At 63.8% G+C, this 57,671-nt stretch carries 38 protein-coding genes and 2 pseudogenes (2 of these 40 running past the window's edge); 30 read left to right on the top strand and 10 right to left on the bottom strand.

Annotated elements, in window-relative coordinates; translation table 11 throughout:
- Positions 1–957 (bottom strand): annotated as a pseudogene (locus ABIE20_RS00835) (L-serine ammonia-lyase) (it extends 419 nt beyond the left edge of the window).
- A 146-nt stretch (positions 958–1,103) separates the two neighbouring features.
- Between ABIE20_RS00835 and ABIE20_RS00830 the strand changes: the two are divergent.
- On the top strand, positions 1,104–2,060 hold the full coding sequence (locus tag ABIE20_RS00830) for a LysR substrate-binding domain-containing protein (RefSeq protein ID WP_429501959.1): 957 nt from the start codon (positions 1,104–1,106) through the stop codon (positions 2,058–2,060).
- Positions 2,061–2,093: 33 nt separating this feature from the next.
- Here the strand turns inward: ABIE20_RS00830 and ABIE20_RS00825 are convergent, their stop codons facing one another.
- From ABIE20_RS00825 to ABIE20_RS00815, 3 genes are all read right to left on the bottom strand, one after another.
- Positions 2,094–7,211: a dermonecrotic toxin domain-containing protein gene (locus ABIE20_RS00825; protein ID WP_429501957.1), complete on the bottom strand. Its 5,118-nt coding sequence runs from the start codon at positions 7,209–7,211 to the stop codon at positions 2,094–2,096.
- Between the two features lie 77 nt (positions 7,212–7,288).
- A complete protein-coding gene (locus ABIE20_RS00820; protein ID WP_429501955.1) occupies positions 7,289–12,472 on the bottom strand; it encodes a dermonecrotic toxin domain-containing protein in 5,184 nt (1,727 codons plus the stop codon).
- 84 nt (positions 12,473–12,556) lie between these two features.
- Positions 12,557–14,266, bottom strand: a complete 1,710-nt coding sequence (locus ABIE20_RS00815; RefSeq protein ID WP_429501953.1) for a sulfatase-like hydrolase/transferase — start codon at positions 14,264–14,266, stop codon at positions 12,557–12,559.
- Between the two features lie 402 nt (positions 14,267–14,668).
- Between ABIE20_RS00815 and ABIE20_RS00810 the strand changes: the two genes are divergently transcribed.
- From ABIE20_RS00810 to ABIE20_RS00735, 16 genes are read left to right on the top strand one after another with little or no spacing between them, the layout of a single operon-like run.
- On the top strand, positions 14,669–16,021 hold the full coding sequence (locus ABIE20_RS00810; RefSeq protein ID WP_429501951.1) for a UDP-glucose dehydrogenase family protein: 1,353 nt from the start codon (positions 14,669–14,671) through the stop codon (positions 16,019–16,021).
- The gene (locus ABIE20_RS00805; protein ID WP_429501949.1) at positions 16,018–17,088 is read left to right on the top strand and encodes an NAD-dependent epimerase; all 1,071 of its coding nucleotides are present in this window, start codon (positions 16,018–16,020) and stop codon (positions 17,086–17,088) included. The genes ABIE20_RS00810 and ABIE20_RS00805 overlap by 4 nt, the downstream gene beginning before the upstream one ends.
- A complete protein-coding gene (locus ABIE20_RS00800) occupies positions 17,085–17,831 on the top strand; it encodes a sugar transferase (protein WP_429501947.1) in 747 nt (248 codons plus the stop codon). The genes ABIE20_RS00805 and ABIE20_RS00800 overlap by 4 nt, the downstream gene beginning before the upstream one ends.
- The gene (locus ABIE20_RS00795) at positions 17,832–18,479 is read left to right on the top strand and encodes a CpsD/CapB family tyrosine-protein kinase (protein WP_429501945.1); all 648 of its coding nucleotides are present in this window, start codon (positions 17,832–17,834) and stop codon (positions 18,477–18,479) included.
- A gap of 22 nt (positions 18,480–18,501) precedes the next feature.
- Positions 18,502–19,524 (top strand): polysaccharide biosynthesis/export family protein, encoded by a 1,023-nt coding sequence (locus ABIE20_RS00790; RefSeq protein ID WP_429501944.1) that lies wholly within the window; start codon positions 18,502–18,504, stop codon positions 19,522–19,524.
- Between the two features lie 20 nt (positions 19,525–19,544).
- Positions 19,545–21,134, top strand: a complete 1,590-nt coding sequence (locus tag ABIE20_RS00785) for a GumC family protein (protein WP_429501943.1) — start codon at positions 19,545–19,547, stop codon at positions 21,132–21,134.
- Complete coding sequence (locus ABIE20_RS00780; protein ID WP_429501941.1) at positions 21,131–22,219, top strand: glycosyltransferase family 4 protein; 1,089 nt, start codon at positions 21,131–21,133, stop codon at positions 22,217–22,219. Before ABIE20_RS00785 ends, ABIE20_RS00780 begins: the two co-directional genes overlap by 4 nt.
- Positions 22,216–23,586, top strand: coding sequence for an O-antigen ligase family protein (locus ABIE20_RS00775; protein WP_429501939.1), 1,371 nt, complete (start codon positions 22,216–22,218; stop codon positions 23,584–23,586). The genes ABIE20_RS00780 and ABIE20_RS00775 overlap by 4 nt, the downstream gene beginning before the upstream one ends.
- On the top strand, positions 23,583–24,548 hold the full coding sequence (locus tag ABIE20_RS00770) for a glycosyltransferase family 2 protein (RefSeq protein ID WP_429501937.1): 966 nt from the start codon (positions 23,583–23,585) through the stop codon (positions 24,546–24,548). Before ABIE20_RS00775 ends, ABIE20_RS00770 begins: the two co-directional genes overlap by 4 nt.
- A complete protein-coding gene (locus ABIE20_RS00765) occupies positions 24,541–25,677 on the top strand; it encodes a glycosyltransferase family 2 protein (protein ID WP_429501935.1) in 1,137 nt (378 codons plus the stop codon). The genes ABIE20_RS00770 and ABIE20_RS00765 overlap by 8 nt, the downstream gene beginning before the upstream one ends.
- 9 nt (positions 25,678–25,686) lie before the next feature.
- Positions 25,687–26,697, top strand: a complete 1,011-nt coding sequence (locus tag ABIE20_RS00760) for a polysaccharide deacetylase family protein (protein WP_429501933.1) — start codon at positions 25,687–25,689, stop codon at positions 26,695–26,697.
- The gene (locus tag ABIE20_RS00755) at positions 26,694–27,998 is read left to right on the top strand and encodes an oligosaccharide flippase family protein (protein ID WP_429501931.1); all 1,305 of its coding nucleotides are present in this window, start codon (positions 26,694–26,696) and stop codon (positions 27,996–27,998) included. The genes ABIE20_RS00760 and ABIE20_RS00755 overlap by 4 nt, the downstream gene beginning before the upstream one ends.
- Positions 27,995–29,914 carry a hypothetical protein gene (locus ABIE20_RS00750; protein ID WP_429501929.1) on the top strand — a complete coding sequence of 640 codons (1,920 nt, stop codon included), beginning with the start codon at positions 27,995–27,997 and terminating at the stop codon, positions 29,912–29,914. The genes ABIE20_RS00755 and ABIE20_RS00750 overlap by 4 nt, the downstream gene beginning before the upstream one ends.
- 34 nt (positions 29,915–29,948) lie before the next feature.
- A complete protein-coding gene (locus tag ABIE20_RS00745) occupies positions 29,949–30,638 on the top strand; it encodes an N-acetyltransferase (protein WP_429501927.1) in 690 nt (229 codons plus the stop codon).
- A 4-nt stretch (positions 30,639–30,642) separates the two neighbouring features.
- Positions 30,643–31,815 carry a GNAT family N-acetyltransferase gene (locus ABIE20_RS00740; RefSeq protein WP_429501925.1) on the top strand — a complete coding sequence of 391 codons (1,173 nt, stop codon included), beginning with the start codon at positions 30,643–30,645 and terminating at the stop codon, positions 31,813–31,815.
- On the top strand, positions 31,787–32,581 hold the full coding sequence (locus ABIE20_RS00735; RefSeq protein ID WP_429501923.1) for a ChbG/HpnK family deacetylase: 795 nt from the start codon (positions 31,787–31,789) through the stop codon (positions 32,579–32,581). Before ABIE20_RS00740 ends, ABIE20_RS00735 begins: the two co-directional genes overlap by 29 nt.
- Positions 32,582–32,662: 81 nt before the next feature.
- Here the strand turns inward: ABIE20_RS00735 and ABIE20_RS00730 are convergent.
- Positions 32,663–33,511: pseudogene (locus tag ABIE20_RS00730) on the bottom strand (IS5 family transposase).
- A gap of 92 nt (positions 33,512–33,603) precedes the next feature.
- Positions 33,604–34,251, bottom strand: a complete 648-nt coding sequence (locus ABIE20_RS00725) for a hypothetical protein (protein WP_429501921.1) — start codon at positions 34,249–34,251, stop codon at positions 33,604–33,606.
- A 347-nt stretch (positions 34,252–34,598) separates the two neighbouring features.
- On the opposite strand from ABIE20_RS00725, the gene ABIE20_RS00720 reads away from it, so the two are divergent.
- Both ABIE20_RS00720 and ABIE20_RS00715 read left to right on the top strand, forming a co-directional pair.
- A complete protein-coding gene (locus tag ABIE20_RS00720) occupies positions 34,599–35,582 on the top strand; it encodes a hypothetical protein (protein WP_429501919.1) in 984 nt (327 codons plus the stop codon).
- Positions 35,583–35,648: 66 nt separating this feature from the next.
- Complete coding sequence (locus tag ABIE20_RS00715; RefSeq protein WP_429501917.1) at positions 35,649–39,293, top strand: dermonecrotic toxin domain-containing protein; 3,645 nt, start codon at positions 35,649–35,651, stop codon at positions 39,291–39,293.
- 158 nt (positions 39,294–39,451) lie between these two features.
- Here the strand turns inward: ABIE20_RS00715 and ABIE20_RS00710 are convergent, their stop codons facing one another.
- Positions 39,452–41,710 (bottom strand): putative bifunctional diguanylate cyclase/phosphodiesterase, encoded by a 2,259-nt coding sequence (locus ABIE20_RS00710; protein ID WP_429501915.1) that lies wholly within the window; start codon positions 41,708–41,710, stop codon positions 39,452–39,454.
- 139 nt (positions 41,711–41,849) lie between these two features.
- Here ABIE20_RS00710 and ABIE20_RS00705 point away from each other — a divergent pair, with 139 nt between their 5' ends.
- From ABIE20_RS00705 to ABIE20_RS00685, 5 genes are all read left to right on the top strand, one after another.
- A complete protein-coding gene (locus tag ABIE20_RS00705; protein ID WP_429501913.1) occupies positions 41,850–43,469 on the top strand; it encodes an NADP-dependent glyceraldehyde-3-phosphate dehydrogenase in 1,620 nt (539 codons plus the stop codon).
- A 109-nt stretch (positions 43,470–43,578) separates the two neighbouring features.
- On the top strand, positions 43,579–44,046 hold the full coding sequence (locus ABIE20_RS00700) for a VOC family protein (protein WP_429501911.1): 468 nt from the start codon (positions 43,579–43,581) through the stop codon (positions 44,044–44,046).
- Positions 44,047–44,133: 87 nt separating this feature from the next.
- Positions 44,134–45,327, top strand: coding sequence for a hypothetical protein (locus ABIE20_RS00695; RefSeq protein ID WP_429501909.1), 1,194 nt, complete (start codon positions 44,134–44,136; stop codon positions 45,325–45,327).
- A gap of 80 nt (positions 45,328–45,407) precedes the next feature.
- Positions 45,408–45,707, top strand: coding sequence for a hypothetical protein (locus ABIE20_RS00690; RefSeq protein WP_429501907.1), 300 nt, complete (start codon positions 45,408–45,410; stop codon positions 45,705–45,707).
- Between the two features lie 135 nt (positions 45,708–45,842).
- Positions 45,843–46,298: an REP-associated tyrosine transposase gene (locus tag ABIE20_RS00685; RefSeq protein WP_429501905.1), complete on the top strand. Its 456-nt coding sequence runs from the start codon at positions 45,843–45,845 to the stop codon at positions 46,296–46,298.
- A gap of 71 nt (positions 46,299–46,369) precedes the next feature.
- On the opposite strand, the gene ABIE20_RS00680 is transcribed toward ABIE20_RS00685, so the two are convergent.
- The 3 genes from ABIE20_RS00680 to ABIE20_RS00670 form a co-directional block, all read right to left on the bottom strand.
- Complete coding sequence (locus ABIE20_RS00680) at positions 46,370–47,797, bottom strand: sigma-54-dependent transcriptional regulator (RefSeq protein ID WP_429501903.1); 1,428 nt, start codon at positions 47,795–47,797, stop codon at positions 46,370–46,372.
- Positions 47,766–49,259 (bottom strand): sensor histidine kinase, encoded by a 1,494-nt coding sequence (locus tag ABIE20_RS00675; protein ID WP_429501901.1) that lies wholly within the window; start codon positions 49,257–49,259, stop codon positions 47,766–47,768. Before ABIE20_RS00675 ends, ABIE20_RS00680 begins: the two co-directional genes overlap by 32 nt.
- Before the next feature lie 153 nt (positions 49,260–49,412).
- Complete coding sequence (locus ABIE20_RS00670) at positions 49,413–50,867, bottom strand: sensor histidine kinase (RefSeq protein WP_429501899.1); 1,455 nt, start codon at positions 50,865–50,867, stop codon at positions 49,413–49,415.
- A gap of 249 nt (positions 50,868–51,116) precedes the next feature.
- Here ABIE20_RS00670 and ABIE20_RS00665 point away from each other — a divergent pair, with 249 nt between their 5' ends.
- The 6 genes from ABIE20_RS00665 to ABIE20_RS00640 all read left to right on the top strand — a co-directional run.
- Positions 51,117–52,463, top strand: a complete 1,347-nt coding sequence (locus tag ABIE20_RS00665) for a hypothetical protein (protein ID WP_429501897.1) — start codon at positions 51,117–51,119, stop codon at positions 52,461–52,463.
- Between the two features lie 35 nt (positions 52,464–52,498).
- Complete coding sequence (locus ABIE20_RS00660; RefSeq protein ID WP_429501895.1) at positions 52,499–54,727, top strand: Ig-like domain-containing protein; 2,229 nt, start codon at positions 52,499–52,501, stop codon at positions 54,725–54,727.
- Between the two features lie 16 nt (positions 54,728–54,743).
- Positions 54,744–55,214, top strand: a complete 471-nt coding sequence (locus ABIE20_RS00655) for a curlin (protein WP_429501893.1) — start codon at positions 54,744–54,746, stop codon at positions 55,212–55,214.
- 16 nt (positions 55,215–55,230) lie between these two features.
- Positions 55,231–56,676, top strand: a complete 1,446-nt coding sequence (locus ABIE20_RS00650) for a curlin (protein WP_429501891.1) — start codon at positions 55,231–55,233, stop codon at positions 56,674–56,676.
- 154 nt (positions 56,677–56,830) lie between these two features.
- On the top strand, positions 56,831–57,343 hold the full coding sequence (locus tag ABIE20_RS00645; RefSeq protein ID WP_429501889.1) for a sigma-70 family RNA polymerase sigma factor: 513 nt from the start codon (positions 56,831–56,833) through the stop codon (positions 57,341–57,343).
- A protein-coding gene (locus ABIE20_RS00640; RefSeq protein ID WP_429501888.1) for a FecR domain-containing protein crosses the window boundary here: on the top strand, positions 57,340–57,671 show its start. It continues 613 nt past the right edge of the window; 332 of the gene's 945 nt are visible here — the first part of the coding sequence; the start codon lies at positions 57,340–57,342; its stop codon lies off the right edge, out of view. The genes ABIE20_RS00645 and ABIE20_RS00640 overlap by 4 nt, the downstream gene beginning before the upstream one ends.

Here is a 57,671-nt window from a genome sequence, read left to right as displayed (position 1 = left end):
GGAAGTCGACGACATCGTTGTCGCAGGCCTCGGGGTTGAATTTCATGTAGTAATGCAGCACCGCCGGGATGATCCCCGCCGCGCCATTGGTCGGTGCAGTGACCATGCGCCCGCCGGCGGCGTTCTCTTCGTTGACCGCCAGGGCGAACAGGTTGACCCACTCCATGGCGCTCAGGGTAGAGCCGATGACATTGGGCTTGCCCAGCTCCTGCAGGCTGCGGTGCAGCTTGGCGGCGCGGCGCTTGACCTTGAGCCCGCCCGGCAAAATACCCTCGTTGCGCAGGCCGTTGCCGACGCACTCGCGCATGGCCGCCCACAACTTCAGCAGGCCGCTGCGTACCTCGGCTTCCTCGCGCCAGGCCAGCTCGTTGGCCATCATCAGCTGGCTGACCCGCAGCTTATGCTGCTTGCACAGCGCCAGCAGCTGGGCGGCGCTGTCGAAGTCATAGGGCAGTTGCACCTGCTCGGCACTGTTGCCGGCCGTGCCCACTTGCGCGGCCTCGACGATAAAACCGCCACCCACCGAGTAATAGGTTTGCTGCAGCAACAAACCGCTGGCACTGCTGGCTTCCAGGGTCATGGCGTTGGGGTGATACGGCAGGCTTTCATCGAGCAGCAACAAGTCGCTGGCGCAGTCGAACGGGATCGCCTGCGTGCCGTCGAGCATCAGCACCTGGCTCTGCTGCAGTTGCGCGATCAGCGGCTCGATGCTCTGCGGATCGATCTGGTCCGGCCACTCGCCCATCAACCCGAGCAAGCAGGCGCGGTCGGTGGCATGGCCGACGCCGGTGGCCGACAACGAGCCGTACAGGCGCACCTCGACCCGGCTGACCTGCGCCAGCAGACCTTGCTCACGCAGGGCCTGGGCAAAGGTTGCCGCTGCACGCATGGGGCCTACGGTTGGGAGCTGGACGGGCCGATGCCAATCTTGAAAAGGTCGAAAACACTGATAGCCATGCTAATGCCTGACCGAGGCAACACTCCATGTCACACAACGGCACTGTTAAAAAATTGAAGGATGTCGCGAAGTTGCGCGATACTGCCCGGTCACTTGCGTCTTGACCAACGAAACTTTCTAAGCAAGCCTTTAGCAGAGCTAAACGATGAAGCGACAAATGAATGGCCAGATGTACGTCTGGCTGCATGTGTTTGCCTGTGCGGCGCGGCACCTGTCGTTCACCCGCTGCGCCGAAGAACTGCACATCACCCCGGGTGCAGTCAGCCAGCAGATTCGCCAACTGGAAGAGCGCCTGGGCTTTCGCCTGTTCCTGCGCCGCGCCCGCGGTGTGGAGCTGACCGCCGAGGGCCAGCGCCTGGCGCAGACCGTCGGCGAAGCCTATGGCAGCATCGATGCCGAATTGCGCCGACTGGACGCCGGCGAAATCCGCGGCACCCTGCGCCTGCGCTCGATCCCTTCATTCCTGGCCAAGTGGCTGACCCCGCGCCTGCCGCGCCTGCAACAACGCTACCCGGACATCCAGCTGCGCCTGGTGGCCGAAGACAGCAGCCAGGCCCTGCACGAAGGCGACTTTGACCTGGCCATCGACCTCAACGACGGCAGCTACCCGGGCATGCATTCGACGCCCCTGCTCGATGAGCAGATCTTCCCGGTCTGCGCCCCTTCCCTGCTGCGCGGCCGCCCGCCGCTGCATGGCCCGGCGGACCTGGCGCACTACCCGTTGCTGCACGACATCACCGCCTGGCGCGGCAGCTCGGAGTACGCCGAGTGGGAGTTCTACCTGGAAGGGATTGGCGCCAGTGGCCTGGATGTGCGCCGCGGGCATACCTTCAACCGTAACCACCTGACCATCGAGGCGGCGATTGCCGGCATCGGCGTGGCCATTGCCCGTCGCACCCTGCTTAACGATGAGCTGGAGCGCGGGGCGCTGATCGTGCCGTTCGGCCTGCCGATCGCCAACCACAAGCGTTATGTGCTGCTCTACCCGCCCGGTGGCCTGGCACACCCGGGGGCACGGGCGGTGCATGACTGGCTGGTGGAAGAAGCCCAAGGCTTTCGCGCATTGCATGCCCAGGACGCCAGTGCGCTTGCCTTGCGCTGAGGGTGCAGCGCAAGGCATGGCGGGTCAAAACGATCAGGTTTCGCTGCTGCGGGTCAGCTCAAGGATGAGCCCGTGCTCGGCAGCAGTGCTGACCTCTTTCAATTGTTGCTCAGCCGTGAAGTAGCGTCCTTCCGACAGCGCCAAGCGTTGCAGATGCCCCTGCCCGTCCACCGGCGCATCAGGCAGGATCTGCTGCACGGCGCTGCGCACGTCGGGCGCCAGCGGCCCGTCGAAATCGTGCCAGTCGTACAGGCAACTCAGCAGGTAGTCCGCAGCATCGCGCCATTGTTGCTCGAAAACCTCGAAGCGCTGCCCGTGCAGTTTGCGCAAATAGCGCTTCCAGCCGGGCTGCAGCACCATCCATTCCTGCCTTGCCTCCACCTCTTTGCTCAAGCGCAGCACTTCGCGCTCGACGTTCTTGATCACGCGCTGGTCAACGTCGGCCCGGTGCGCAAACAGCATGCCGCTGGAGGGCTCGGGAAAGTCGAGCTTGTCGGCCAGTTTCTGACGCAACCTCAGGCGGATCTCCACAGGATCAGCCTCATGCTCCAGGTCCAGGTCGGTGAGGTTGTCCAGCGGGTCGAAGGCAGGCAGCGGCCGGGTGCCCGCGCGAATGCCGTTGCGACGCAGGTCGCGCGCCAGACCGATACGCTGGGCCAGGGAATTTACCAGGTCGCGGCGATAGAGCTGCTTGTACAAGCCAACCACTGCTGCCGTACGCTGCAGCGGGTCGAGTGCCTGCTGACTCAGGCGATGGACAAGCAACTCGACTTCCAGCGCACTGAAACCGTCAGCCCCGGCGTCGCCGCAGGTGGGCGGATAGGCGTCGGCGACGCTCTGCAGGTCACGGAACAACTCGTCGGAATCCGCCGCTGCGCGCAACAGGTCCCACACCCTTGCAGACATACCGTTGAAAGAGTAGCTGGCCTCGCTGGACTCCAGCGCCCGGTCGAGCACCAGCAACAGCGGGCGATGGGTGTCATCATCCGGGAACAAGCTGTCCCACAATTGCTGCTGCTCGGCGCTCGCCTCTCGCAACCAGCCGGCGGCCAGGCCGCTGCCACTGCGACTGTACGGCATGCCAAGGCCGCGCAAATGGCTGGCAGCAGCCTCGCTGAGCGGGTTCTGGTTGAGCAGTAGCCAGCGGCTTTGTTGACCGTCGGCACGCAACGCGGCGCCAAAGGCGGTAGCCGCCAGATCCGGAAGCTCGGTCAGCTCGTTGCTGCTTAGCTCCACCGTGCGTAAAACGTGCCTGCGGGGGTGCATCAATTCCGTTAGCCCTTCGGGCCAGTCTTCAATTTGGCAGGCACGCAGGTTCAGGTGCTCCAGTGCCCTAAAACTACCCAGATGAGGCGCCCGGCCCAGAGGGTTGTCGGCGAGGTTAAGCGTGCGCAACCGCACCAGGCCGGCAAAAGCCGCCGCCCCGGCCTCGTCCAGCTCGATGGCGTTACGGCCAAGGTCAAGTTCCTGCAATGGGATGGCCGCCAGTGCCTGCAATTGTCCGGCATCCAGTGTCAGGCCATTGGCCCGCAGGCCTAGAGTGCTCAGGCTGTCAAGTGAGCCCAGGGCATGGATAGCTTCAACCGGCAGCGTGGACATCTGGTTACCCGCAAGGTTGAGCCAGCGCAATGCCCGAAGATTTTGCAGTGGTTCGAACATGCGCGCGTTGGCGCTGATCAGGTTGCCTTCCAGATTAAGCACGCTCAGTTTGGTTCGGTTGCCAAGGGTCGCGGGAATTTCCGTCAGACGGTTATGTTCCAGGCTCAGCGCCCTGAGTTCGGTAAACGATGAAAGAAAAGACTCTGGCACTGCGCTCAGTTCCATTCGATTCAGGAACAATCTCGTGACATGGGGAAAGCGCGCATTGATCGCTGGCAAACCGCCAGGCGTCCAAGAGGACAGATCCAGCTCATGTTTATTCTCGCCGCCCACACGACGCCAGGCGGCCTTGAGCCGGTCACGAAGCATTTCCCTATCGACCCGTTCGTGAGCGCCGGGGCGCTGCGCAACCCAGTTGTCGAGGGTCTGCCCGAGCTGGCGATACTCGTCCTCCAGGCGTTGGATGGCCGCGCCGAGGTCGTCGTTCTCGATTCTCAGCCGGTTCTTGATGGTGGTAATTTCGTTGGCGTGCAGCTCGGGGTACAAGACTTTCAAGCGTTGATATTCGGTAGAACGCAACATCCCCAGCGCACCACCCAACGGGTAGCCACGGCGCCCGTCGGCCAGGCGCAATGGCGACTGCAGCCAGGGCCGCGAGGGTTGCTGGCCGAGCAGGATCGAACAACGGGCGCGATTGCCCAGGGCCTGGCGCACCAGGCGCTGGCGCAGTTGGGCGGATTCGTGGATGTGCACGTCAAGTGACTCGCGCACGCTATCGGGCAGCGCGCGCAACAGCGCGGCAAAGAAGTCATCACTTCCCCCCAGTTCATTGCCCCGGGCGTCAAAGACGCGATAGCCAGCTTCGTACTTGAGCAGCGACCTGAGTTCGGCATCGGTGTCACCGATGCTGGCCAACACGTCGCTACCCAGGGTCTGATGATGGAGTTCAAGGCGCACTTCACTCTTGTAGCCGGGCAGCTCGGCGAGCATCTGCAGCCCCAGGCGCTCGCTGTCCAGCGCCATGTGCGCCGCAAACACCAGCCCCTCCAGTGCGCGGTTCAGACGAAGCTGGCGCTGATAGGCCCGCGCTTCTTCCGCCAGGCGTCGCGGCACCCGCGCCTGTTCGCCCAGCAATTGCGCGCGCTCCGCGGTGCTGGCATGGCGCACGATCTCTTGCGCCATTGAATCAGGCAGCAGGGCAAAGTCACGCTGCAGGGCTTTGTAACCCTGCTCGGGGGAATGCTCGCCACTGGCATACAGGCTGTCGAATATAGCGCTGCGCCGCCGCTCTGTCAGGCTGGCCAATTGTTCACGCAGGGCCGGCGCCTGCTCCGCCTGCGGCAAGTGCTCACCGAGCAGTTCGGTGCCTTGCACCTCGCTCACCGCTTGCAGCAGTACCTCGGCCAGCCTGCCGCTGCGCACATCGGCGGCCAGTAACTTGATTGCATGACCTTGCGGCCAGCGCTCCAGGCCATACGTTTGCGATTCACCCCATAGCTCCGGCCCCTTGAACACCTGCAACACCCGGTTGTCCGGCCAGTTGGGCAGCTCGACCAATAACGCCACCGGATAGGTCATGCCCGGTTCCAGCGCCGCACCACTACGAACATCGGCAACCATCCGGGTAATGCGCCGGTTTAGCTGCAGGCGTTGCAGGGTATCGGCGAGCAGCGGCGCAAGCGGCGCCTGTTCGACGTGCATGTGCCGCAGCACATCATCGTCGACACCGCTGATATCGGCAGCCTGGGCCAGGCTTGCATCATCGAGCCCCTCGGCCAGCACACCAATGCGCCGCAGCAACTGGCCGCGCTGCCAGTGCAGCGGCTGTTCACCCTGAAACTGCCAGGCGCCGTTACCGTAGTGCTTGAGCGGCGGCTCATAGGCGTGGTCGTTGTGCGGGTGCCTGATGCGCCACTGCTGGCCGTCGGCATCGTAGCGCTGCTCATACAGCTTGCCATCGAGGCGAATGTACAGTCGCTCGTTCAGCACGTATTGCCCCAAGGCATTGGGCGCCAGGCGCTCAGGCAGTTGCACCGGGCTTTCATAGCCGCTCAAATCGGGCTTCCACAAGCGCACCTGGCCGTCGGCCAGTTCTATACGCTCAAGACCATCGACAAACAGTGAGGGTTCGACGGCGCGGCCTGCCACGCCCAGCGCAGCAATCAAGCCCAGATTGACCGCCAGCGACTCGACCTGCGCCACGGCCTCGGCGGTTTCACCAGCCTCCCAGGCTTGCACGCCATGAAACAGGTTGCCCATCAGTTGCGCACCGGTAACCACCAGCATCAGCGGGTTGAGCGCCGGGATGACAAAAGCTGCGGCGTTGAGCACATTCAGGCCGATGTCCAGCCAGTGCTCCAGGCGCGCCAGGCGTGCGGCGCGGTCTTCATCGTTGGTAGGCACCGCCAGGACCCGGGCGTTAGCCTTCAAGCGACGCACGTGCAGGCGCTGCAAGCGGCTCCAGAGTTCACCGCCGAGCGCACGCTCCTGCACCTGCAGGCGCGGATTGAGGATCGGCTGCAGGATTTTCTCATCGCCCTGGTAACGTTCGACATACAGCGCGCCGTTCAGGGCATGCAGGAATGCGCGGCGCTCGCTCTGGGGCACGCAGTTAAGGATCGCCTGGCGGTAATCCTTACCTTGCAAGCTCGTGGCCAGGTCGTGGGCAAAGGCGCTGGTCGAGGAGTACTCCTTGAGCGCAGACAACGGCGCGCCGGCGATCCAGGCCACGCAGCGTTCAGTGACATTGCTGGCCGCCGGATCAGGGCCGATCAACAGCACACCGTCCAGCACGCTGCCCAGCACACTGACCTGGCGGCAAACCACGGCCTTGCCATCGAGCCTGGGCATGGTGCCAGGCGCGCCGCTGGCCAGCGCCAGCAACAGGGTCAGCACCTGTTCGCTGATTTCACCTTTGCTGCGCGCACGCTGCACCTGCAGCACAAACTCGGCCCGGCCCGCCTCGCTCATGCTGGCGGCGAGCCCCGCCGCCGAGGCAGGCGTATCGAACACCTGGGCCAGGTGCGCCTGGTACTGCTTGCCAAGATCGAGCTCGCGACACAGGGCAACGAACTGCGCGCAGGTCATGTCCAGTGGCTGATCATGCTCGTTGGCAAGGTAGCTGAAAGGGCCCAGGTCTTCGTTGTCGCTGAAGTTCTGCAAGGCCGCTTGCAGCAGGCTGCTGCTGCGTGTGCCGCCCTTGGGCAGCGTGCGCCCGCCAATGGTTTCAAAGCCCACCTGGTGCAGTTGCGCCTTGAGCACATCGAGGTCAAGCCGGTAGGCCTCACGTAACTTGCGTGCCAGCAGCGGCCGACAGAAGTCGCTGATGCCCTTGAGCTCGGCGAGCTGCAAGGCCAGAGCCTGGCGAGTGGTTTGCGCGGTGTTGAAGGCCGCCTCGAGTTCGGGCGATTGCGTCAGTTCGCCAGGGTGCTGCTGGCTATGCAACAGGGCCTTGAAGTCCTTGGCCCGCAGGTGGCTGACCCAACCAGGCAGGGCCGCAGCGATCAAGCTGCGATGAAAGATCAAGGGCGAGTTGTGCGTTGCAGAGGTCATCGAAAAAAACTCCTGACAGAGAGGGGCTGTCAGGAGACCAACACCGCCTATGACGGCGGTGCTAGATAAGTACTGCCTCAGCCCGGCATAGCCGTGAGCCGCAACAGCAGTGCACGCTCGGCGGCGGCCTGCCCCCTGGCCAGTACGTTAAGGAACACGGTGTACTGGTGATCATTGAACGCCTGCCGGCGCAAGGCGCCCGCGTCATCATGACTGAGGGAGGTTATGCCGGCCCCGGCGAAGTCTGCTTCAGCAGCCTGCCCATTGAGGAAGCTGACCACACCGGCATCCAGCATCGCGACTGGCGGGTTGTGCAGGTCAAGACAATGATCGGCATACTCCGTGCCCTCGTACCAACGCTCGGTCAATGCATCGAATTGCGACTTGAAGCGCTGCTTGAGAAACCTTGTCCAGCCCGGCTGTTCAAGCATCCATTGCTGGCGACTGGTTGCGATGTCGAGCCTGCGCACTTCCCGCTCCACCCGGCTGGCCAGACGATCGCTGACATAGGCCAGGTGCCGGTAAAGCATCCCGTCCGAAGGCTCGGGGAAGTCCAGGCGGCTGGCCAGGGTGCGGCGCAGTGCCAGGCGAACTTCTATGTCGTCGACCGTGTGTGCAAGATCTGCGTCGCTGATGTCGTCCAGCGGGTCCAGCGCGGGCGGCGCCTCGCCGCTGTCCAGCGCATTTTTGCGCAGCTGGCGCAAACTGGAGATCCGGTCGGCGATCCGCTCCACTTGATGACGCCTGTACAGCCGCTGGTACAGCCCCAGCAACTCGCCAGTGCGGCCCTGGACATCCAGCGCCTGCCCGGCAAGACGATTGGCCATGACTTCGACCTCCAGCGCGGCGAACACATCCGCTCCGGCATCACCACAGGTATCAGGAAAACTGCCGGCGATGTCATTCAGATCGTTACGCAGCACTTCTTCCTGCGCCGCCAGTTCGAGCATGCTCCACACCCGACGGGTCAAGTGCTCGGCATCGATCTGCGCCGCTTGCGAGCGTTCCAGGGTGCTCAAGGCCGTGAACAACGAGCGGTTGCGTTCGTTGTCGAACAGCGCCTGCCACAACTCTTGTCGCACCTCGCTGGCACCTTGGAGCCACAGCCGGTTGGGCGTGATATCACCGTGGAACACATGGGAAAGGCCTAGCGCATGCAAGCGCAGAATGCCTTGAGCATCGAGCGGATTATTGGGCAAGCGCAGCGCCAGATCGCCAAGCGGCCCCTGACGGCGAAGGATCATCCCGAAGCGGGTTTGCGCCAATGGCGGTATCTGCCCAATCTGGTTGTCGGCCAGGTTGATCGAGCGCAGCTGGAACTGGTTCTGGTTCATCAGGTCGGTGAGCCCGGCTGGCCATTCGCGCAGCTGGCAGAAACTCAGGTCGACGCTGTCCAGCATGGGCATGAAGCTCAAGTCAGGCGCACGCATCAGGGGATTGGAGTGCAGGTTCAGCTTGCGCAGATTGATAAAGCGCTGAAATACCGCCGCCCCGGCCTCATCAAGGGTAATCCGGTTGTGCGAAAGGTTCAGATTACCCAGGCTCAACCTGGACAACTGTTCCAGGTGGCGGGTTTCGAGCACCAGCTGGTTGCTGCTCAGGTCCAGGTAGGCCAACGCAGGCAGTTGCGACAGTGCTTCGACGGCGGCGTCAGGCAATTGCCCCAGTCCATTACTAGCCAGACTGAAACTTTTCAGCTTTGCCAACGCCTGCAACGGCTGGAACATGGTGTCGTTGATGTGCAGCCTGTTACTGTTCATCGCCAGCTCTTCCAGCTCGCCACAGAGACTGATCGTCGACGGAATCTCGGGCAGGAAGTTCCCCCCCAGGCCCAAGGCCCGCAACTTCGGAAAACGGCTGAACAGATGCGGGGGAATTTCACCTCCGCGTACGCCATAAGGCCCGACGACACCGCGCATATCAAGCTCGGTGATGTGCGGGAACTGCACGTCAAGCGTTGGCAAGCCGGTGATATCCAGTTCCTTGAGATCAAGCTTGTGGCTCTGCGAGCCTCCGCCCCGTTGCCAGGCCCGCTTCAGGCGTGAGGCCACTTGCTGGCGCGTTGGGCTGCCGGGCGCGGATCTCGCCCAGTCGTCGAGCTTGATCTGCAGTTGCCGGTATTCTTTCTCGAGTGCCTCGACAATCTCGGCCAAGTCGCGGCCGCTCTGGCGCAACTCGCCAACCAGACGGGTAATCTGCTTGCTGCTCATCTCCGGATATAGCACGCCCAGGCGTCGATGAGTTTCTGGGCGCAAGGTGCTGGAGGCGCCGCCGAGGGTGTAACCGTTACGTCCATCTGCCAGGCGCAGGGGCGCCCGATGCCAGGGTTTGCGCGGCTGCTGGCCAAGCAGGTGCGACGCCCGGGGACGGTCTTCGAGCGCTAGTTCCTGCAGCCGCAGGCGCAACTGCCCGGCATCAAAGATATCCATGCTCAAGGCCTGGCGCTCGGCGTCCGGCAACGCCCTGAGGATAGCGGCAAAAAAGTCGTCACCGCTGGCCAGCTCGTTGCCCAGGCCATCATAGGCACGGTAGCGCTCGCTGTTGGCAACCAGGGTCTTGAGCTCGCCATCGGCACGGCCGATGCTGGCCAGCAGGCGACCGCTGACCACCTCCTCGCGTAGCTCGATCCGTACATTGCCTGTCCAGCCCGGCAACGATTCCAGCCCCCCCAGGGCCAGACGCTGGCTGTCCGGATTATTCGGGGCCGACACTTGCAACCCTTCCAGGGCATGGCTCAGACGCACCTCTCGCTGATACAGCCGCGCCTCTTCGGCCAGGCGCAGCGGCAGGCGCGCCCCGGCTTGATTGAGCTGCGCCTGTTCAACCAGGCTGGCCTGGCTTTCGATCTCCCGGGCGATGCGCTCGGGCAACTCGGGGAAGTCGCGCAGTAGCAGCGCAACACCCGGTGAAGAAGGCCCTGGCGCACTTTGCCTCAAGCGGTCGAAAATGGCGCCGCGATGTTTTTGCACCTGCTCGGCCAGGGTGTTGCGCAAGACCTGCGTGCGCGCAGCGGTTGCCACGTTACTGCCCAGCAGTTGACTGATTTCGTCCTCGCCAAGTGCGGCCAGGACCTTTTCCGGCAATTGGCCCTGACGTACCTCGCTGGCCAGCAGCTTGATCGAGCGCCCTTGCGGCCAGCGCTCCAGGCCGTAAGTGGATGAAGCCCCCCAAAGCTCCGGCCCGTCGTATACCTCCAGCACCCGGTTGGCGGGCCAGTTCGGCAACTCGACCAGCAAGGCTACTGGGTAGGTCATGCCTGGCTGCGGCATCATGCCGGCGCGCACGTCGCTGATCAGCCGGGTGATGCGTCGCTCAAGTTGCATGCGCTGCAGAGTATCGGCCAGCAGCGCAGGGATTGGCGCCTGGTCAACGTGGGCACTGCGCAGGGCCTGCTCATCGACGCCACTGATGCGTAGCGCACGCTCGAGTTGCGCATCGTCAAGCCCGTCGGCAAGCGCACCGATGCGCCTGAGCAACTGCCCGCGCGGCCAGTGCAGCGGCTGCTCGCCCTGGAACTGCCAGGCGCCCTGGCCGTTGTGCCTGAGCACAGGTTCGTAGGCCTGCGGGTCGGTGGGGTGCACCAGGCACCACTGCCCACTGTCGGTCTGGCGCTGCTCGTACCAGTGCTCGTTCAGGCGCAGGTAGTAACGCCCCTCGTGTAGGTACTGGCCCAGGTCGTTGGCCTGGACGCTGTCGGGGATCTGTACCTGGTTGGCATAGCCGCTGAGGTCGGCTTTCCACAAGCGCGTCTGGCCGTCGGCCAGTTCCACACTGTGCATGCGGTCGACAAAAGCCGATGGTTGCAAGGCCACACCGGCCGCCGCCAGGCCGGCGAACAGCCCCAGATTGAGGGCCAGCGACTCCAGTTGCGCAACCGCCTCGGCGGTTTCATGCGCTTCCCAGGCCTGCACACCATGGAACAGATTACCCATCAACTGTGCTCCCGTGACTGCCAGCATCACCTCATTGAGGCCGGGCACCACGAACGCGGCGGCATTGAGCACATCCAAGGCAATTTCCAACCAGCTGTCCAGCCGCTGCAGCCGGGCCTGGTAGTCTTCATCGCCGGTCGGCACGGCCAGCACCCGGGAGTTGGCCTTGAGCCGGCGCACCTGCAAAGCTTGCAACCTGGACCACAGCTCGCCCTCAACAATACGCTCGCTGACCTGCAGGCGCGGCTGGGCAATGGGCTGGCGAATCTGCTCGTTGCCCTGAAAGCGCACTTCAAACAGCGTGCTTTCCAGGCGACGGATAAACTGCCCCTTGAGCGCCTGAGGCACCTTGGCCGCCAGGGCGCGACTGTACTCGGTGGTTTGCAAGCTTATAGCCAGGTCCTTGGCGAAGGCACTGGTCGAGCTGTACTCCTTCAGCGGCGCCAGCGGCGCGCCGGCGATCCAGGCTACACAGCGTTCTGTCGAGTCGCTGCCGGCGGTTGGCGGGCCGATCAGCAGCACATCGGCCAACTCACAGTCGAAGATGGCCAGGCGACGGCACACCACCGGCTTGCCATCGAGCATCGCCGGCGCCCCCTTGAGCAGGGCCTGGAGCATGTCATGGGCCGAGTCGCTTATTTCGCTTTTGATCCTGGCCCGCTGCACCAGCAGTTGCACATCGGTGCGGGTTGCTTCGCTCATTTGCTCACGCAGTTGCTGCGCGTTGCCGGATTGGTCAAACACCTGCTCCAGGTGTTGCTGATAACCCAGTCCCAGATCCAGATCACGGCACAAGGCCGCGAAGTCCTTGGCGGTCAAGGCCAGGGTATCGGTGGCCTGGCCATCGCGGGTGAGGTGGCTGAAGTGAAAGTCCTCAAAAGCCTCGAAGTTCTGCAGCGCCGCTTCCAGCAGACTGGCGCGTCGCTCCGGCCCCTTGATCACTTGCCGCCCGCCTATTGTTTCGCTGGCCCAACGGTGCAACTGCGCACGGGTCACGTCCAGTTGCAGGCCGTGCTGCTCAAGCAATGCCCGGGTCAGCAACGGGGTGGCGTATTCAGTGATGCTCTGCAGTGCGGACAAACTCCCGGCCAGGCGCCAGCGCGCATCTTCCTGAGCCTTGGCTGCTTTGAGCAGGGCCGTGCGCTGCTCTGGCTCGCTGTCATTGAACCAGGCATGGGGCTGAGCCTGGCGGTCAGTATGAATCGCCCGCTGGCTGTGCAGCAGCGCTTGAAGGTTGTCGCGATTGAAATGCTCGAGCCTGGGGCGCAAACCTTCGGCCAGGCGTTTGTAGTGGTAGATGACGGTGGATGTATCAGCAGTATCGGACATGAGCAGGTTACCTGCGGATGGAATGGACCCGCAGGTAACCCTGTTCACTTGCGCCCCAGGCGCTACATAACTACTGCCCGCGCTTCAATCGGCCTGGCCCACCGGCATCTGCGCAGTGGGCAGAGCCTGGCCCGGCGTCACCACTTCGCTCAGGTCGATATGCTTGAACACAGGCTTGGCCCCCAGCCGCGCATTGAAGCGGGTGTTGAAGCTGAACGGGTCGTCGGTCGGCACCACCAGCGAGCGCCCGTACACCGCGGCGATGCCGGCCGGGTCGTAGCCGAGCAACTGCAGCAAAGTGGGGAAGATGTTGTAGTGGCTTGAGCGGTCTTTGTTGGCCGCCAATTGCGCCTGCCAGTCGAGGGTCCGCAGGCCCTGGCCCTGGATCACCACCAACGGTACCAGCCCCTCCTCTTCCACCGGGTTGCTGTCGCAGTGGGTGTTCAGCCCCGGGTTGCCGCGTTCGTGCAGGTCCTGGCCATGGTCGGAGGTGTAGATGAGCACCGCCTGGCTCAGGTCGGCCTTGGCGAACAGGCGGTTGAAGAACTCGCCGACGTTCCACAGCAGGCTGTTCATGTACGAGTTGCGGTACAGCACCCAGTCTTCGGGCTGGCCATTGAATCCATCGCGCCGGCCAGTGTCGGTGATGTCGGTGTACTGTCCGCGCGGCAAGGCCGGGCGGTAGGTCATGAAGTCGTCGGGGTACTTGTCATGTACCGGGAAGTGCACGCCGACCTTGTTGATCACGATCAGTTGCGCCTTGCCGTCGCCCAGCAGCTCGGTGAGCTTGGCCACGGCGGCCATGTCGCGGTCGCGCACCGGGGTGCTGTCAAACTGGATGAACTGGTCGATATCGCGTTTTTCTTTGGCGTTCATCAGGTTCTGCAGGTTGCCGCCGGTGCGCTGGGCATCGATGTACACGGTGCCCAGGCCTGCAGCCTTGGCGTACTGCCAGATCGACGGCAAGGTCGAGTTGATGCGCAGGTAGTCGTCGCGGGTGCCGCCATAGCGCAGGGTGACGTTGGTGTCGGAGCTGCAGTTGGCGATGGAGGCAGCGTAGCCATAATTGAAGATGCTGACCCCGGGCCGGCCCTGGTTGAGCTGGCTGCGCACACCATGGGCGGTGTTCAGGTCCAGGTAATTGCCCGAGACGCTTTCGTCGATGATCAGCACGATGTCTCGGGCCAGGGCCGGGCCGCTGCGCGCCAGGGTCACCGGTTCGCGTGGGCCGACACTATCGCTCAGCGACTCGTAGAGCATCAGGTTGGAATACGCCAGCGGCGTGAACATGATCGGCAGGCCGCGCGCGCCCTCGCCTGCGCGCACGAACAAAATCGCGGTAAGCAAGGCGATGCCCAGCAGCGGCGCCGCCCACGGCAGTGCCCGGGGCCCAGGCACGCTGTGCCGTGGCTTGAGCCCCAGGCCCAGCAATAACAGCAGCGAGCTACCCAGTACCCGGAGGATCACGCTGTGGTACTGCTCGATGGCGTCACCGATAAAGCCACCGGAGTAGACCATCGAAATAAAGCCGCTGTAGGTCAGGTAGTCGGCGGTGATGCGCGTATAGGCATCAAAGAACACCGCGCTGGCGCTGAACACCAGGGCAAAGCCCCAGCGCAGCCAGGCCTGGCGGATGTTGGCGCACAGCAGCAAGGCCAGCACCAGCAGCACCAGTACGCCGGCGTACAACAGCAACGCCGGGCTCAGGCCGATCGCCTCAAAGCGTTCGAGGTAGTACGGATAGTTGCTTAGCAGGTACAGCGCCAGCAGCAGTTCCTTGAGATATCTGTGCATTTCTCCCCCGCTAAACGCCTTGCAAACGACCCGATCTCTGACACGTTAGCAGTGCCCTGACAAAGCGCAAACCGGAACAACGTCAATTTTCTGACCCAACTTGGCGGCGTCAATTCTGACAGTTCAAAAACGCGAAAGCGTTGCATTCGTGAAACAGCCACATCCGTAAACGCCTTATTATTCGAGGGCTTCGACCGTTCATCGTTTAGCGATGCGGCAATTGGCCAGTGCCTACTCAAGCTAACCCCCGGATTTAGAAAGGCTTGATAGCGAAAAGCTCAAAACGCAGCGCGTGTAAATGCGACGAAACATGCCATTTGATTGACACGACTTTCCACGGGTGGGCTATACCGAAATCACACCACTGTTTCATCCTCATTACTCCATACGAGGCACGCCGACATGGACGTGAGCGTATTTGGCACCGGCTATGTCGGTCTTGTGCAAGCTGCGGCCCTCGCAGACGTAGGACACCGGGTTCTGTGCGTCGATGTCGATGCGCACAAGATCAGTCAACTGCGCCAGGGCGTACCGCCGATCAGCGAACCCGGCCTTTCGAGCATGCTCGAAGAGAACATCAAGGAAGGTCGCCTGCTGTTCAGCACCCAGGCCAGTGATGCGGTGATTCATGCCGAACTGATCTTCATCGCCGTCGGCACGCCGCCGGATGAAGACGGCTCGGCCGACCTCTCCCATGTCCTGGGGGTGACCCGGCAGATTGCCGGGCTGATGGAGGCCGATCGCACCCTCATCATCAAGTCCACCGTCCCGGTCGGCACTGCCGACAAGGTCGCAGCCCTGGCCCGCGAAGAGCTTGAACACCTGGGCAAGGGCGCGCTCAAGGTGCGGGTGGTGTCCAACCCCGAGTTCCTTAAAGAAGGCAGCGCCCTGGCCGACTGCATGCGCCCGGACCGGATCATCGTCGGCACTGCCGACGACCAGGCCCACGACCAGCTTGCCGAGCTCTACGCGCCCTTCTGCCGCAACCATGAAAAGCTCATGTTCATGGACAACCGCAGCGCCGAGCTGACCAAATACGCGGCCAACGCCATGCTCGCCACGCGCATCAGCTTCATGAACGAGCTGGCCAACCTCACCGAGCACCTGGGCGCCGACATCGAAGCGGTGCGCAAGGGCATCGGCTCCGATCCGCGCATCGGCTATCACTTCATCTACCCAGGCTGCGGCTTTGGTGGCTCGTGCTTCCCCAAGGACCTGCGCGCCCTGCTGCACACCGCCGAACGCAGCGGCATGCCCCTGCGCCTGCTGCAAAGTGTCAGCGAGGTCAACGACAGCCAGCGCCAGATCCTCTTCGCCAAGCTCAAGCAGCGCTTGCCCGGCAGCCTGGCCGGCAAGTCGATTGCCGTCTGGGGCCTGGCCTTCAAGCCCAACACCGACGACATGCGTGAAGCGCCGAGCCGCTACCTGATGGAGGCGCTGTGGGCCGAAGGCGCTACCGTGTGTGCCTTCGACCCAGAGGCGATGTCCGAATGCCGGCGCATCTACGGCTACCGCAAGGACCTGCAACTGTGCGCCACCCGCGACGACACCCTGGAAGATGCCGACGCCCTGGTGATCTGCACCGAGTGGAAGAACTTTCGCGTGGTCGACTTCGCCCTGCTGGCGAAAAAACTGCGCAGCCGCCTGATCATTGACGGGCGCAACCTGTACAACCCCGAACAGGTCGCCAGCTTCGGCCTGAGCTACAGCGGCATCGGCCTGCGTCAGGTCCAGCCCGAGGTGCCGGCGCCATGAAGATCCTGGTCACCGGCGCTGCCGGTTTCATTGGTGCTCACTGCAGCCTGCGGCTGTTGCGTGACGGCCACCAGGTGATCGGCCTGGACAACTTCAACGACTACTACGACCCGGCGCTCAAGCACGCGCGGGTGCGCTGGGTCGAAGCCCAGGCCAGAGCCTTCACCCTGTACCGCCTGGACCTCAACGATGCCGCCGGCATGGCCGAGCTGTTTGCCAGCGAGCAACCCGAGGTAGTGATTCACCTGGCGGCGCAAGCCGGGGTGCGCTACTCGCTGGAAAACCCGCGGGCTTACATCGACAGCAACCTCAGCGGCTTTTTGAACATTCTCGAAGGTTGCCGCCACCATCCGGTGCAGCACCTGCTGTATGCCTCGTCAAGTTCGGTGTACGGCGCCAACCAGCACACCCCGTACCGTGTCGAGGATGCCGTCGACCATCCACTGTCGCTGTATGCCGCGACCAAAAAAGCCAACGAAGCCATGGCTCACAGCTACAGCCATCTGTTCGGCATCCCCGCCAGCGGCCTGCGCTTTTTTACCGTGTACGGCCCCTGGGGCCGCCCGGACATGTCGCCGATCCTGTTCGCCCGGGCGATTGCCGAAGGCCGGCCGATCCAGCTGTTCAACGACGGCCAGCACCAACGCGACTTCACCTACATCGATGACATCGTCGAAAGCCTGGTGCGGCTGATCCCGCTGGCGCCACAGGCCAACCCGGCCTGGAACCGCGAACAACCGGACCCGGCCAGCAGCCACGCGCCCTGGCGCCTGTTCAACATCGGCGGCCAACGCCCGGTGGAACTCACTGACTACGTGGCGCTGCTGGAAAAACACCTGCAGCGCAAGGCCGCCATCGAGCTGCTGCCCTTGCAACCGGGCGATGTGCTGGCCACCTGTGCCGATGCCAGCGCCCTGGAACAGGTCACCGGCTTCACCCCCCAAGTTTCGCTGGATGAAGGGCTCGGGCGGTTTATTGCCTGGTTTCATCAGTACTACCCGCAACTTGACCGGGACGCGGTGCGGGTCAACGGGCAATTGCCCGCGCAGCAACGGAGAACGGTATGACAGGACAACCTAAAAGTGCGCAACTACAGGCACTGTACCAAGACAAGCGCATGGACCCTGCGCACCGCCAGCGCATCGACGCGGCGATCCACATGCAAGGCCGTGGCTGGCTGACCGGTCGCGCGGGCGGGCGTCCCTGGACCCTGTCGCGCACCAACCGGGTGGTCGCCTGTTTCGGTGCCTTGTGCATTCTGGCGATCATTTCGCCACTGCTGCTGACCCTGGCCGTGCTGGTCAAGTTCAGCAGCCCCGGCCCGGTGTTTTTCGTGCAGAAACGCACCGGTTACCGCGGCCGCGCCTTCGGCATGTACAAGTTCCGCACCATGGTCGCCAACGCCGAAGCCCTCAAGGAGTCGGTGCGCCACCTCAATAAGCACGGCGCCGATGCCATCGACTTCAAGATCGACAAGGACCCGCGCGTCACCCCGATCGGCCAGTGGCTGCGGCGCAGCAGCCTGGACGAGTTGCCCAACCTGTTCAACGTGGTAATCGGCGACATGCGTCTGGTCGGCCCGCGCCCCACCTCGTTCAACGCCTATCGCTACAAAGACAACCACCTCGCGCGCCTGAGCATCTACCCCGGCATGACTGGCCTCTGGCAGATCTCCGGACGCAGCGACATAGACTTCGACCAGCGAGTCGAACTGGACCTGAGCTACATCAACGAACAGAGCTTGATGCTGGATCTGAAGATCCTCTTCAAGACTCCCTTCAAAGTCTTCAGCGGCCACGGAGCAAGTTGAATGGACGGTTCTACTTCAAGAAGTCTGACGATCGCCACCCCGAGCGAAACCAACCTGACCTCGACAGTGCTCGATGAAGACCAGCGCATCCTGTTGCTGACCGCTGCCAACACCGGCAGCGGCACCAGCACCAGCGCCCTGGCTTTCGCCAGCCAGTTGGCGTTGATGAGCGGCGGCCCGGTCTTGCTGGTCGACAGCAGTCCCAGCAGCAACAACCTCAGCCAGCAACTGAGCCTGCACAAGCTGCGCGGCTTCAACGACCTGATGTTCGACCAGGACACCCCGCCTTTGATGCAGGACTGCATCGTGCGCCTGTCCGACCAGCCGTTCGACGTGCTGCCGGCCGGCACCTACAAGCGCGGCAAGGAGCGCCTGAACCCTGACCTGTTGCGGGTAGTGCTCAAGCACATGGGCGAGCATTACCGTTTTGTGGTGATCGACGGCGAGGCGGTGTACGCCAGCGCCGACAGCCTGATCATCGGCACCCTGGTCGATGGCGTGATCCTCGTCGTGTGCGCCGAGGAGACTCGCTGGGAAGTGGCCCAGGCCGCCGCCCAGCGCCTGACCCAGGCCGGCGCCAGGCTGATCGGCAGCGTCTTCAACCGGCGCAAGTACTACATGCCCAAGTGGCTGTACAACAATCTTTAGGCCAGCAGACCAGGAGCCTCACATGAAATACACAACGCTTGCGCTGTGCCTGCTGACCCTGGCCGGCTGCGCCAACCAGGACACCCGGCAGATGCCGGTACAGATCATGACCGCCGCACCGGCCAACGCCCAGGATACCGAGTTGCCGCGCAGCGAGCAGGTACTGCGCCCGCAGGACGTGCTCGATGTGATCTTCCATATCAGTACCAGCGGCTCGGCCTCGTACCAGATCCAGTCCGGCGACACCATCGGCCTGCAGTTCCCGGCAGCCAGTTCGCTCAACGGCAACCAGCTGGTGCTGCCTGACGGCACCATCGAACTGCCGCGGGCCAACACCTCGGTGAACATCGCCGGGCAAACCCCGGATCAAGCCCGCCGCACCATTCAGCAGGCCTACCGCAACAAGCACCTGTTCCAGCCGGGGCGCGACAACGTCACCGTGCAGGTGATCAGCCCGCTGACCAACGAGCTGAACCTCAGAACGGCCCTCAACCACCCGGCCACCGGCATGAGCCGCGAGATTACCGTCGGCAGCGACGGCCAGGCGAGCTTCCCGGAGATCGGTGCGGTGCCGCTGCAGGGCATGACCGTGACCCAGCTGCAGACCTACCTGAACAAGCGCTACGCCGATCTGCCGGGGCGCATGACCGTGGACGTGATGCTCAAGTCCACCGCCGTCAACGAGATCTACGTGCTCGGTGAAGTCGGCCAGCCCGGCGCCTACCCGATCCGCCGCCCGGTGTCGGTGCTCGAAGCCCTGACCCTGGCCCGTGGCCCGAACGTCAAGGCCCGGCTCGATTCGGTGGTGATCATGCGCCGCAACGGCAACCAGGTGCAGGCCGTGCCCTACAACGTCGACAAGGCCCTGGATGCCAGCGCCGCGCAAGTGGCCTACCTGCAGCCGGACGACATGCTCTATGTGCCCAAGACCAAGCTCGCCAGCGCCGGCGACCTGGCCCGGCAACTGGCTGACGTGGTGCTGTTCCAGGGCGTGGGCTTCAGCTTCGGTTATCGCGTAGACAACAAAGAAAGCGACAACAACTAATCCCAGGCGGGTATCCGAGCATGAATACAAAAGAAAACTACCTGCATGAATTCTTCAGGATCTTCTTCGCCAACCGCCAATTGGTGAAACGGGTATTCCTGGTTTTCGCAGTGATCGCCTTGCTGTTGCCGCTGGTGCTCAAGCAGAGCTTCGACATCACCGCCGAAGTGATTGTGCAGTCGAAAAAACTCTCCCAGAGCGATACCAACAACGCCCTGGACCAGGAGACCGACAAGTTCATCCCGCCCTCGCTGGCCGACATGGAAACCGAGAGTAATATCCTGCGTTCGCCGACCCTGATCCGCGAAACCATCAGCCAGTTGCGCGCCGAGGGCAAGTACGACATCCCGCCAAGCCTGATGCAGCGGGCGGTGTTCGGGCCGATCCGCACGGCGCTCGTCAACCCGCTGCGCGAGTACGTGGTCAACCCGGTGCGCTCACTGTTCGGCCTGGAGGTCGACCCGGTACGTGATACCGAGCTCGACACCCTGACCGACGACGCCATCAAGGACCTGAAGATCGAGACCCTGCCCGGCTCCAACGTGGTCTCGGTGACCTACAGCTTCCCTGACCCGAAACTGGGCACGCTGTTCGTCAGCCGCCTGCTCGAAAACTACCTGCGCAACCGCCAGAACCTGCAATCCAACGAGCTGCCCGAACAGTTCTACGAGCAGAAGAAACTGCAGTACCAGGTGCGCATGGATGACCTCGAGGGCAAGCGCCTGGGCATGCTCGAAAGCATCGGCTCCTCGGACCCCAAAGAAGAGATCACCTTCCGCCTCAACGCCATCAACACCGAAGAACAGGCGCTGAACCAATACCGCGACCGCCTGCTGCAAAGCCAGCAGTGGCTGGACTACCTGAAAACCAGCCTGGCCGCCGCCAGCAACGCTGGCATGCGCGATTTCGCCTTCCCCTACACCTTCACCACCACGGTCGACAACGTGGCCTTCGAAGACCGCGAAATCAAGCAGCTCGGTGAACAGCTGACCACCCTGGTGCTGACCTACGTCAGCGACCTGGCGGTGTTCCAGCCCGGCAGCGAGCAGATGCTGCTGCAGCGCGAGCAAATCGCCAAGACCCGCCAGCAGTTCCTCAAGATCGTCGCCAACCGCATCAAGGAGCGCGAGAAAGACCTGGCCGTGGTGCAGAACGTGATTGCCCAGAAAACCGCGCGCATTGCCGACTTCAAAGGCCGCGTGCACCAGTTGCAAGAGACCCAGAGCAAGGCGCGCCAGCTCGACACCGAGATCGACGCCCTGCACAAGGCGTACTTCACCTACACCCAGCGCTACGAAGAATCGCGCGGTGCCGACCTGCTCGGCGGCCTGTCCAACGCGCGCATCCTCAGCGCCCCGTACGAGCCTGCCGAGGCGGCGTTTCCCAAGCCGCTGCTGATCGTGCCGTTCGGCATGCTCACCGGCCTGCTGCTGGCCATTGCCCTGGTGTATGTCAAAGAGTTCTTTGACCGGCGCTTCAAGCACCCGGCGCAAATCAGCCATCAACTGGACCTGCCGGTACTGCTGGTGATCAACGACCAGACCCCGGAAACCCCCAACCCCTACAAGGGCTGGTCGCTGCCGCGGCTGGTGCACTGGGTGCGCAATTGAACGCAGCCCTGAGCCCACAGCGGCCGATCCTGCACCTGCTCAGCAGTGGCGGCTTCTATGGCGCCGAGCGGATGCTGCTGGACCACTGCCAGGCCACCCCTGGTCAGCACCAGGTGCTGTTTCTCGGGGCCCCGGAACACCTGGTGGCGCGTTTTCGCGCCGCCGGCGTGGCCTGCAAAAGCTGCAGCAACGCGGGCGAGCTGTTCGCTGAACTGCGCCAGCGCCATGACCAGCAGCCGCTGATCAACAGTCACAACTTCAAAGGCCTGATCTACGGCTGGCTGGGGGCGCGCTGGTGGCGCCTGCCGATGGTCGCCACCCAGCACGGCTTTACCCCCAGCAGCCGCAAACAACGGTTGTACACCTGGATCAGCCTGCAACTGTGCCGCACCGCCACCATCGAACGGGTAGTCTGCGTGGCCGAGAGCATCAAGCGTATTCATCGCCAGGCAGGGGTGGTCGAGCACAAGCTGCAGGTGATCCCCAATGGCCTGCCCGAAGCCGACGCCCTGCCCGCCCGCCACCCTGGCGATGGCCGCTGGCTGGCCGGTTACGTCGGACGCTTGAGCCCTGAGAAAGGCCCGGACCTGTTCCTCGATGCGTTGATCCCGCTGTGCCAGCGTCACCCGCAGCTCGATGCGGTGATGCTCGGCGATGGCCCTGAGCGCAACGCCCTGCAAGCGCGTATTGACGCCGCGCGGTTAAGCCAGCGCATCCGCCTGCCGGGTTTTCAGGCCGACATGCGCCAGTGGATGGCGCGCCTGGACGCCCTGGTGATCAGCTCGCGCACCGAAGGCACGCCGATGATCCTGCTTGAAGCCATGCAGGATGGCGTGCCGGTGGTGGCCTTTGCTGTCGGCGGTATCCCCGATGTGATCGAACATGGGCGCAGCGGCCTGCTGGCCCGGCCCCTGGCGGTGCAAGAGCTGGCCGCCCAGCTTGAGGCGCTGATGCTCGACCCGGCCCGGGCCGGCGAGCTGATCGCCCAGGCGCGGTGCACCCAACGCGAACGTTATCACCTGCCGACGCTGGCGCAACGCTGGGCCCGGGTCTACCTGGGCGCGGCCACGGAGACCTGCGCATGATCATTCCCCTGTCGCTGATCGGCCTGCTGGCAATTGCCTGCCTGGCCCTGCTCGCCAGCCCCTATCCGTTCCTCGCGCCGGGCGCGGTGCTGGGCCTGGCCGGTGTGCTGGCGCTGTACAAACGCCCGGCCTGGGGGCTGCTGGCGATCATCACCCTGGTGCCGCTCGAAGGCCTGTTCAAGGACAGCCAACTGACCGCCAGCAAGTTGATCGGCGCGGCCCTGGCGCTGGTGCTGGTGCTGCAGCTGGCAGTCAAGCAACTGCCCGCCGAGCGCCTGCGCAGCCCCATGTGGCGGCTGCTGCTGGGCTTTGTGGCGCTGTACCTGCTGAGCGTGTGGGTCAGCGACAACAGCGAGATGTCCCTGGGGCATTTGCGTGAAATGACCGTGGGCCTGCTGCTGTTCGGGATCACCCTGCTGATCGGCCGCGACCTCAACCTGACAATGATGTACCGCTTGGTGACCTTGAGCGTCGGTCTGACCTGCATCATGGCCATGGTCTCGGCCAAGTACCAGGACGAAGGCCGCGCCGCCGGCCTGCTGGAAGACCCCAACCTGTTCGCCATGCTCATCGCCATTGCTGTACCGATGGCCCTGTGGCTGGTGTTCAACAGCCCACGAAAGCTGCACAAGCTGTTCTGGATCGCCTGCTGCATCCTGCTGCTGGCGGGCATGACCAAGACCAATTCACGTTCGGGCCTGGTGGTGTTGTTGATCAGCCTGGGGATCGTGCTGGTGCACTACCGCACCCAGGTCGCCCACCTGCGTCCGCGGCACCTGGGCTTCGCCATGCTGGGTCTGGCGATCCTGCTGCCGACCATGGTCGCACTGATGCCGGAAAGCTACGTGGCGCGCATCCAGTCGCTGGCGCTGCTCAAGTCCGGGGTCAACGCTTTCAAGGACGATTCCCTGGGCCGGCGCTCGTCGTACATCGTGGTCGGCAGCAAGATGATTCGCGAACACCCGGTGCTCGGCACCGGCCCCGGCACCTTCCCCCTGCACTACGCCACCACGGGTTACGCCAAGGCGTTTTCGGCCAACCGCAAGGTCGGCGACCTGTACCGCCGGGCACACAACACCTACCTGGAGATTTTCAGCGAGGTCGGCGTCCCGGCCGGCATCCTGTTCGTCAGCATGGTCTTGCTGGCGTTGTACAACGTCTGGTACGCCCGGCGCCTGTGGTTGCGCCAGGGTGACCAGTATCGGGCCGACCTGCTCACCCACTTGTGCATGAGCATGCTCGCCATCAGCCTGTTTTTAATGTTCTTGAGTGCGCCCAACCACAAATACCTGTGGATCATGCTGGCGCTGTCCAGCGTGCTGCGTGTTGACGCCGAGCAGGCACGCCTGGCGCAGGTGAAGCCATGAAGGTCAGTGTCGTGGTACCCATGTTCAACGAAGCCCGGCACATTGCCCGGACCCTTGAGTCGGCGCTCAGGGCTGGCGCCGATGCCGGCCTTGAGTGCGAACTGATTGTGCTCGACAACGGCTCAAGCGACGACGGCCCGCAGATCGCCCAGCGCCTCGGCGCCCAGGTGCTGAACCTGCCCGGGCTGACTATCGGCGCCCTGCGCAACCGCGGCGTGCAGGCCGCCAGCGGCCAATGGCTGGCGTTTATCGATGCCGATATGGAAATGCCCGAGCACTGGCTGAGCCTGGTGCTCGGCCTGCACGCCCAAGGCCGTGGCGATGTGTTTGCCCTGGACTGCGACACCCCGCGCCAGGCGCCGTGGTTCGCCCGGGCCTGGCAACGGCGGACCCTGCGCGCCGGCGCGCCGGCGCTGCAGCCGATGCAATGGATGACGAGCCAGAACCTGCTGATGCAGCGCCACTGGTTCGACCAGGTCGGCGGCTTTAGCGAGACCCTGCGCACCGGTGAAGACAAAGACTTTACCTGGCGCCTGAACAAGGCCGGCGCGCACCTGTTGGCCCTGCGCCAGCCGCTGGCGTTGCATTGGGGCTTCGAAGGCAGTTGGCGCGAGTGGCTGGGCAAGGAGCTGTGGCGCCAGGGCAGCCACCTGCATCTGCTGCGCAGCAATGGCCCGAGCCTGCGCCTGCTGCGCTTCCCGCTGTTGTCGCTGGTGGTCTGGGGGCTCGATGCCCTGGCCCTGTCGGCGCTGCTGGTGGGTTACCAGCAGTTGGCGCTGTCGATGCTGTTGGTCAGCACGGCCCCGGCGCTGTTGCTGAGCCTGAAGCAGAGCCTGAAACACCGTGACCTGTTATTCGCCCTGCAACTCTGGGGCCTGCACTGGCTGCGCCTGCACCTGGCCGGCGCGGCCTTCGTGCTCAGCCTGTTCAACTGGAACGCAAGGAGGCCCGCCCGTGGCTGAGTTCATCTTTTGGTTGTGCCTGTTGCTGCCGTTTTATGCCTGGCTGGGCTACCCCCTGCTGCTGACCGTGCTGGGGCCGCTGTTCCCCCGTCACAGCCCTGCGCCGCTGGCGCCACAGCGGGTCAGCGTGGTGGTGGCTGCGCATAACGAAGAGCGCAACATCGACAACAAGCTGCGCAACCTGCTGGCCCAGGACTATCACGCTGAAAGCTTGCAGATCATCGTCGCCAGCGATGGCTCGACCGACCGCACCGTGGCCCTGGCGCGCAGCTTCGACGACCCGCGCATCCAGGTCCTGGACTTGCCGCGCATGGGCAAGAACAGCGTGCTCAATGTCGCCGTCACCCAGTGTACAGGCGACATCGTGGTGTTCACCGACGCCGATGTGCATTGGATCGACGGCACCCTCGCCGCCTTGCTGGCGCCCTTTGCCGACCCAGAGGTCGGCGCCACGGTGGGCAAGATGATCATCCCGGTGGCCGGCAACGGCCTGAGCCTGGGCGAAAGCCTGTACCGCCACTACGAAGCCTGGCTGCGCCGGGTGGAGAGCCGCACCGGTTGCACAGTGTCGGCCGATGGCGCCCTGCAGGCCGTGCGCCGCGAGCTGTACCAGCCGATCCCGGCGCGGGTCAACGACGATTTCTACATCAATACCTGCGCACCGGTGGCCGGCAAACGGGTGGTCTACGTTGATGAAGCCCAGGTGCTCGACCAGGGCGTGGACGAAGCCGAGCGCCAGTTCAGCCGCCGCCAGCGCGTCACCGTTGGCGGCCTGATCAGCCTGGCGCAGCGCCGCGAACTGCTCAACCCGCTGCGCCACGGCCTGTACGCCATTGCCCTGATCAGCCACAAGCTGATCCGCCGCCTGGCGCCAGTGCTGCTGGTGCCGATGCTACTAGCCAACCTCTGGTTGCTTGACGACCACGGCTTCTATCGCCTGGCCCTGGCCGCGCAACTGCTTGTCTACGCCATCGCCATCGCCGGCCTGCTGGACGTACGCCAGCGCCTGCCCAAACCCTTTCGCCTGGCGGCCTTCGTACTGGTCACCCTGGCCGGCATGAGCGTCGGCCTGTGGCAGTTCTTGCGCGGGCACAGCTACAACCAATGGACCCCCGACCAGACTCGATGAGCACCTGACATGCCGATAAAAACCAGTATCAAGCGTGCCAGCGGTTGGCTGTACCTCAACTCCCCCAAGGGCCGCAGCCAGTTGCGCGGCGCCGGGGTGATCCTCATGCTGCACCGGGTGCTGGCCGACGACAACAGTGCCGCCCTGCCGCACCGCAATGAACTGTGCGTCGGCCCCCAGGCCTTCGAGCGCCTGCTGCGCTGGCTGCAACGCCACTTTGACTGCGTACACCTGATGGACCTGCTCAACGCCCATCAACACCCGCGCAGCAGCAACCGGCCCAAGGTCGCCCTGACCTTCGACGACGGCTGGCGCGACAACGCCTTGAATGCCTTCCCGCTGTTGCAGCAGTACCAGATGCCGGCGAGCATCTTTTTGTCCACCGACTACATCGGCAGCCGCCAGCGCTTCTGGTGGGAAAGCCTGGGTGAAACCTTGTGGGGCAGCCACGGCGAAATCGCCCGCCGGGCGCTGATCGAGCAACTGCGCAAGATCGGCCGGCCGCTGCCGGCGGCGTACTTCATGAGCGACCGCCCGCACGCGCGCAGCCAGGCCCTGGGCAAGTACCTGCAAAGCCTGAAAAGCCTCAGCCCCATGGCCCTGCATCACCTGACCGACGCCTGCCCGGCCGAGTCCCTGCCCCAGGCCCTGGACTGGAACCAGGTGCGCCACCTGGAAAACTCCGGGCTGATCAGCTTCGGCCCCCACGGCGCCAGCCACGCGCTGCTGCCGGGCCTGGACGACCAGCGCCTGGAAGAAGAACTGGGCCGCAGCCACTATGCCCTGCAACAAGGCTGCAAGCAGCCGCTGCCGGTGTATTGCTACCCCAACGGCGACCACGATGCGCGAGTGCGCGAGCGCCTGGCCGCGCACCGCTACCCCTTCGCCCTGAGCACCCGCGCCGGCATCTGCCAGGGCCATGACGACCCCCTGGCCCTGCCGCGCATCAGCGTCAGCCAGCGCAGTGCCAGCCGCCCCTCGCTGCTGGCCTGGCGCATCAGCCGTGGAGGCCGCCCATGAGCCGCAGCCACTATGTGCGCCACCTGCTGCTGAGCATGGGCACGCGCCTGGCGATGATCGCCCTGCGGCTGATGCGCAACGTGTTGCTGGCGCGCATCCTCGGCCCCAGCGAACGCGGCCTGTTCGCCCTGCTCAGCACCCTGCCCGACCTGATCAGCGCCGCCACCAGCGGAGGGCTCAACACCGCCGTCGGTTATCAGGCGGCCAAGCAGCGCTCGATGGGCCTGCTGCTCAGCCAGGTGCTGATCTACGGCTGCCTGGTGGCCGGCGCCCTGACCCTGGTTTGCGTAGCCCTGGCCCGAGAGTTCGGCACTGAACTTGAAGTGACGAGCCAACTTGGCCTGCTGGCCTGGCTGTTGCTGCTGGCCGTGCCGCTGACGGTGCTAAAAAGCGGCCTGCTGACCTTGCACAACGCCAGCGGCGGCGTCGGCGCCTTCAACGCCCTGCGCCTGACCGAGTCGCTGGTGCCGCTGCTGCTGTTCGTCGGGATGTTCTGGATGTGGCAGCACGCGGCCCTGGAAGCTGCGCTGATCAGCTGGCTGATGGGCCTGAGCCTGGTGGTGGTGCTCGGTTTGTACTGGCTCGGCCGGCAACATTCGATCCGCCTGTGCTGGGACCGCAGCGGCCAGCGCGAATTGCTCTCGTACAGCGCCAAGAGCCACCCGGACTTATTGTTCCAGCAGGTGATTTTGCGTTCCGACTACCTGTTCATCAGCGCCATGCTCGGCAGCGCCGCGCTAGGCCATTACGCCATGGCCAGCGCCGCCGCCGAACTGCTGCTGATCGTCCCCGAAGCTGTGACCACGCCGTTGATGAAGCGCCTGCTGCAGCAGGACGCCGGCATGGACAAGCTCACTCCGCTGGCCCTGCGCCTGACCGCCACGGTGATGCTCGGCGCCTGCCTGAGCATGGCGCTGATTGGCGAATGGCTGATCGTCACCCTGTTCGGCGCCCAATACCAACCGGCGTACCCGGCGCTGCTGGCCTTGCTGCCGGGGCTGTTCGGCCTGTGCTACGCGAGCATCCTGCGCCTGGACCTGCTGGGCAAGAACCGCCCGGGCACGGTGTCGCTGATGATGGGCCTGGGTGCGGCCTTGAACCTGGTACTCAATGTGCTGCTGATACCCACCTACGGCATCGTCGGCGCAGCGATGGCTTCGTCCATCGCCTACCTGGCAGTGACCCTGGCGATGCTGTTGTTGTATTGCAAACTCAGCGGCGTGCCGTTCTGGCAAACCCTGCTGGTAATGCCCAGCGACCTGGCGCCGCTACGGCAGATGCTGCAACGGCGGCCGGCATGAAGCGCAGCGCCCTGGTGGTAACCGGCGTGCTGTTGAGCGCTACGTTGCAGGCTGCACCCTTGCAGTGGGGCGACCTGCGCGATGGCAGCCTGTACCTGCAACCGAGCAAGGCCGATACCCTGAGCGTCAGCTGGCAACCAGCCTGGCAGGCCGAGGCCAACCCTGAACATATCTACCTGCTCGATGGCCAGGGCCGCCTGCAGGCCGAACGGCCGATCAAGGCCAGCGAAACCCGCGGCCGCGTGCAATGGCCGCTGGCGGCAAGCAGCAACGACTACCAACTGGAGATCCCAGGCTACAGCTTTCGCCGTTACCGCATCGAGCATGCCGACAGCACCCGCGCCCTGTTCGCCCCGGCCAAAGTGCACTTCAGTGCCGAAGTCGGGCCCAACGTCGAGCTGTACTTCCAGGTGCCCGCCGGGGCAAAAGCCACCCTGGCCGGTAAGTATCATGGCGGTGTGCACGGCCTGCAGGTGCAGCGCCTGGGCGATAACCGGCAACTGAGCCTGGCGCTCAAACCCTACCCGGCCTACTGGCAGTTCGATCGTTTGCCGCTGCCGGTGTCCAGCCAGGCACAAACCTTCCGCCTGCGGTTGCAAGGCCGCGGCAAGGCGGCGTTCTGGCTCGACGGCAGCGCCAACCTGTTCGCCCAACGGGCCGAGCAACTGGGGCCGCTGCACAGCGCCGACGGCCAGGTCGCGCTGACCCTGGGCCCCAAAGTGCTGGGCCGTACCCCGGACCTGGGCGTCAACCTGCCCTATGTGTTGCCGCCACCCTCCAGCTACGCCGCACTCGACGCCCTGCGCCCGCAGGCCGCCGGCTACTACAGCTTTGCCGACCTGCTGGCGCGCCAGCCCGGCTACGAAAACCAGTTCCGCCGCTTCTACCAGCAACGCTACGCGATCAAGCAAGACATCACCCTGCTGGCCGGTACCGGCCGCGAATCGGTGCTGGCCGCCAACCGCACCAGCAACGATGGCCTCGACGACTGGCTCAACACCACCCGCAGCCTGGGCGGCAACACCCTGCACTACCTGGCTTTCGCCGACGAACCCAACCTCAACTACAGCGACTACCCAAGCTTCAGCCGCTACTTCCAGGCCATGGCCGAGCGCGTGCAACGCAGCCCCGGTGCACGTGAAGCAGGGGTGCGCATCGCCATGCCGGCAAGCTCGCGGCTGGTCAACGGCCCCTTGCACAGCAGCAGCGAAACACGCATCGGCCTCGATTGGGCACGGCGCCTGCTCAACGACCACGGCGCGCAGATCGACGCCCTGGCCTGGCATGAATGGATGGTCCGCGACCTGCTGGCCACCCGCAGCTACCGCGACTCGGTGCGCCAGGCCGCAGCCCTGGTCGGCCTCGATGCCCAGGGCCGGCCGAACAAGGCACTGCTGCTCGACCAGACCAACGTTTCCAGCGGCTCGACCTTGAGCCCCTACGATCAGGAAACCCACTTCACCGCCCTGTGGTGGGCCTCGGTGGTGATCAACGCCTCCCAGGACGGCCTGCTCGACATGCTCAACTGGTTCCACGTCGCCGATGAACCCGAGTGGCCCAAGGGCATGGTCCGGGTGCTGAACGAGAACAGTTTTGAACTCAAGCCTGTGGGCCTGGCCCAGCAGTTCATCCAGCAGCACTGGCTCGACCAGGTGCTGGCCCTGGACAACGACGCCTTTGAAGTCGACGCCCTGGCCATGGCCCGCGGCAAGCAGCGCAGCCTGCTGGGGGTGAACAAGGGTGAGCGCCTGCAGCAGGTGAGCCTGGCCACCGAGCAACACTGCCCGCAAGGCGCCCTGAGCCTATTCGGCCCCGACAACCAGCCACGCAGCGCACGCTTTACCTGCGAACGCGGCCGTATTCAGTTCCAACTACCGGGGCAAACCCTGTTTGCCCTGACCTGGAGCGCGTCATGAGCGCGCACCTCACCTGCCAGCAACAGGAGGCACTATGAGTGCTTTGAGCAAAATCCAGGAACGCATCAAGCGCAAAGGACTGCGCAACACCTTCAACGCGGCGGTCAAGCGCTACCTGTTCTACCACTGGGAACTGCTGTGGATGGAACGCGACCTGACCAGCCCTGTGCCGCCGCACACACTCAAACCCTACCCGGCGCTGCGCATCGAAACCATCACCGTGCATAACGTGCAGGCCTTCGCCAGACACTTTGGCGACCGTATCGAAACCATGCGCGAACTGGCTGGCGAAGGTCACACCGGGCTGATGTTCCTCGATGACGCCGGCGATACCGTAGCCTTTATCTGGGGCAGCGTGCGTCACTACCACGACCGCCACTACTACGGCTGCTGGTTCCCGGTGGAGCCTGGGCAGTTCTTCGAGTTTGGTGGCGAAATGATCCGCCGCTACTGGGGCTCGCAACTGTCGGTCGACGTGCAGCTGGAGCTGTGGAAAGCCATGGCCACCCAGGGCTGCGATACCGTCGTGGACGTGTGCGAGAGCCACAACATCCCGGCGCTTAAGCTGCACTTGCGCATGGGCTATAAAGAACAGGGGCGGATCATGCACGTGTACTGCCTGTTCGGGCGCTGGAAGTTCTATCGCGAAACACGCTATAGCGAATCGCGCCTGCAAGCCCTGCGCAAACCTGAAGCCAGCGCGGCCCCGGCCACGGTGACCTGAACCTATGAGCCTTGACCTGCAGTGGTACCCGTCGTTGGCGGCGGCGGACTTCCCCGCCACCGAGTACGAGCAACTGCGCCAGCACCTGGCCGACAGCACGCCGTTCAACCACCTGGGCTGGCTGCAGGCGGCCGAAGCGGCACTGACAGCCGGGCAACAGCTGCAGGTACTGGTGGGCCGCGACCAGGGCCGGTTGTGCCTGTGCCTGGCGTTGATCCGCAGCAACGAGCGCTTCGGCCCGCTGACCGTGCAGGTGGTGCGTCATCTGGGTTACCCGCTCAGTGACCGCATCGCCCTGCTCTGCGATGTGCCAGCCAAGGCGGCCGCGCAGGTGTTGCGGGCGATCCGCAGGCAGCTGCCCCACGCCCTGCTGCAACTGGACGAAGTGCCCGACGGCTCGGCGGCCCACACCCTGCTCAGCCGCTGGGCCAGGCGCAGCTCTACCCATGAGCAGCGCCTGAGCTGCCGGGTGCCGGTGCACCGCATCGTGCCCGAAGATCGCCAGGAAATCAGCGGTGACCCACGCTACAAACTGCGCCGTGCGCGCAAACGCATTACCGCCTGCGGCGCCCAGGTGCGCCGGGTGATCCCGGATGCAAACACCATCACGTCACTGCTCGAATCCATCAGCGCCGTCGAAGACCTCAGCTGGAAAGGCGATGATGACGTCGGCATCTTTTCTGGCCACCTGCGTCGCCAATGGATGTACCAGGCCTTTACCGCCTTGGCTGCCCAAGGCCTGGTGCGCATGGTGCTGCTGGAGCTCGACGGCCGCTGCATCAGCTACCGCCTGGGGGTGTTCGAGCGCGGTCGGGTGTACGACTACAACCTGGCCTTCGTGCCCGCCTATGCCGAGCTTGGTAGCGGCCGCGTGCTGCTGGAGGAATGGATTCACTGGGGCCTGGACGACGGCTGGGAATGGGTCGACGCCTCGCGGGTGAGCCTGAACAACTCCAGCCACCAACTGCACGAACGCATGAGCGCCACCCTTGAGCACCAACGGCAAAGCTTCTACAGCTGGCGCCCCAGCGGCCTGGCCCTGGGCCTGGCCCTGCGCCTGTGGCAACGCTTCAAGCCGCAGCTGCAGCGCCTGCGTCAAAAAAAACCGGCCACAGCCGCCGAGCCCGACCCGCCACAGGAGAACCCGGATGCCCTCACAGGTCATCGTCAACGCTGACGACTTCGGCCTCAGCGCCCACACCAACGCGGTCATCCTGCATGCCTTCCAGGCCGGGCTGATCAGCTCGGCCACGGCCATGGCCAACATGCCGGCCTTCAGCACCGCCTGCAGCCTGGCGCAACTGCCGGCCTTGCGCGGGCGCATCGGCCTGCACTTCAACCTCACACACGGCCGGCCGTTGAGCGAAGCCATCCGCCAACAGCCACGCTTCTGCGCGCCCAACGGCGAATTCGACCTGCGCCTGAAACAACGCACCCTGCGCCTGAGCCGCGCCGAACTCGACGCCGTTGAGCAGGAACTGCAGGCGCAGTGGCAGCACTGCCTGAACCAGGGCCTGATGCCCAGCCACCTGGACTCGCATCAGCATGTGCACAACATCTGGCCCATTGGCGTAATCGTCGCCCGGTTTGCGGCGCGGGAAGGTGTGGCGGTGCGGCTGGCGCGTAATCTTGGGCATAACATCGGGCCGCTGAAGCGGGTGTTCAAAACGTTGCTTAATCGCCGGTTGAAGCAGTTGGCGGGGGCGACGGCGGATTATGTGTGTACGCCGGCGGATTTACGCGCGGGGTTGGCGCCGGCGAGTGGGTTGCTGGAGGTGGTGGCGCACCCGAGTGCGTTGGGGGGGCATGATTTTGGCGATGCGTATTTGGGAAGTGGGGAGTCGTTGAAGGCGTTGGTGGACTTGCGGTTGGGGGGGGTGCCTAGGGTGGGGTATGGAGTGGTTGGGGCGGAGCGTGAGGCGATATCGGCATCGACTTCTTAAGATTATCAATTGTCGGAGCGGGAACTGTCAGATTGCTTGTGTGCGGGCCAATATTGGCATGCCGTTAGGCAGGCCATTGATTTAGGTTCTGTACGAAAAGAGATTTCGCAAACACCGCATGGAACAAGCCAGCTAGACCATAGCTTTTCGCGAGCTTGTCGAAGTGTGTCACGATCCGGCGGTTCTCTTTCAGCCAGCCAAACATGCGCTCGATGATGTTGCGCTGTCGGTACTTGGGCCGATCAAACAGTCTTTGTAAGCCAGGCTTGGGTTTGCGCTTCATCGAGCGCAGCGGGATGACGGGTTGCATTCGATATTGGTCGCAGTAGCGACGTAGTGCTTCGGCGTCGTAGCCCTTGTCGGCAAGCAACCATTTACAGCGCTTACGCGGGCGGCCACGTTGGTTCGATGGAATGCTGACCTCGTCCAATAGGGGTTGGGCGTAGCTGATGTCACTGGCTTGACCGCCAGAGAGGAGGAAGCGCAACGGTGTCCCGTTGGCGTCGCAGAGCATGTGGATTTTGGTTGTCAGGCCACCGCGAGTGCGGCCTAGAGCGTGATCGGCAGGCTCGTCAGGCCCCCTTTTTTCCCGGCACCAGAAGAGGCTCGGGTTGCGCGTACTGCGGTTGAGTCGATCATCCAGGTTTGCACATCGATCAAGCCTTGCTCATTCAATCTCAGGTGCAAGCGTTTGAGCATCTGATCGAATGCCCCCTGGTTTCGCCAGCCCCGAAACCGTTGATACACCGTTGACCACGGGCCGAAGCGTTCCGGCATATCTCGCCACGCAGCACCTGAGCAGAGCACCCAGAGCACGCCATCGAGCATCAGGCGGTCGCTCAGGCGGGGCCGCCCCCGGCCATGGGTTTCGGTGAAGAGATAAGCAACCACATCCCAGGCCTCGTCCGAGAGTTCGTAACGCTTTGCCATCACAGGATTCCTTTGCGCAGATGGCTGGAAACTCTACATAATTTCAGCTTCCGAGGGACGCCGATTGGGTTTCTCGGGATTTCGTACAGAGCCTAGGCAAAGGGATCTTTGGGATTTAACTCTGTAATGGCCAGCCGGAAATCGCATAAACCATTCTGGACCACACGCACAACTGTAAGTTTAGCGAACTCCCCCCACGTCAACGCGTCTTGCTGTATGCGATCCCGAGCCTCATCACTAATTTCATTTTTGATAATGCTATACTCAGAAAGATACGTTTTAAGAGCAATACCGCCGAGTGACACAACCCATCGTTTATCACTGCCACTTCTAACACCCAAAGCAACGACATCTTCTAAATCATGCTCATTTATGTACGTTTGAGTAAATCGCTCATATGCCTCCTTAAACATAAAAAAAATTTCTCCTCCAGCGCCCTCACCATCCGCCTCAGCCCGACAGGCAGTTAAGCTGTATTCCGTATCGACACCAAGGTATTTGCCATAATGATCGCCCGCCATAAGTCGAATTACAAACCCTTCCTCGGAACGCTTACAGAAGACATCAATCCCTCCTTGCCCCGGCCCTACCCATAAGCGCCTGACCCCATCTTCAACCACCACGATATCCTTATTGTTTTCATCTACTTTCAGTTTCGGATCTATGGGCCTACCAAACCTGAGGCACTTCCCTGGAACGGTGAGAGTTGCAAAAAATGACGAAACGTCAAGCCTTCCCATGGTAACACCTCATAAAGTTAAAACCGCGACTATCGTCAGCAAAGCATTTGACACTGAGCTAAACGATTGACTGATGCCTAAGGGAGTCAACTTTTGCTACCGACTCATGTGACAACGGTTTTCTGCCTAATCGGCGCCTGTGAACTGGAGAAGCAGGCAGGGTCCCGTGCAGACACGGGCCCTGTAGCACCCACGATTAAAAACATACAACCCCAGAAAATGCTAACCATATAAACCTGGAAACAACTTCTTGTGAAACTCTAAAAGCACGGCCGATTGCGAGCCTTCTTCAACCGTAGATGCATCTACTATTTCTTGATACTCAGCTTTTGTACTCTTCTTCGGCAATGAATACAGGGCATAAGCAGCCATCATGGTACCGGTACGTCACCCTGACCCGCATCGAGCAATACTTTGCCACCCATCATGTCGACCTGATGGTCTCCGATTTCAACTACCAGGCCCTGCTATTCACCGCCACGCCCGAGCAACTGGCACTGTGGCGCCGCCTGCAGGTGCACGCTCCGCGCCCCTTCATGCGCCAGCTGCGTGGGCTGTATGGGAACCTGGATTACCAGACCGCGCCCCATGCCACCTTGCGCCGCTGGTGGCGGGTGCTGGGCTGGCTTGAACAGGCCCCTGGCAACGAGACGCTGATGCTCCCGGAGATCGCCCACAACCTGCTGACCCTCGAGCCCCAGGCGCAACGTGCCTTCGCCATGGCAGCACCGACCGCTGTGGTGCGAGGCGAACGGCTGCTGCAACAGGTGGTCGAACGCGTGCGCTTGCGGGCGGTGCACAACGCTGCTACCGAAGCCAGCACGGCGTTGACACTTGGCGATCCTGCTGCCGTAGCGAACCGCCAACCCATTGAGCAAGCATACTTCTACTGGTTTCTGCAGCAGTTGGCCGATGACCCGACACTGGTAATGACGCCCACGCCGCGAGACGGCGAACCGCTGTCCATCGAGCTGATCGAGCATTACCTGCAGCGGCAATACGATGGCAGGCTGGAGTCGCTACGCCAGCACGTTGAACAGCTCAACCCGGGCACCGAGGCCGGCCTGGACGCCATCTTGCAGCGCCACCAGGGTACGCGAATCTTTGTCCATGGCGATTGGGTCGCGTTGCTGCGCCAGCGTTTTGCCGCGGACTTCATCACCCTGGAAACCCAGTATGCCAACACCCTGGAGCTGGCTCGGGGGATGATCGTTGATCCGGCGCACTTGCAGATCTACGCCCAGGACCTCGAACAACAGTTCCTTCAGCAGCTCGATGCCCTGGTCAGGCGTCTGACCCGCAACATCGAGGTGCAAACCCACGAAGAGTAATAACTACCACCCAAGGGCAGGCGTGCGCGGGTGTGCTGTGGGCTTTCAACCCACGGGAACACGCCCATGCCTGCCCTTGAATTGCCACCTCTGCATCACTCGTTGATCAAGCAACAACTGCCGACCTGGACCCGCCATACCACCACCGCGCACTGGCAGCGCCTGCGCCAGACCCAGCAACCGCCTCAGGGCCACGCAGGCCTTGAAGCCGACTGGTTCGCCAATGCCGCCCCCGACCTGCGCGCGGCGGTGCTCGCCGCCCAGGCTCGCAGCCGGGCGTCACACGCAACACTTGCCGACAAACTGCGCGGTCTGCAAAACCTGACGAGCTTCGCCGAGCCGCTGTTGGCCGCGCGCCTGCAGGCAGACTTCGGGGTGCAGCTTGAGGTCAGCAAGGCGCAGTGGGTGGACTATGAGCAGGTGCTGATTTCCCCCCGCCAACCGCCGAAGGCCGTGGCCAAGGCCCCCATCAGCCTGCTGCAGGCGGCGCTGCACAATTTCTATCAAGACCAGGGTTTTGTTTCGCCGAGCTACCTGTGTATCGATACCGAACGCAAGCTGGCGATTGCACCGCACGCCTTTGCAACCAGCTGCCGCGCCCTGGACCTGGGCCAGCGCTACCAGGCGCATTTGCTCAGCCACTACCGCGCGCCCTTCGTCGCCCACTTGTGGATCAGCGCCACCCAGGACCGCTTGCGTGCCGGCATACAGCTAGCGGGTTTGCGCCGGCATATCAGCGGCGAATCCCAGGATCGCTTGCTGGCGTTGCTGGACGGCCCGGGCCAGTTGCTGCCGGTGCAGCAGCCGAGCCTGTTCGCCATCGCACTGCGCGAGGTGCTGCTGTTTTATCCGCAAGGCCTGGGTGATGATCTGCCGGTGGTGGCGTGGCTGCCCGGTGCGGTAGATGGCGAGCTGGTCGAATACCCATCGCTGGCGGCGTGCACGGCGGCCCTGCAAACGCGCCTGTGCAACGCAGGGTTCCGGCAGTTCTTCGCCCGCTTTGTGGCCAGCGCGCAGCAGGCGCATTTTTTCAGTGTGCTCAAGCGCAACCTCGATGGCGGCGATGCCCAGGCGGATGAGGACTGGACCCTGCAAGCCGGCGCCGACCTGCACGTGAGCACCCGCAAACTACCCAACCCGCACTTTCGCTCGCTGTTTGACCAGCACCTGCAGCAGGCCCTGGACGATGCCCGCCTGCTGGCGGTAAGCACTGCCGATGCCGACGCGGCGCGGCACGCCCAGGTCAGGGCATTCTGGGAAAGCAGCGCGCTGAATTTTCTCAATCTTGCCGCGTTTTTCGTGCCTGGCCTGGGCGAAGTGATGATGGCGGTGGTGGCCTACCAGCTGGTTGAAGAGGTAGTCGAGGGCGTGCAGGCCTGGCAGGTCGGCGATATCGATGCGGCCCTGGGGCATATGGAATCGGTGGCGCTGAACGTGGTTTTTATCGGCGGCCTGGCCGTGGCCGGCAAGGCGGCGGCACAGTTGTCGAAGCTGGCCGAGGTGCGCCTGCCCGATGGCCGCGTGCGCTTGTGGTTGCCGGACCTGGCACCTTACCGAACCACCGTCGAGCTGCCCGCTGAACTGACAACCAATGACCTGGGCCAGTACCGGGTCGGCGCCAAGACCTACGTGCGTATTGACGGCCACCTGCACGAGCAACGCTTTGATAGCGCAGTGGACCGCTGGCGCCTGGTGCACCCCCGCGCCCCCAGTGCCTACCAACCGGAGCTTGTGCACAATGGCCAGGGCGCCTGGCGCTCGATTCATGAACAGCCGTTGACCTGGTCGACCGAACAACTGCTGCGCCGCCTCGGGCCATTGAGCGAGGGCCTGGATGACCTCGAGCTGAACCAGGCGCTGCGCATCAGTGGCAGCTCGGCAGATGCTCTGCGGCGACTGCACCTGGCCAGCGAAGCACCGCCGCCCTTGCTGGCCGACACATTGGAACGTCTTGCCCTGCTGCGCCAGGTGCAGACCCAGGTCGCAAGCGAAGAACCATTGCTGGTGCGCTTCGAGCGGCGTTACGCGCAGGTGGCGGACGGCGATGGGCAATTAGCCAACGTGCTGCAGCGTTTTCCCCGGTTGCCCCGGGCATTGGCCAGGCGCTTGCTCGCCTTGGGCTCCACACCTGCGGCCCTGGCCGAGCAGGCGGCCAAGGTCACCCAAGCCCTGCCCCTGGTACGCGCACTTGAAGGCTTGTATTACCCGCAACTGGCCGGTGTCGATAGCCAGCGCCTGCTGCTCGCCTGCCTTGAGCGGTTACCCGGCGGCCTGGGCGATCTTCGCCTCGAACTGCGCGGCGGTTCGGTCGACGGGCCGTTGCTGGCCAGTTGCGGTCAGCGCCAGGCGGCTATCCAAAGGGTGCTGGTCAGCAGCACTTCGCTTGACCTGTACAGCGCACTGGTACAGGTGCTGCCCGAAGCCACCCGCGCGCGCCTGGACGTTGCCACTGGCCAGGCGCTGAAAATCCAGGTACTGGCTCTTGCCGAGCGCCAGCGCAAGCAGTTGCCCCAATGGCTATGGTCGGGACGGGGCAGTGGCTGGTCTGATCAGGGGCGCCTGCGTGGTGGCACCGACCTGCCTCGCGGTTACCCGGCGCAATCACCGCAGGCCAGCTCCTACGCCCTGCGCTACCGGGCGCTCTACCCCACCGCCTCCGACCAGGAAGCCGACGCCGTGATCGCCCTGTGGCGCCGCGAGCTGCGCGAGCCACTGAGCACGCTGCAGGCGTTGGAGAATGAGCTTTCACAGATGCGCAGCACGCTTGAACAGTGGGCCGCCGGCAACCCGGCACGCCAGCGCGCGCAGGCGCAGATCATCAAGGCCTGGCGTCAGGAAACCGGTCGGCTGCTGGACAACGACGAGTGGCTGCTGACCCTGGAGCTGGATAACCTCGAGCTGCTCAACGAAGACCTCGCCAGCCTCGAGCTGCCAGCAGGCTTCGACCATGTGCAGGAGCTGGCGCTCGATGGCAATCTGCAGCTCAGCGCGCTGCCCGCCAGCTTGCTGCGACGGCTGCCGGAACTGGAACGGCTGTCGGCCTTCGGTTGCCGTTTCAACCAGTTGCCGGCAGGCCTGGATGCAGCGTTTCTGACCTCGCTGGACCTGGGCCAGAACCGTATTACCTGGGATGCAGGCGCCCAGGCGATCCTCGACGGCTATCCCAATCTCAAGGTGCTGAGCCTGGCTGAAAATCCGCTGCTAAGTCCGCCTGACCTTTCCAGGTTAGTGGCCCTGGAGGGGCTGGACTTGTCCGGCTGCGACCTGACCCAACTCCCCGCTGGCTTGCACAGGCTTGAAGAGCCGTTTTTGCTCGACCTGTCGGACAACCAGTTCACCCATCTGCCCGCGGACCTGGCCTTGAGCGACGCGGCCGCCCGGGCCCTGCGCCTGGAAAGCGACCACCTGGCCCCCGAGGTGCTTGAGCAGATCGAGGGCTACCACGCCATTCACGGCGCTGACCTGCTGGTGGCCTACTCGGACTACGACCTCTTGCTCGAAGATGCATCCGCAGCGCTGGCCGCGGTATTCAGACGCCTGCCCCTGGACTACGCACGCAGCCTGCGCGGTCTTTTCTACAGCGAGGAGTTCATCAACAATCCCGGCGCAGCCCGGCAACTGCTCTGGCAGCAGCTGTGGCGAATGGACCGCGACCCCCTGTTCAGGGCCCGTGCCCTGGCTCGGCGAGCCACCGATCTGTTGCACCTTTGAGGCACACAATGGGGCAGGTCTGTACGACTGCCCTTGCGAGCACTCAGGTGGCGCAATGCCAGGCACCGTTGCGCCGTAATGAACAGCACGAGTACGTCAACCTGGATTGGCCACGCGGCCGAGGAACATCAGTTGTTCTGCGAACTGACCCGTTCGGTTTACCTCCACAGCAACAACGAGGAGTAGTCGCCAGGCTGGCTGGCCGCGCGAGCTGCCAGCCAGTTGTCAAACTCGGCCACCGGCATCGGCCGTCCCATCCAGAACCCCTGGCCCTGGTCGCAACCGGCATTGCGCAAAAACGCATACTGCTCGGCGGTTTCGATGCCTTCGGCGGTAATCTTGAAACCCAGGGCATGGCCCAGGTCGATGATCGCCCGGGTAATCGCCACGCCGTCGTCGTCTTCGGGCAAGTCCTTGATGAAAGCGCGGTCGATCTTCAGGTGATCGATCGGCAGCATCTTCAGGTAGGCCAGTGACGAGTAACCGGTGCCGAAGTCGTCCACCGCGGTGGTCACGCCCAGCTCCTGCAACTGCGCCAGCACCGCGCAGGCATGCTGCTGGCTTTCCATCAGCAGGCTTTCGGTGATTTCCACTTCCAGCAGGGTTGGCGCCAGGTCGTAACGCTTGAGGCTGCGCTTGAGGCTGGCGACATAGTCGCTGCGCTCGATCTGCAAGGCCGCAACGTTGATCGCCACCGGCCCTGGCAGGCGGTCGGCGGCCCGCCAGGCGGCGATCTGCGCGCAGGCAAGGTCCAGCACCTTTTCGCCCAAGGGGATGATCAGCCCGGTGCGTTCAGCCAACGGGATGAACTGCGCCGGCGACACCAGCCCGTGCTCCGGATCACGCCAGCGCAGCAGCGCCTCGGCGCCTTCGACGCGGCCGCTGAACAGGTCGATCTTGGGTTGGAACCAGAGCTCGAATTCGTTGTGTTTGAGCGCCCGGCGCAGGTTGTGTTCCAGCTCCAGGCGCTGCTGCAGGCGTTGGGTCATTTCCGGTTGGTACAGGCGGTAGGCATTGCGACCGCTCTCTTTGGCCGCGTACATGGCGGTGTCGGCATGGCGCAGCAGGCGGTCGGTGCTCTGGCCGTGTTCCGGGCACCAGGCCAGGCCGATGCTGCCGGTGACCAGGGCGGCGTTGCCCTTGAGGTCGAAGGGCAACTGCAAGACCTGCAGCAACGCCTGCACACGCTCGATGCACTCGCCCTCGGGGCCCTTGAGGACAAAGGCAAACTCATCACCGCCAAGGCGGCAGAGGAAGTCTTGTGCTTCGATAAGCTGCATGAATCGCGCCGTGGCCTGTTGCAGCAACAGGTCGCCCATGGCGTGGCCCAGGCTGTCGTTGATCTGCTTGAAGCCGTCGATGTCGAGCACCAGCACCGCCAGGCGCTCGCCCTGGCTGATGGCTTCGAACAGCTGCTGCTGAAAACGCAGGCGATTGGGCAAGCCGGTGATGGCGTCAAAATGTGCCAGGCGCTCCAGTTGCGCCTGGGACTGCTTGAGCTCGAGGTTGCGCAGGTTGACCAGGTGGTTGCTGCGGTTGAGCTGGGCGACGAACACGCTGAACAGGCCCGTGCAGGTTAGGGCAAACAAAAACAGCGGCGAGGCGAACAGGCTCATCGAAGGCCAGCCGCCCAGGGGGCTGGCCGCCAGTTGCCAGAGCCCGCCGGGGACGTCGACATTGACCGTCACCGGGTGCTGTGCGAACAGTTTCGGGTCGCCCCAGATCACCGCCCCGACCGAACCCTGGCCATCGGCGCCGCGCAGGGCCAGCTCGAAACCCGGGTCCAGGTCGAGCCCGGCGGTGCTGAGCAAACGGTCGATATCGGCGACAATCGAGACATTGCCCCAGTACAGCTTGACGCCCTTGTGGCCCTTGAGAAACACCGGGCGCCGGTAGATCAGCCCGCGCCCGCCCTGCAGCAACTGCACCGGGCCTGCCAGCACCGGGCTGTAGTTGTCGCGGGCGCGCTGCAGCAGCGGGTACTGGTCCGGCAACTGGCGGTAGTCCGTACCCAGCACGCCCTGATTGCCATGCAGCGGGTAGACATCGGCGATTACATCATTGGGCGCCAGGGAAACATGGCGGATATGCGGCACCGAGGCGATGGCCTGGCGGGCCATGTCATGAAAATGCTCAGGGCTGATTTCACCGTCGGCGCTGAGCAACTGGGCAATGCCCTCGGTTTCGCCGAACGCCGAGCGCAGCTGCGCTTCGATACTGGCACGCACGCCCGACAGGCGCGCGCTGGCATTGGCAATCACTTCGGCTTCCTGGCGCTGTACGTCCAGGCGCCCGAGCACCACCGACAGGCCGATGCCGATAAGGGCAAAGCCTACTGGCAACAGGCGATTGAGGGTGGTGCGCAGGTTCTTCGGCAGGACCAGATTGTCATCAAGGGCGAGGATTCTTGTGCTCATAGGTCCGTAATTCGCATCGCATTACTGCTTTATCGGCGCTGGCGGCGCATTGTTTAGCCAGGCTGGCTTTTTTTAGCGCGCTGGCGTTATGCTCAAACTGAAACGTTTCACCCATTACAGAAATAGAGGTGCTGCGCCCATGGACCGTCTGCTCGATTCGCTGTTTCCTAATGCCAACGAGATTCCCGAGGCGTATCGCCTGGGTGAACCGCTGGTACAACGCGATTACCTGGTCAACGGCCAGTTGCAGCAATGGGACGGGCCGCTGGCCACGGTACGCAGCCCGGTGTGGCTCAAGGACGGCGATGAAGAACGCCAGGTGATCCTCGGCAACACCCCTTTGCTCGACGCCGATACCGCCCTCACCGCCCTGGACGCCGCCGTGCAGGCCTACGACAAGGGCCGCGGCGCCTGGCCCAACATGCGCGTGGCCGAGCGCATCCAGCACGTCGAGACCTTCCTGGCGAAGATGCGCGAACAGCGCGGGGCGGTGGTCAAGCTGCTGATGTGGGAAATCGGCAAGAACCTCAAGGACTCGGAGAAAGAGTTCGACCGCACCTGCGACTACATCGTCGACACCATCGGCGCGCTCAAAGAGCTGGACCGCCGTTCCAGCCGCTTCGAGCTGGAGCAGGACACCCTCGGCCAGATCCGCCGCGCACCGCTGGGCGTGGCCTTGTGCATGGGCCCTTACAACTACCCGCTGAACGAAACCTTCACCACCCTGATCCCGGCGCTGATCATGGGTAACACCGTGGTGTTCAAACCGGCCAAGTTCGGCGTGCTGTTGATTCGGCCTTTGCTCGAGGCGTTTCGCGACAGCTTCCCGGCCGGGGTCATCAACGTTATCTACGGCCGTGGCCGCGAGACCGTCAGCGCGCTGATGGCCAGCGGCAAGATCGATGTGTTCGCCTTCATCGGCACCAACAAGGCAGCCAGCGACCTGAAAAAACTCCACCCACGCCCGCACCGCCTGCGCGCAGCCCTGGGCCTGGATGCCAAGAATCCGGGGATCGTGCTGCCCGAGGTTGACCTGGACAACGCCGTCAACGAGTCGGTCACCGGCGCCCTGTCGTTCAACGGCCAGCGCTGCACGGCGCTGAAGATCCTCTTCGTCCATGAAGACGTGGTGGACGCCTTCCTCGACAAATTCCAGCGCAAGCTGGCCGCGCTCAAGCCGGGTATGCCCTGGGAGCCGGGCGTGGCCCTGACGCCATTGCCGGAAGCGGGCAAGATCGATTACCTCAACGGCCTGGTGGCCGATGCCGTCGACAAAGGCGCCAGGGTCATCAACGAAGGCGGTGGCGCCAGCCGCGGCTCGTTCTTCTACCCGGCCCTGCTGTACCCGGTGAATGCGCAGATGCGCGTGTACCAGGAAGAACAGTTCGGCCCCGTGGTGCCGGTGGTGCCGTATCGCGACCTGCAGACGGTGATCGACTACGTGCTCGATTCCGACTTCGGCCAGCAACTGAGTATCTTCGGTACGAACTCGGCTGAGGTCGGCAGGCTGGTCGATACCTTCGCCAACCAGGTCGGCCGCATCAACCTCAACGCCCAGTGCCAGCGCGGCCCCGACACCTACCCGTTCAACGGCCGCAAGAACTCCGCCGAGGGCACCCTGTCGGTGCATGACGCATTGCGGGTGTTCTCCATCCGCACGCTGGTGGCGACCAAGTTCCAGGACAGCAACAAGCAACTGATCAGCGACATCATCCGTAACCGCGAGTCGAGCTTCCTGACCACCGATTACATTTTCTGACTGCCGCTCGTCCAGCGCCGCGATTTTTGATTTGCCCAATTGCCGAAACTGTATAAATATACAGTTTCGCGCCATTCACCCTGCGGCGCCTTAAAGGAGGATCAATAAAATGGCAGTCAAACCAATCCCCGAAGGACAGCACAGCATTACCCCCTACCTGGGCATCAAGGATGCCGCCAAGGCCATCGAGTTCTACAAGAAGGCCTTCGGCGCCGTCGAGATGTTCCGCCTCGACGGCCCCGACGGGCGCGTCGGCCATGCCGAGCTGAAAATCGGCGACTCTTCGTTGATGCTCGCCGACCCGTGCGATCAGTCCGGCGGGCTGGTCAGCAGCCAGTCACTCAATGGCACGGCCATTGGCCTGCACTTGTATGTCGAAGATGTAGACGCCCGTTACGCCCAGGCGCTTGCCGCCGGTGCGACCCAGGTCAGCGCCGTGCAGGACCAGTTCTACGGCGACCGTAGCGGCACCCTGAAAGACCCGTTCGGCAACCTTTGGTTCGTCTCCACCCACAAGGAAGACCTGACCGTGGAAGAGATCCGCGCCCGCGCCGCCAAGCTGTTTGGCGGCCAGTAAGCAGCGCCTGGTTCGGCTGGCGGGCATGTTCGCCAGCCGGGCTTTGGATTAAGGTGGCAGGCACAGGAAGGCTGGCCAGGATCGTGCATGCGAATCATTGAAAAAAACGCCGCGCTGGTGCGCACCCTCACCCCTGCTGAAGACGAGCTGTTGCGTGGTTTTGTCCAGGGCAACCTCGAAGGCCCTCGCCTGCTGCAGGCCAACCAGTTGCTGATGAAGGTGCGCGCCGCCGGCCATTGGCTGGCCTGTGATTGCCAGCCCAAGGCCATGCCGGTGCTCAACGTCAACCTCAACGGCAACACCGGCACCCTGTTCCTCAAGAACAATCCGGGCACCGCCGAGCATGCGCCGGACTGTGCGTTCATCAAGGATGAGCGTGAAAGTGGCAGCCGTGACAACGACGCTGAATCGCCACCGGCAGCCTGGCTGGCGCCCGATGCGCCGTTGCGGTTGATCGGCGACTTCAAGCGCGCCAGTGAAGCCAGCGGCGAGTCCGCAGGTACCGGCGACAAACGCGAACAGCACCGGTTGTTGTCGTTGCTGCTGACCCTGATCGAGGCCAGTGGCCTGAACGTCTACGCCACTCATCTGAAGAAGGATCTCACCGGGCAGTTCGCCGAACTGCGCGGGGTGGCCAGCCGTTATCCGCTGATCGAGCGGGTGCCGGCCAGCAACTACCTCGAAACCCGCCTGGACATGAAGCACATGATGATGCTCAAGGCGCGGCTGCGTGAGTCCACGGCTTTTGGCAACCATCGCCGGCATGGTCTGCTGCTTGATTGCGTCAGCCAGATCAAGGCGCGCAAGGTGTTCAACGAGCGCAGTGAAGACGGCTTCGACTTTCAGGGCCATCATCTGCTCTGGGGCGGCAGCAAGACCCCGGGGCCGTTGCTGGCCCTGGCGATCTACTCGCCGGCCAGTGCCGGCAGTCATTTCTATGAGCTGATTCATGTTGCCAGCGTGCCGGTGCTGTCGCGCGGGCAGCTGTTCCCGGTGTACCGCGATGAAGAGCGCGAGCCATTGAAAATGCTCATTTCGCTGATCGACTGGATGGCCAGCAAGGGCGTCAAGGTGATCATGCGCCGGCCTGTGCTGGGTGGTCAGGGCATGGATGCGCTGGTGCTCAGCTCCGACCAGGACCGGGTACTCTCGGTATCGCTGACCGAACAGCCATTGGGGCCTGAGCCGGAGGGCGAAACCTTCAAGCGCTATGCCGACTTCAAGAGCCTGGACACCTTCCGTAAGTACGTGGCCGGCTTCTTCATGCGCGGGCGCGAGTAGTGCCGTTGGTCGAGTGCGTCGCACCTTCGAAGGGTGGCCGGACCTAACGTCTGGCATCTGTCCAGAAAAGGAGTTTGACCATGACCCGTAGCGCCCTCGCTGTCCTGATGTTCGCCGCACTGGTTGGCGCCCAGGCCGTTGCTGACACCGGCCCGACCAACCCCAACCCGGACACCTCCCCGACTACGCTGCCGAGCATCAATACCGGCACCAACCCCACCGATACACCGCTGCCCAGCGGCACCGACCCGCGCACCCAGGGCAATGACGCCGGACGCCAGGGTGGCAGTGAAACCGATGGCAGCCGGCGCGAGCCAACGAAAGAAGGCAGCGGCTCGGAGAATGGCGGTGCAAGTCAAGGCCGCGCTGGCGGTTATTAGGCCGCTGCGCGGCCATCGCCGGCAACGCCGGCTCCCACAGGGTTGTGCATGCTTCAGACACATCAGGTTTAACTGTCCTGATATCCGAAAGCAATGATCGGGCTAGCCTGAAAGTTCATCTTCAGGAGACCCCACATGGACAGTCCAGCCTCCCATCGCCTCAGACGTGGGCGAGTATCGACACCTGGCGGTTTGTACCTGCTGACCAGCATCACTGAAAACCGCCAACCGGTTTTCACTGATTTTCACCTGGCTCGGCTGATGGTTGAACAGCTGCAATATGCACAGCATCAAGCCCTGGCGAAATCCCTTGCCTGGGTGATCATGCCCGATCATCTGCACTGGTTGATCGAGCTGCAGCAGGGAACCCTTGCATCCTTGGTACGGCGAGTCAAATCTCGCAGTACCTGCCTGATCAACAAGACCAGCCGGCGCACGGGGCGCTTGTGGCAACAAGGTTTCCATGACCGGGCGTTGCGCCGGGAAGAAGATATTCAGGCGGTGGCGCGCTATATCGTTGCCAATCCTCTGAGGGCGGGGTTGGTGTCTCGCATAGGTGACTACCCGCATTGGGATGCCATCTGGCTCTAGACCTCTGGGGGAATCGGAGCATGCACAACCCTGTGGCGTTGCCGGCGAAGGGCTGCGCAGCAGCCCCAAGGCTACCACTGGCGCTTGTCCGGCCGGGTCAAGCCGAGTTTTTCTATGCGGTATCGCAACATGTCCCGGCTCAAACCCAGCAACCGCGCCGACTTGGTGACGTTCCAGTCGGTGCGGTCAAGCATCTTGCGCACCATGTCACGCTCCACTTCCGGCAGGCTCGCTGCTGCCAGGGCATCACCATCGCCATAGGCTTCATGCACCGCAGGCGTCGGCATCTCCAGCGGCTCGTCAACCAGGCTCATGCACACGTTGAGCTGGTGCGGGGCGATCAGCTCCTGGGGCGCGAGTAATACCGTCTGCTCGAGCATGTTGCGCAACTCGCGCACGTTGCCCGGCCAACTGTAGTTGAGCATCAGCTCCTCGGCCTCGACGCTGAAGCGCAGGTTGGGCTTGCCATAGCGTTTGCCATGCAGGGCAAGAAAATGCCGGGCCAGCAGCAGGATGTCTTCACCCCGGGCATACAACCTGGGCACCTTGATCGAGATGATGCGCAGGCGAAAAAACAGGTCACGGCGAAACTTGCCCTGCTGGACCATCTGCTCCAGGTTGCAGTTGGTGGCGCTGATGATGCGCAAATCGACCTTGCGTTCCTTCACCGCACCAATCCGGCGAATGGTGCGGTCTTCGAGCAGTTTGAGCAGCTTGGCCTGCAGCAGCAGGTCCATCTCGCCGATCTCGTCGAGAAACAAGGTGCCGCCGTCTGCCGCCTCGACCAGGCCGACGCGGCGGTCCTTGGCATCGGTAAACGCGCCCTTCTCATGGCCGAACAGTTCAGCCTCCAGCAGGTTGGCCGGGATCGATGCGCAATTGAACTCGATAAACGGCCCCTTGCTGCGCACCCCGTCAAAATGCAGGGCGCGGGCCACCAGCTCTTTACCGGTACCGGTCTCGCCCTCGACCAGCACCGGCGGCAGGTCGCCGCTGGCCATGCGCTGCTCGGCATCGAGCAACTGGCGGATGGTGTGCTTGAGGCCGAGCATGGCCGGTGATTCGCCAATCAGCGCCTGGCCACCTGATTTTTGCGCCTCGCGTTCCTGGTAGAACGACAGGGTGCGTTCCATGCGCTCGGTGGCCAGGGCCTTTTCCAGCATCAGCTTGAGCTCGGCCAGCACCACCGGTTTGGTCAGGTAGTGGAAGGCGCCCTCCTTCATCGCCAGCACGGCGTCTTCGACGTTGCCGTAGCCGGTCATCATGATCACCTTGAGCTCCGGCGCGCGCTGGGCCAGGGTCTTGAGCAGCTCGTGGCCGCTCATGCCCGGTAGCGAGTTGTCGGTCAGCACCGCATCGGGCTGACAGCGCGGCAGCTGCTCCAGGGCCTCTTCGGCGCTGTGGCAAACCGTGACCTCGAAGCCTTTGCGCTCAAGGTAGGTCTGGATGTTCTCGGCGAGGATTTGATCATCCTCCACTACCAGGATGCTCTGCTCCATGGTCCCCTCCCGCTGCAATATTGAAGGTCAGGCATACGCGGGTTCCTTCCTCTTCGCGGCTGGCCAGGCTCACCGAGCCGCCAAAACGTTCCATGATCCGCTTGACCAGTACCAGGCCGACGCCAAGGCCGCCCTGTTTGGTGGTGAAAAACGGCTTGAAGACCATGCGTTCCTGCTGCTGGGTCATGCCCTTGCCGGTGTCGCTCAAGGTCAGTTGTAGCTGATTGCCGTCGTCCAGCAGCCGCACTGCGACATCCAGGCGTCCGCCGGTTGGCATGGCCTCCAGGGCATTGGCGAACAGACTGTTGAGAATCTGCGTCAGCAGCACCGGCTGGCTGATCACCCACGCCACCTGTGGCGTATCAATTTGCACCAGCACCTTGTTGCGCTCCAGTTGCTGGGCGTAGGCATGGCGGGTGTCGTCGAGCGCCGCCACCAGCTCGACCGCTTCGGCATCGTCGTTCATGGGCCGCAACGACGCCAGCAGGTCGCGCACCCAGCGCGACATGCGGTCGACCTGGCTGATGATGTCGCCGATGTTCTTCTGCGCCGGGACGCTGGCGATGTCCTGGGCAAGTTCGGCGCTGGAGCGAATGTTGGCCAAAGGGTTGCGCAGGCTGTGAGCCACTGCCGAGGACATTTCGCCGAGGGCGACGAAGGTTTCACTGGCCACCAGCTGGGTTTGCTGGGTCTGCAGCATGCTCGCGGCGCGGCGCACGATCCAGAACAAGCCAAAGTAGATCAGCGCCCCACCGACCAGGGTCGAGGCCCAGATCAGCACGTAACCGCGCTGGATGCGCCGCACCAGGTCCTGGGGCTCCTTGTACACCTCGACCATCGACAGCACCTTCTTGCCCTCGCTGTCGAACATGGGGATGTAGTTCTCAATGAACAGGTACTGCGGCTGGCGCTGGAATTTTTGCTCTTCGCGGTCTTCGTCGGCCTTGTGGTAGCTGGCCGAGACCGGCACTTTCGACTCGAAGGATTCGTCCAGGTCATCGTCACCAATGATCTTCTGCCCGATCAGCTGCGGGTTGGTCGACCAGACGATGGTCCGGTCCAGGGCATAGACGTTGGCCAGCAAGGTATCGGGCAGGTGCTCGACATGGTCGAGGAACTCCACCCGGGTGGATTCGGCCAGGGTCGGGCTGACGCTGGAGTGCTGCTGGTCCAGGCGCGGGTCGAGCAGCTCGCCCATGGTCGTGCCCGGCGGGATGCGTGAATGGCGCACTTCGGCCTGGGCCATGGCCTGGATGAACTGGGCGGTGAGCATGGCGTCGCGCTCGACGCTGTCGGTGACCACGAAGCGGGTCGAGACATAGCCCAGCCCGCCCGCCACCGAGGCGATGATCAACAGACTGACCAGCGAGAACCAGCGCAGCAGGTTGAACTGGCGCAAAGGTCGGGCGGCTGCCTGGCTGTCGAGGCCCTCATCGGCCAGTTTTCCGTTGAGCATCTGCATCGGGTCTGGTCCTGCCGTGGATGCTTTTTTTCTTAGAACTTATAGCCCAGCGCACGCGCAGGCGTAGTACATCAAAACTTATGGCCGCGAGGGCAGTGATAGTATTTTGCCTTTATGGCATCTGGTGTTTGGCCTCTTCTGCGCGAAGGTGGATTAGCTGGCCAACCTGAACGTCAATTGCACACAAGTGCCCTGGCCTTCTTCGCTGCTCAATTTCACCGCCCCGCCAAAGCGCTCCATGATCCGCCGCACCAGCACCAGACCTACCCCCAACCCCCCTTGCTTGGTGGTAAAAAACGGCTTGAAGGCCATGCGCTGTTGCTCCTCGGTCATGCCCTTGCCACTGTCGCACAGGCGCAGGGTCAGGCCCTGGCGGTTGTGCCGAACCCGCTCCACGCGCAATTCGCCACCGTCGGGCATGGCCTCAAGGGCGTTGGCGATCAGGCTGTTGAATATCTGCCCAAGCAGCACCGGCTGGCACAGCACCTGAACCTCTGGCAACTCGCCCAGTTGCAGGCGCACGCCCTGGCGTAGCAGCTGCGGGGCAAAGCCTTGCAGGCTGTCCTGCAGCACCCGCACCAGGCCCACCGGCTCCGGGCTGTCGTTCAAGGGCCGCAGTGACTGCAGCAGTTCGCGCACCCAATGGGACATGCGGTCGACCTGGCTGATGATGTCGCCGATGTTCTTCTGCGCCGGCCCCTCTTCGATCTCCTGGGCCAGTTCGGCACTTGAGCGAATGCTCGCCAGGGGGTTGCGCAGGCTGTGGGCCACCGCTGACGACATCTCACCCAGGGCCACGTAGGTTTCGATGTTGATCAAGCGTTTTTGCTGCACCGCCAGTTGCCGCGCGGCGCGACGCATGATGCCGTACAGGCCGATGTACACCAGCCCCGCGCCAACGACCGTGGCCAGCCAGATCAGCAACAGCCCGCGCTCGATACGCAGAATCAGGTCGTGGGGCTCCTTGTAGATCTCGACCATGGCGGTGACGTTGCCACCCTCGGCGTCGAATAGCGGGATGTAGTTCTCGATGAACAGCTGCTCGGGCGGGGTAATGAACTTCTGCTCGCTGCGCGCCTGGTCGACGTCGTGGTAGCTGGCCGATACACGCATCTTCTGGTCAAAGGCATGGTCGAGGTCCTCGTCGGCCTCGATCATCTTGCCCACCAGCGCCGGGTTGCTTGACCAGATGACCATGCGGTCCGGGGCGTAGATATTGGCCAGCAACACGTCGGGCAAGTGGGCGATATGGTCGAGGAACTCGCCACGGGCGCTGCGCCGGGCCTGGGGGTCGACATCCGGGAAGGCCTGGTCCAGGCGCGGGTCGAGCAACTCGCCCATGGTCCGCACGTTGGGGATCGACACATGGCGCACTTCGGCCAGGGCGATGGCCTGGATGAACTGGGCGGTGAGCAAGGCGTCGCGCTCGACGCTCTCGTTGATCACGAAGCGGCTGGAAATCAGCCCCAGGCCCACAGCCACCGAAAGAATGATCGCCAGGCTGACAAAGGCATACCAGCGCAACAGGTTGAACGGCTTGCGCGCGGCGGCCGGCGCCGGGCTTGCGAGCTGCAGGGACGACGAATCGAGGCGTGGCTGGCTGCTCATGACTGACTCCCGAATGAACGCTCCTTAGGTTATAGCCCAGCCCGCGCAAATCCCCCGCACCCTTGCCCCACTTGCCCCCAACCCTGGGGCCAGCGCCCCGTGCCGGGTAGCCCTGCCGGCACCCTGAAAACTCGCTGCAGGCCTTGTGCAGTAAGGCCTGTAGCGCCTTGACAATAAATTGGTACGGATGTTGCCGATGCCTGTGCAGACGACCCAAGTCCATGGGCCCGATTGCAAGAGGGAAGACTCATGCACCGTCCAACGCCCCACCCACTGGCTCTGCTGATCCTGGCGAGCATTATCCAGGCACCGGCCCAGGCCGCCCTGTTCGAAGTAGACCCCGGCCCTTACCTGCCGGCCACCGGCGGCTTTGCTGCCTGGTACCAGGACACCCATGGCCGGGTGCTCGATCTGTGCCTGTCCAAGGCGGTCAGTTCGCGGGTGCCCGGCGCACCCGGGGCGCCGTCGTACATGTGCGTGCTCAACCCCGCTCCCGGGGTGTTCGACGACACCCGGCCGATCAGCTTCCCCACCAACTACCCCGACGAAACCTTCTGGTTCACCGCCGATGCCGCCATCGCCGACGCCGCCCGTGGCATCGACCTGACCTACGGCACCGCCATCGAGGCGGCCTTTGCCGCAGAAGAGGTGGTCGACGGCGATCAGGTCAGCTTTGCCCGGGTGCGTATTCGCGTTGACGTGCCCACGGCCGGCACCTACATCGTCACCCACCCCTACGGCGTCGAAGTGTTCGATGTGCCGGCAGCCGGACGGCGGGCGATCAACATGACCCGCGACATCGGCATCGGCTCGCCGAAAACCTATACCGGGGCGCTCAAGGGCGATGTCGGCCCGTTCCTGCGGGGCGTCGGCGGCCCTTACACCGAGACCAACCCGGCCACTGGCGCCAGCGAACGCTTCATTGGCGACCCGAACCTGCAGGAAGCGGTGACCGGCAGCCCGTTCAATACCAACTTCGTGCGCATCGAGGGCCCCAACGGCCTGGACCTGCGCACCGAGCTGTTCTCGGTCTCGGGCAAGCTCTCGACAGTCGCCCGCCCGACCCCGGTGATCGCCCAGCGCAGCACCTACTCGCGACACAGCGAGAACGGCGACCTGCGCGCCCAGCAGGATCTGTTCGTGCAGGCCCCGCCGCCACCGGCTACCGCGGTGCTGGTCAGCCAGACCCCCAACCTCAACCTCAGCGAAGCCAACACCACCGGTGCCTGGTACGCCCAGTCGGCGCTCAACCCGTCGTTGCCGCTGAACCTGCAGGTGACCGCCGACAACAGCCTGGCGATCCCCAGCAGCACCCCTACCACCCTGACCCTGGCGCTGACCGACCTGGTGGTGATCGAGCGCGCCGAGTACAGCCTGGCCTCCGGACAGTTGACCCTGGTCGCCAGCACCAGCGACGAAACCAGCCCGCCGGTGCTCAGCGCCAGCACCGGCAACGGCGCCACGATCGGCACCCTGAGCGGCAATGGCGCGGTCAAGACCCTCACCACCGGCCTGTCGCCGATCCCGCCCGCCAAGGTCACGGTGACCAGCACCAACGGCGGTAGCGACAGCGAAGAAGTGGTGCTCGTGCCATGAACTCTCTTACGCCACGTCCCGTAGCAGGAGGCAGCATGAACAACTGGCCACGCCTGGCGCTCTGCGCAGCCGGGCTTTCCCTCTCGCTGGCCGGCACTGCCTGGGCCGGCCTCAAGGCGGTCGATCCCGGCCCCTACACCCTGGCCACCGGGCGTTACCCGATGTGGTACCAGGACCATGGCAACCTGTCGCTGGAGCTGTGCCAGTCGCGGGCGGCAAGCTCGCGGGTGCCGGTGTCGGTACCGCCCAACTACATGTGCACCTTGCTGCCCGAACCTGGCGTCTACGACGATGCCCTGCCGCTGGTGTTCCCGGATAACTGGCCGCCGGAAATGTTCTGGTTCCTGGCCGAAACCGAAATCCCCGAGGTGGGCAACAGTGGTTACGAGCTGGAAGTCTATGTCGCCGGTATCGAGGCGGCGTTTGCCGCCGAAAACCCGGTGGACGGCGACCAGCAAAGCTTCGCGCGTATCCGCATCCGCGCCTCGGTGCCGCGTACCGGTACCTACGTGATCACCCACCCGTACGGCGTCGAGACGGTCAACGTCACCACCGCCGGGCGCCGTGCGATCAACATCACCCGTGACATCGGCATCGGTGCCCCGGGGGACTTCAGCGGCGTGCTCAACGGCGCGGTCGGGCCATTCCTGCGCGGTATCGGCGGCCCCTACACCGAGATCAACCCGGACACCGGCGCCAGCGAAACCTACATCGGCGACCCGAACATCACTGAAGCGGTCACCGGCAGCCCCAACAACACCAACTTCGTGCGTATCCAGGGCCCGGCCGGGACCCTCCAGACCAACCTGTTCACGGTCTCCGGCAAGGTTCTCGATCCACGCAAGCAAACCCCTGCCGAACTGCAGCGGGCCAGCTACCGGCGCACTTCGGCCGGGACCCGCGTGGAAGTGTTCGCCAAGGCGCCGAACAACGCCACGCTGTGCATGCGCGACACCCTGGCGCTGGTGCCGGGCACCCCGCCTTCGCCCTGCCAGTTCAACCTGCTGGCCGACAACAATGGCCTGTTCTTCGCCCATCACCTGAGCAGCGCCGCACCACCGCCGGTCATCGTCGTCACCGCCACCGACCCGACCGGCGCCACCCGCCCCACCGCGCTGTCGAGCAAGCTCAGCGACGTGGTCAAGGTCACCACCGCCCGCTATGACTGGGCCAACAAGCGCCTGCGCATCGAGGCCAGCTCCAGCGATGAAGTGCAGGTGCCCGACCTGGTTGCCCAGGGTTACGGGCGGCTGTCGAAGTCCGGCACCCTGCAAACCCTGACGGTCAACGACCTGAGCCAGCCCCCTGCGATCGTCACGGTGAAATCCGCCGCCGGCGGCAGCGACAGCGAGCCGGTGGTGGTAATCGGCAATGCCCCGGTCGACGCCGCCAACCAGCCGCCAGTGGCCCAGGCCGACGTCGGCAGCACACGCGTCGGGGTGCCGCTGAGCCTGAACCTGCTGGCCAACGACAGCGATCCGGACGAGAACGTGCCGCTGAGTATCAGCGACCTGACCCAGCCGGCAACCGGCCAGGGCACGGTGGTGCTCAACGGCACCACAGCCGTCACCTACACCCCGCCGGCGGTGGTCAACGCGCCGCTGGTGGCCACCTTCACTTACCGTGCCCAGGACAGCAAAGGGCTGAAATCGCCCGTTACCAACGTCACCATCAACGTTGCCGCCAACCAGCCGCCAACCGCCGTCAACGACACCGCCAGCACCCTCGGGGTGGCCTTGCCGATCAATGTGCTGGCCAACGACAGCGATCCGGATGGCAACGTACCGCTGACAGTCGCCAGCGTCACCCAACCGGCACTGGGCCGCGGCACGGTCAGCACCGATGGCAGCCAAGTCACCTATACCCCACCGGCGGTGATCCTGGCGGCGTTCAGTACCACCTTCACCTACATCGCCCGCGACAGCGCAGGCGCCCTGTCGGCACCGGCCACGGTCACGGTCCAGGTATCGCCACGGCCACCCGCCGAGAACTTCACCGTTACTGCCGCAACGGTCACGGCACGGGCTGGCGGTCGCTTTACCTGGGATATCTCCGGCACGACCTCGGCGATCCTGCTCAACGCCGTCACGGTGCAGGTCACCACCCCGAACGGCCTGGTCACCCTGGGTACCACCCCGGTGCCGCTGACCGGACGCTGGCGGCTGAGCGTAACCAACAGCGTCGCGCCGAGCGCGGCAGCCCCAACGGCGACCGTCACCACCAGCCTGGGCACCGTGCGCACCGCGCCGGTCACCGTGCAGTAGAGAGAGGAGAACGACCATGGCGCGCCTGACCACCTTGCTGCTGTGCCTGTGCCTGGGCAGTCAGGGCGCCCTGGCCGACGACCTGATGGATAACGCCGACCTTGCCATGGGCAGCGACCTGGGCGAGCTGTCGATGCAGCCATTGGCGCCTTCCAGCGGCCAGCAGGCGCTGGTCGAGCAGAACGGCCAGAGCAACCGCGCAGCGCTTGGCCAGGACGGCCAGGCGCTGCTCGGGCGCATCGTCCAGCAAGGCGGCGCGCAGGAGGCGTACATCCTGCAACAAGGCAACGACCTGATGGCCTCGATCAACCAGCAGGGCTACGGCAACAGCGCTTCGATCAGCCAGAGCGGCAGTAACAACCGCGCGCAGATCGAGCAATACGGCAACAGCAACAGCGCCAGCATCGAACAGGCCGGCAGCGGGCTTTCAAGCTCGGTGATCCAGGCCGGCAACGGTCAGCGCGTGCAGGTCAACCAATACCGTTAAACCTGGAGGCACCACCATGTTCAAGCTCGCTCCCTTAAGCGCCGCCATTGTCCTGGCCGTGGCCGGCCAGGCCATGGCCGACGACAGCCTGTCGACGCAGAACCAGTTCGGCACCGAGAACATCGCCGAGGTCAAGCAGATCGCCGCGCCGCTCAGTACCACCACCCAGAACCAGCTGGGCCTGGGCAACAACCACGCCGCCAAGCAGGAAGGCGGTAACAGCCAGATCCAGCAAAGCGGCGCCGGCGACTACAACGCCGGCTACGCCGAGCAGTTGTACGAGTTCGGCAGCCAGATCAACCAGCAAAACGCCGGGGCCCTGAACAACACCCACGCCAGCCAGTCGCTGGGCGTCGAGAACACCGCCCAGCAGAATCAGGAAGGCAGCGGCAACTTCTCGTTCGTCTACCAGGACAGCCAGGCCGGCAGCGTCGGTACCACCCTGCAGTTCGGCGAAAACAACAGCGCCTACGTCGAACAGTTGTACGGTGGTGGCGGCAACAATGCCCTGAGCATCCAGGCCGGTAGCGGCAACTACAGCGCCGCCGAACACCTGAACTACAACAATGGCCAGATCGGCATCTACCAGGCCGGTGACGACAACTGGGCCTACGGCGACCAACGCGAAGGCCAGGACGGCAGTATCACCATCAGCCAGACCGGCAGCGCCAACTCCAGCGAAGTCTGGCAAGACACCCAGCTGGGCAGCCAGACCACGGTCAGCCAGTTCGGCCAGACCAACGAAAGCGTGGTCGACCAGAGTTTTGGCGAGGGTAACCTGGCCAGCATCACCCAGGTCGGCAGCCTCAACGCCAGCTATGCCGACCAGTTCGAATCGCTGCAGTCGACCACTTCGTTGTTCCAGCACGGCCAGGGCAACCTCGCCTACACCTACCAGGAAGGCGACAGCCATGTGCTGACGGTGACCTCCACCGGCACTGGCAACAAGATCCTTGCCAGCAACTGGAAAGGCGACAAGCTCGGCGGCCAGTTCGGCAGCGCCCAGCGCGCCGAGGTCAACCAGAACGGCGCCGGCAACAGTGCCAACCTGACCCAGGACGGCAGCGCCCAGCTCGCCCGCCTGAATCAGAACGGCAGCGGCAACAGCGCGCAACTGACCCAGGTCGACAACAACAACGAGCTGTATTTCGAACAGAACGGCAGCGACAACCTGCTGATCGCCGACCAGCGCGGCACCGCCAACTACGCCACCGGCGTAAGCACTGGCACCGCCAACAGCATCAAGGTCGAGCAGTCAGGCAGCGGTAACCTGAGTTACACCTGGCAGCTGTATGGCGACAACAACCAGGCGACCATCAAGCAGGCCGACGGAGTCAACGTCGCCTACGTGACCCAGGGCGGCTCGGCCAACCAGGCCATGGTCGACCAGAGCGGCGCCAACATGACCGCCAACATCCAGCAGTTTGGTGCGGGTAACCAGGCGACTGTATTGCAGCAGTAACCCTGTTGAGGCTGCTGCGCAGCCTATCGCGGCCGCCGCAATCTGATTCTCCCCCACTTGACCGTGACTCACCGACAGGGTGGTCACGGTTCTTTTTTTGCCCTTATAATGCGAACAATTCGCAACTGCATCTTTCATGTTTCAGGATTTCCGGGTGCCCCCTACCTCCCCTGTCCCTCAGCAACAGCTCCATGGCCTCTATCGCGATCATCACGGCTGGCTGCAGGCCTGGCTGCGCAAGCGCCTGGGCGACCGTGAGCGCGCTGCCGACATTGCCCATGACACCTTCCTGCGCCTGCTGGTCAGCGGCCGGTTGCCCGGCCACGACGAGGGCCGTAGCTACCTGATGCAACTGGCGCGCAACCTGGTGATCGACCAGTGGCGCCGGCAACGTATCGAGCAGGCGTACCTGGCCAGCATCGCCCACCTGGACGAACCCCAGACGCCCTCGCTGGAGACCCGTGCGATGATCCTGCAGACCCTGCAACAGATCGACCAGATGCTCGACAGCATGCCGGCCAAAGTGCGCAGCGCCTTTTTACTGTCGCGCTTCGAAGGCCTGGGCTATGCCGAGATCGCCGAGCGCCTGGACGTCACCGTAAGTTCGGTGCAGAAGTACATGATCCGCGCCATCCAGGCCTGCTATCAGGTGCTCTACAGCGAATGAACAGGCCAAGCGATGCACCGATCGACGCGGCGATTGTCGAGCAGGCCAGCCACTGGCTGATGCTGCACTGGGACGGCCCGCTGGACAGCCAGCAACGCCTGGCCTTCGCCCATTGGCAAGCGGCAGACCCGGAGCACCAGCGCGCCTGGCAACGCTTGCAAACCCTGCAGCAGACCCTCGCAGCCGTACCCGCGCAAACCGCCCGCAGCGTGCTCGACGAACGCCAGAGCCGGCGTACCCTGTTCAGGCAGCTGTGCGTCCTGCTGCTGGTGGGCGGCACCGGCTACCTCGGCCAGCAGCATTTGCCCTGGCGCGAGGCAATGGCCGA

The organism is Pseudomonas sp. 2835 (genome assembly GCF_050435905.1).
In the GTDB taxonomy this organism is placed as follows: Bacteria; Pseudomonadota; Gammaproteobacteria; order Pseudomonadales; family Pseudomonadaceae; genus Aquipseudomonas.
This window is presented reverse-complemented; position numbering and strand designations above follow the sequence as displayed.

What these genes read in the sequence shown, in the direction of transcription:
- ABIE20_RS00710 (WP_429501915.1), bottom strand. Translation starts at nt 41,710, where the DNA reads ATGAGCACAAGAATCCTCGCCCTTGATGACAATCTGGTCCTGCCGAAG.
- ABIE20_RS00785 (WP_429501943.1), top strand. Translation starts at nt 19,545, where the DNA reads ATGAATACAAAAGAAAACTACCTGCATGAATTCTTCAGGATCTTCTTC.
- ABIE20_RS00760 (WP_429501933.1), top strand. Translation starts at nt 25,687, where the DNA reads ATGCCGATAAAAACCAGTATCAAGCGTGCCAGCGGTTGGCTGTACCTC.
- ABIE20_RS00750 (WP_429501929.1), top strand. Translation starts at nt 27,995, where the DNA reads ATGAAGCGCAGCGCCCTGGTGGTAACCGGCGTGCTGTTGAGCGCTACG.
- ABIE20_RS00805 (WP_429501949.1), top strand. Translation starts at nt 16,018, where the DNA reads ATGAAGATCCTGGTCACCGGCGCTGCCGGTTTCATTGGTGCTCACTGC.
- ABIE20_RS00685 (WP_429501905.1), top strand. Translation starts at nt 45,843, where the DNA reads ATGGACAGTCCAGCCTCCCATCGCCTCAGACGTGGGCGAGTATCGACA.
- ABIE20_RS00675 (WP_429501901.1), bottom strand. Translation starts at nt 49,259, where the DNA reads ATGCAGATGCTCAACGGAAAACTGGCCGATGAGGGCCTCGACAGCCAG.
- ABIE20_RS00665 (WP_429501897.1), top strand. Translation starts at nt 51,117, where the DNA reads ATGCACCGTCCAACGCCCCACCCACTGGCTCTGCTGATCCTGGCGAGC.
- ABIE20_RS00825 (WP_429501957.1), bottom strand. Translation starts at nt 7,211, where the DNA reads ATGACCTCTGCAACGCACAACTCGCCCTTGATCTTTCATCGCAGCTTG.
- ABIE20_RS00770 (WP_429501937.1), top strand. Translation starts at nt 23,583, where the DNA reads ATGAAGGTCAGTGTCGTGGTACCCATGTTCAACGAAGCCCGGCACATT.
- ABIE20_RS00695 (WP_429501909.1), top strand. Translation starts at nt 44,134, where the DNA reads ATGCGAATCATTGAAAAAAACGCCGCGCTGGTGCGCACCCTCACCCCT.
- ABIE20_RS00720 (WP_429501919.1), top strand. Translation starts at nt 34,599, where the DNA reads ATGAATACAGGGCATAAGCAGCCATCATGGTACCGGTACGTCACCCTG.
- ABIE20_RS00670 (WP_429501899.1), bottom strand. Translation starts at nt 50,867, where the DNA reads ATGAGCAGCCAGCCACGCCTCGATTCGTCGTCCCTGCAGCTCGCAAGC.
- ABIE20_RS00820 (WP_429501955.1), bottom strand. Translation starts at nt 12,472, where the DNA reads ATGTCCGATACTGCTGATACATCCACCGTCATCTACCACTACAAACGC.
- ABIE20_RS00795 (WP_429501945.1), top strand. Translation starts at nt 17,832, where the DNA reads ATGGACGGTTCTACTTCAAGAAGTCTGACGATCGCCACCCCGAGCGAA.
- ABIE20_RS00810 (WP_429501951.1), top strand. Translation starts at nt 14,669, where the DNA reads ATGGACGTGAGCGTATTTGGCACCGGCTATGTCGGTCTTGTGCAAGCT.
- ABIE20_RS00745 (WP_429501927.1), top strand. Translation starts at nt 29,949, where the DNA reads ATGAGTGCTTTGAGCAAAATCCAGGAACGCATCAAGCGCAAAGGACTG.
- ABIE20_RS00725 (WP_429501921.1), bottom strand. Translation starts at nt 34,251, where the DNA reads ATGGGAAGGCTTGACGTTTCGTCATTTTTTGCAACTCTCACCGTTCCA.
- ABIE20_RS00830 (WP_429501959.1), top strand. Translation starts at nt 1,104, where the DNA reads ATGAAGCGACAAATGAATGGCCAGATGTACGTCTGGCTGCATGTGTTT.
- ABIE20_RS00790 (WP_429501944.1), top strand. Translation starts at nt 18,502, where the DNA reads ATGAAATACACAACGCTTGCGCTGTGCCTGCTGACCCTGGCCGGCTGC.
- ABIE20_RS00690 (WP_429501907.1), top strand. Translation starts at nt 45,408, where the DNA reads ATGACCCGTAGCGCCCTCGCTGTCCTGATGTTCGCCGCACTGGTTGGC.
- ABIE20_RS00775 (WP_429501939.1), top strand. Translation starts at nt 22,216, where the DNA reads ATGATCATTCCCCTGTCGCTGATCGGCCTGCTGGCAATTGCCTGCCTG.
- ABIE20_RS00700 (WP_429501911.1), top strand. Translation starts at nt 43,579, where the DNA reads ATGGCAGTCAAACCAATCCCCGAAGGACAGCACAGCATTACCCCCTAC.
- ABIE20_RS00800 (WP_429501947.1), top strand. Translation starts at nt 17,085, where the DNA reads ATGACAGGACAACCTAAAAGTGCGCAACTACAGGCACTGTACCAAGAC.
- ABIE20_RS00655 (WP_429501893.1), top strand. Translation starts at nt 54,744, where the DNA reads ATGGCGCGCCTGACCACCTTGCTGCTGTGCCTGTGCCTGGGCAGTCAG.
- ABIE20_RS00815 (WP_429501953.1), bottom strand. Translation starts at nt 14,266, where the DNA reads ATGCACAGATATCTCAAGGAACTGCTGCTGGCGCTGTACCTGCTAAGC.
- ABIE20_RS00715 (WP_429501917.1), top strand. Translation starts at nt 35,649, where the DNA reads ATGCCTGCCCTTGAATTGCCACCTCTGCATCACTCGTTGATCAAGCAA.
- ABIE20_RS00705 (WP_429501913.1), top strand. Translation starts at nt 41,850, where the DNA reads ATGGACCGTCTGCTCGATTCGCTGTTTCCTAATGCCAACGAGATTCCC.
- ABIE20_RS00735 (WP_429501923.1), top strand. Translation starts at nt 31,787, where the DNA reads ATGCCCTCACAGGTCATCGTCAACGCTGACGACTTCGGCCTCAGCGCC.
- ABIE20_RS00680 (WP_429501903.1), bottom strand. Translation starts at nt 47,797, where the DNA reads ATGGAGCAGAGCATCCTGGTAGTGGAGGATGATCAAATCCTCGCCGAG.
- ABIE20_RS00650 (WP_429501891.1), top strand. Translation starts at nt 55,231, where the DNA reads ATGTTCAAGCTCGCTCCCTTAAGCGCCGCCATTGTCCTGGCCGTGGCC.
- ABIE20_RS00660 (WP_429501895.1), top strand. Translation starts at nt 52,499, where the DNA reads ATGAACAACTGGCCACGCCTGGCGCTCTGCGCAGCCGGGCTTTCCCTC.
- ABIE20_RS00755 (WP_429501931.1), top strand. Translation starts at nt 26,694, where the DNA reads ATGAGCCGCAGCCACTATGTGCGCCACCTGCTGCTGAGCATGGGCACG.
- ABIE20_RS00740 (WP_429501925.1), top strand. Translation starts at nt 30,643, where the DNA reads ATGAGCCTTGACCTGCAGTGGTACCCGTCGTTGGCGGCGGCGGACTTC.